At 43.5% G+C, this 57,671-nt stretch carries 53 protein-coding genes and 1 tRNA gene (2 of these 54 cut by a window edge); 30 read left to right on the top strand and 24 right to left on the bottom strand.

The window, feature by feature from the left end; translation table 11 throughout:
• The 16 genes from FGL37_RS22980 to FGL37_RS22905 form a co-directional block, all read left to right on the top strand.
• Nucleotides 1-376 carry the end of a M42 family metallopeptidase gene (locus FGL37_RS22980; protein ID WP_028068285.1) on the top strand. Its footprint begins 743 nt before the window's first position, so only the last 376 of its 1,119 coding nucleotides appear in the window; its start codon lies off the left edge, out of view; it ends in the stop codon at nt 374-376.
• Between the two features lie 37 nt (nt 377-413).
• Entirely contained in the window at nt 414-755 is a 342-nt protein-coding gene (locus tag FGL37_RS22975; protein WP_028068284.1) for a DUF3467 domain-containing protein, read from the top strand.
• Between the two features lie 152 nt (nt 756-907).
• Nucleotides 908-2,416: a carbon-nitrogen hydrolase family protein gene (locus FGL37_RS22970; RefSeq protein ID WP_028068283.1), complete on the top strand. Its 1,509-nt coding sequence runs from the start codon at nt 908-910 to the stop codon at nt 2,414-2,416.
• A 67-nt stretch (nt 2,417-2,483) separates the two neighbouring features.
• Nucleotides 2,484-4,526 carry a M13 family metallopeptidase gene (locus FGL37_RS22965; RefSeq protein WP_028068282.1) on the top strand — a complete coding sequence of 681 codons (2,043 nt, stop codon included), beginning with the start codon at nt 2,484-2,486 and terminating at the stop codon, nt 4,524-4,526.
• A gap of 139 nt (nt 4,527-4,665) precedes the next feature.
• Nucleotides 4,666-4,977 (top strand): 50S ribosomal protein L21, encoded by a 312-nt coding sequence (rplU, locus tag FGL37_RS22960; RefSeq protein WP_028068281.1) that lies wholly within the window; start codon nt 4,666-4,668, stop codon nt 4,975-4,977.
• 43 nt (nt 4,978-5,020) lie between these two features.
• A complete protein-coding gene (gene rpmA, locus FGL37_RS22955; protein ID WP_028068280.1) occupies nt 5,021-5,284 on the top strand; it encodes a 50S ribosomal protein L27 in 264 nt (87 codons plus the stop codon).
• A gap of 155 nt (nt 5,285-5,439) precedes the next feature.
• Entirely contained in the window at nt 5,440-6,183 is a 744-nt protein-coding gene (locus FGL37_RS22950; RefSeq protein ID WP_028068279.1) for a hypothetical protein, read from the top strand.
• 5 nt (nt 6,184-6,188) lie between these two features.
• Complete coding sequence (locus FGL37_RS22945) at nt 6,189-6,779, top strand: hypothetical protein (protein ID WP_028068278.1); 591 nt, start codon at nt 6,189-6,191, stop codon at nt 6,777-6,779.
• A gap of 282 nt (nt 6,780-7,061) precedes the next feature.
• On the top strand, nt 7,062-8,030 hold the full coding sequence (locus tag FGL37_RS22940) for a formylglycine-generating enzyme family protein (RefSeq protein WP_028068277.1): 969 nt from the start codon (nt 7,062-7,064) through the stop codon (nt 8,028-8,030).
• A gap of 27 nt (nt 8,031-8,057) precedes the next feature.
• Nucleotides 8,058-9,371, top strand: coding sequence for a Gfo/Idh/MocA family oxidoreductase (locus tag FGL37_RS22935; protein WP_028068276.1), 1,314 nt, complete (start codon nt 8,058-8,060; stop codon nt 9,369-9,371).
• 60 nt (nt 9,372-9,431) lie between these two features.
• Entirely contained in the window at nt 9,432-10,412 is a 981-nt protein-coding gene (locus FGL37_RS22930) for an FAD:protein FMN transferase (RefSeq protein WP_051606440.1), read from the top strand.
• A 17-nt stretch (nt 10,413-10,429) separates the two neighbouring features.
• Nucleotides 10,430-11,353: a hydroxypyruvate isomerase family protein gene (locus tag FGL37_RS22925; RefSeq protein WP_028068275.1), complete on the top strand. Its 924-nt coding sequence runs from the start codon at nt 10,430-10,432 to the stop codon at nt 11,351-11,353.
• A gap of 94 nt (nt 11,354-11,447) precedes the next feature.
• Nucleotides 11,448-12,692 (top strand): MFS transporter, encoded by a 1,245-nt coding sequence (locus FGL37_RS22920; protein ID WP_028068274.1) that lies wholly within the window; start codon nt 11,448-11,450, stop codon nt 12,690-12,692.
• A 43-nt stretch (nt 12,693-12,735) separates the two neighbouring features.
• Nucleotides 12,736-14,421 carry a GMC oxidoreductase gene (locus FGL37_RS22915; protein ID WP_028068273.1) on the top strand — a complete coding sequence of 562 codons (1,686 nt, stop codon included), beginning with the start codon at nt 12,736-12,738 and terminating at the stop codon, nt 14,419-14,421.
• Between the two features lie 20 nt (nt 14,422-14,441).
• Nucleotides 14,442-15,875 carry a Gfo/Idh/MocA family protein gene (locus tag FGL37_RS22910; RefSeq protein WP_028068272.1) on the top strand — a complete coding sequence of 478 codons (1,434 nt, stop codon included), beginning with the start codon at nt 14,442-14,444 and terminating at the stop codon, nt 15,873-15,875.
• 22 nt (nt 15,876-15,897) lie between these two features.
• Nucleotides 15,898-16,527 (top strand): gluconate 2-dehydrogenase subunit 3 family protein, encoded by a 630-nt coding sequence (locus FGL37_RS22905; protein ID WP_028068271.1) that lies wholly within the window; start codon nt 15,898-15,900, stop codon nt 16,525-16,527.
• Nucleotides 16,528-16,591: 64 nt separating this feature from the next.
• Here the strand turns inward: FGL37_RS22905 and FGL37_RS22900 are convergent, their stop codons facing one another.
• The gene (locus FGL37_RS22900; RefSeq protein ID WP_037532067.1) at nt 16,592-17,317 is read right to left on the bottom strand and encodes an acyl-[acyl-carrier-protein] thioesterase; all 726 of its coding nucleotides are present in this window, start codon (nt 17,315-17,317) and stop codon (nt 16,592-16,594) included.
• A gap of 322 nt (nt 17,318-17,639) precedes the next feature.
• On the opposite strand from FGL37_RS22900, the gene FGL37_RS22895 reads away from it, so the two are divergent.
• On the top strand, nt 17,640-17,906 hold the full coding sequence (locus FGL37_RS22895; RefSeq protein WP_028068269.1) for a hypothetical protein: 267 nt from the start codon (nt 17,640-17,642) through the stop codon (nt 17,904-17,906).
• A gap of 64 nt (nt 17,907-17,970) precedes the next feature.
• On the opposite strand, the gene FGL37_RS22890 is transcribed toward FGL37_RS22895, so the two are convergent.
• The 6 genes from FGL37_RS22890 to panB all read right to left on the bottom strand — a co-directional run bounded on the left by FGL37_RS22890 (nt 17,971) and on the right by panB (nt 25,295).
• On the bottom strand, nt 17,971-19,272 hold the full coding sequence (locus FGL37_RS22890) for a TolC family protein (protein WP_028068268.1): 1,302 nt from the start codon (nt 19,270-19,272) through the stop codon (nt 17,971-17,973).
• A 9-nt stretch (nt 19,273-19,281) separates the two neighbouring features.
• Nucleotides 19,282-22,365 carry an efflux RND transporter permease subunit gene (locus tag FGL37_RS22885; RefSeq protein ID WP_028068267.1) on the bottom strand — a complete coding sequence of 1,028 codons (3,084 nt, stop codon included), beginning with the start codon at nt 22,363-22,365 and terminating at the stop codon, nt 19,282-19,284.
• Nucleotides 22,366-22,371: 6 nt separating this feature from the next.
• Complete coding sequence (locus FGL37_RS22880) at nt 22,372-23,433, bottom strand: efflux RND transporter periplasmic adaptor subunit (protein ID WP_028068266.1); 1,062 nt, start codon at nt 23,431-23,433, stop codon at nt 22,372-22,374.
• 196 nt (nt 23,434-23,629) lie between these two features.
• The gene (locus tag FGL37_RS22875; protein WP_081817763.1) at nt 23,630-23,782 is read right to left on the bottom strand and encodes a 30S ribosomal protein THX; all 153 of its coding nucleotides are present in this window, start codon (nt 23,780-23,782) and stop codon (nt 23,630-23,632) included.
• 82 nt (nt 23,783-23,864) lie between these two features.
• Nucleotides 23,865-24,467, bottom strand: coding sequence for a hypothetical protein (locus FGL37_RS22870; RefSeq protein WP_028068265.1), 603 nt, complete (start codon nt 24,465-24,467; stop codon nt 23,865-23,867).
• A 12-nt stretch (nt 24,468-24,479) separates the two neighbouring features.
• Nucleotides 24,480-25,295, bottom strand: coding sequence for a 3-methyl-2-oxobutanoate hydroxymethyltransferase (panB, locus tag FGL37_RS22865; RefSeq protein WP_028068264.1), 816 nt, complete (start codon nt 25,293-25,295; stop codon nt 24,480-24,482).
• A gap of 83 nt (nt 25,296-25,378) precedes the next feature.
• Here panB and FGL37_RS22860 point away from each other — a divergent pair, with 83 nt between their 5' ends.
• The 6 genes from FGL37_RS22860 to FGL37_RS22835 are packed head-to-tail and all read left to right on the top strand — an operon-like array spanning nt 25,379 to nt 31,625.
• The gene (locus FGL37_RS22860) at nt 25,379-26,122 is read left to right on the top strand and encodes an RluA family pseudouridine synthase (protein ID WP_028068263.1); all 744 of its coding nucleotides are present in this window, start codon (nt 25,379-25,381) and stop codon (nt 26,120-26,122) included.
• A 21-nt stretch (nt 26,123-26,143) separates the two neighbouring features.
• On the top strand, nt 26,144-26,734 hold the full coding sequence (locus tag FGL37_RS22855; protein WP_028068262.1) for a TlpA family protein disulfide reductase: 591 nt from the start codon (nt 26,144-26,146) through the stop codon (nt 26,732-26,734).
• A 41-nt stretch (nt 26,735-26,775) separates the two neighbouring features.
• Nucleotides 26,776-27,612 (top strand): orotidine-5'-phosphate decarboxylase, encoded by an 837-nt coding sequence (pyrF, locus tag FGL37_RS22850; RefSeq protein WP_028068261.1) that lies wholly within the window; start codon nt 26,776-26,778, stop codon nt 27,610-27,612.
• A 42-nt stretch (nt 27,613-27,654) separates the two neighbouring features.
• Nucleotides 27,655-29,205 (top strand): glutamine-hydrolyzing GMP synthase, encoded by a 1,551-nt coding sequence (gene guaA / locus FGL37_RS22845; RefSeq protein WP_028068260.1) that lies wholly within the window; start codon nt 27,655-27,657, stop codon nt 29,203-29,205.
• Nucleotides 29,162-30,442, top strand: a complete 1,281-nt coding sequence (locus FGL37_RS22840; protein ID WP_138097048.1) for an ABC transporter substrate-binding protein — start codon at nt 29,162-29,164, stop codon at nt 30,440-30,442. The genes guaA and FGL37_RS22840 overlap by 44 nt, the downstream gene beginning before the upstream one ends.
• A gap of 7 nt (nt 30,443-30,449) precedes the next feature.
• A complete protein-coding gene (locus tag FGL37_RS22835) occupies nt 30,450-31,625 on the top strand; it encodes an RsmB/NOP family class I SAM-dependent RNA methyltransferase (protein WP_037532065.1) in 1,176 nt (391 codons plus the stop codon).
• Between the two features lie 83 nt (nt 31,626-31,708).
• On the opposite strand, the gene FGL37_RS22830 is transcribed toward FGL37_RS22835, so the two are convergent.
• A complete protein-coding gene (locus FGL37_RS22830; RefSeq protein WP_028068257.1) occupies nt 31,709-32,185 on the bottom strand; it encodes a universal stress protein in 477 nt (158 codons plus the stop codon).
• 75 nt (nt 32,186-32,260) lie between these two features.
• On the opposite strand from FGL37_RS22830, the gene FGL37_RS22825 reads away from it, so the two are divergent.
• Nucleotides 32,261-33,034, top strand: a complete 774-nt coding sequence (locus FGL37_RS22825; RefSeq protein WP_028068256.1) for a C40 family peptidase — start codon at nt 32,261-32,263, stop codon at nt 33,032-33,034.
• 57 nt (nt 33,035-33,091) lie between these two features.
• On the opposite strand, the gene FGL37_RS22820 is transcribed toward FGL37_RS22825, so the two are convergent.
• The 6 genes from FGL37_RS22820 to FGL37_RS22795 all read right to left on the bottom strand — a co-directional run bounded on the left by FGL37_RS22820 (nt 33,092) and on the right by FGL37_RS22795 (nt 37,817).
• Entirely contained in the window at nt 33,092-33,679 is a 588-nt protein-coding gene (locus FGL37_RS22820; protein WP_028068255.1) for an outer membrane beta-barrel protein, read from the bottom strand.
• A 310-nt stretch (nt 33,680-33,989) separates the two neighbouring features.
• Nucleotides 33,990-35,141, bottom strand: coding sequence for a molecular chaperone DnaJ (gene dnaJ / locus FGL37_RS22815; RefSeq protein WP_028068254.1), 1,152 nt, complete (start codon nt 35,139-35,141; stop codon nt 33,990-33,992).
• 10 nt (nt 35,142-35,151) lie between these two features.
• Nucleotides 35,152-35,700 carry a nucleotide exchange factor GrpE gene (locus FGL37_RS22810; RefSeq protein WP_028068253.1) on the bottom strand — a complete coding sequence of 183 codons (549 nt, stop codon included), beginning with the start codon at nt 35,698-35,700 and terminating at the stop codon, nt 35,152-35,154.
• A gap of 157 nt (nt 35,701-35,857) precedes the next feature.
• Nucleotides 35,858-36,538, bottom strand: coding sequence for a cell division ATP-binding protein FtsE (locus tag FGL37_RS22805; protein WP_028068252.1), 681 nt, complete (start codon nt 36,536-36,538; stop codon nt 35,858-35,860).
• Nucleotides 36,535-36,747 carry a hypothetical protein gene (locus FGL37_RS22800; RefSeq protein WP_028068251.1) on the bottom strand — a complete coding sequence of 71 codons (213 nt, stop codon included), beginning with the start codon at nt 36,745-36,747 and terminating at the stop codon, nt 36,535-36,537. Before FGL37_RS22800 ends, FGL37_RS22805 begins: the two co-directional genes overlap by 4 nt.
• Nucleotides 36,748-36,803: 56 nt before the next feature.
• Nucleotides 36,804-37,817 carry an acyl-CoA reductase gene (locus FGL37_RS22795; RefSeq protein ID WP_028068250.1) on the bottom strand — a complete coding sequence of 338 codons (1,014 nt, stop codon included), beginning with the start codon at nt 37,815-37,817 and terminating at the stop codon, nt 36,804-36,806.
• A gap of 157 nt (nt 37,818-37,974) precedes the next feature.
• On the opposite strand from FGL37_RS22795, the gene FGL37_RS22790 reads away from it, so the two are divergent.
• Nucleotides 37,975-38,325 carry a 4Fe-4S dicluster domain-containing protein gene (locus tag FGL37_RS22790; protein WP_028068249.1) on the top strand — a complete coding sequence of 117 codons (351 nt, stop codon included), beginning with the start codon at nt 37,975-37,977 and terminating at the stop codon, nt 38,323-38,325.
• 280 nt (nt 38,326-38,605) lie between these two features.
• Nucleotides 38,606-40,042, top strand: a complete 1,437-nt coding sequence (locus FGL37_RS22785; RefSeq protein WP_028068248.1) for a dicarboxylate/amino acid:cation symporter — start codon at nt 38,606-38,608, stop codon at nt 40,040-40,042.
• A gap of 91 nt (nt 40,043-40,133) precedes the next feature.
• Here FGL37_RS22785 and FGL37_RS22780 read toward each other — a convergent pair whose 3' ends face one another.
• The 8 genes from FGL37_RS22780 to FGL37_RS22745 all read right to left on the bottom strand — a co-directional run bounded on the left by FGL37_RS22780 (nt 40,134) and on the right by FGL37_RS22745 (nt 48,530).
• Entirely contained in the window at nt 40,134-40,514 is a 381-nt protein-coding gene (locus FGL37_RS22780; RefSeq protein ID WP_051606543.1) for a YchJ family protein, read from the bottom strand.
• Between the two features lie 13 nt (nt 40,515-40,527).
• Nucleotides 40,528-41,340, bottom strand: coding sequence for a methionine ABC transporter substrate-binding lipoprotein MetQ (gene metQ / locus FGL37_RS22775; RefSeq protein WP_028068246.1), 813 nt, complete (start codon nt 41,338-41,340; stop codon nt 40,528-40,530).
• 15 nt (nt 41,341-41,355) lie between these two features.
• A complete protein-coding gene (gene metI / locus FGL37_RS22770; protein ID WP_028068245.1) occupies nt 41,356-42,009 on the bottom strand; it encodes a methionine ABC transporter permease MetI in 654 nt (217 codons plus the stop codon).
• Nucleotides 42,002-43,021, bottom strand: coding sequence for a methionine ABC transporter ATP-binding protein (locus tag FGL37_RS22765; RefSeq protein WP_028068244.1), 1,020 nt, complete (start codon nt 43,019-43,021; stop codon nt 42,002-42,004). The genes metI and FGL37_RS22765 overlap by 8 nt, the downstream gene beginning before the upstream one ends.
• 166 nt (nt 43,022-43,187) lie before the next feature.
• Nucleotides 43,188-44,048 carry a fumarylacetoacetate hydrolase family protein gene (locus FGL37_RS22760; protein WP_028068243.1) on the bottom strand — a complete coding sequence of 287 codons (861 nt, stop codon included), beginning with the start codon at nt 44,046-44,048 and terminating at the stop codon, nt 43,188-43,190.
• 56 nt (nt 44,049-44,104) lie between these two features.
• On the bottom strand, nt 44,105-45,037 hold the full coding sequence (locus FGL37_RS22755) for a TIGR01777 family oxidoreductase (protein ID WP_028068242.1): 933 nt from the start codon (nt 45,035-45,037) through the stop codon (nt 44,105-44,107).
• A gap of 222 nt (nt 45,038-45,259) precedes the next feature.
• Nucleotides 45,260-47,623, bottom strand: coding sequence for a hypothetical protein (locus tag FGL37_RS22750; protein WP_028068241.1), 2,364 nt, complete (start codon nt 47,621-47,623; stop codon nt 45,260-45,262).
• Nucleotides 47,624-47,669: 46 nt separating this feature from the next.
• Nucleotides 47,670-48,530 carry an SH3 domain-containing protein gene (locus tag FGL37_RS22745; RefSeq protein WP_028068240.1) on the bottom strand — a complete coding sequence of 287 codons (861 nt, stop codon included), beginning with the start codon at nt 48,528-48,530 and terminating at the stop codon, nt 47,670-47,672.
• Between the two features lie 237 nt (nt 48,531-48,767).
• On the opposite strand from FGL37_RS22745, the gene FGL37_RS22740 reads away from it, so the two are divergent.
• Nucleotides 48,768-49,322: a dihydrofolate reductase family protein gene (locus tag FGL37_RS22740; RefSeq protein ID WP_028068239.1), complete on the top strand. Its 555-nt coding sequence runs from the start codon at nt 48,768-48,770 to the stop codon at nt 49,320-49,322.
• A 180-nt stretch (nt 49,323-49,502) separates the two neighbouring features.
• Here the strand turns inward: FGL37_RS22740 and FGL37_RS22735 are convergent.
• Together FGL37_RS22735 and FGL37_RS22730 are read right to left on the bottom strand one after the other, a co-directional pair.
• A tRNA-Ser gene (locus FGL37_RS22735) sits at nt 49,503-49,592 on the bottom strand.
• Between the two features lie 127 nt (nt 49,593-49,719).
• Nucleotides 49,720-51,837, bottom strand: a complete 2,118-nt coding sequence (locus FGL37_RS22730) for an HD family phosphohydrolase (protein ID WP_028068238.1) — start codon at nt 51,835-51,837, stop codon at nt 49,720-49,722.
• Nucleotides 51,838-51,990: 153 nt separating this feature from the next.
• Here FGL37_RS22730 and rpe point away from each other — a divergent pair, with 153 nt between their 5' ends.
• From rpe to FGL37_RS22715, 3 genes are all read left to right on the top strand, one after another.
• Nucleotides 51,991-52,671, top strand: a complete 681-nt coding sequence (gene rpe / locus FGL37_RS22725; protein ID WP_028068237.1) for a ribulose-phosphate 3-epimerase — start codon at nt 51,991-51,993, stop codon at nt 52,669-52,671.
• A gap of 360 nt (nt 52,672-53,031) precedes the next feature.
• Nucleotides 53,032-55,794 (top strand): bifunctional aconitate hydratase 2/2-methylisocitrate dehydratase, encoded by a 2,763-nt coding sequence (locus FGL37_RS22720; protein WP_028068236.1) that lies wholly within the window; start codon nt 53,032-53,034, stop codon nt 55,792-55,794.
• Nucleotides 55,795-55,847: 53 nt separating this feature from the next.
• Nucleotides 55,848-57,671: the 5' portion of an aconitate hydratase gene (locus FGL37_RS22715; protein ID WP_028068235.1), read on the top strand. It continues 447 nt past the right edge of the window; 1,824 of the gene's 2,271 nt are visible here — the first part of the coding sequence; the start codon lies at nt 55,848-55,850; the stop codon falls past the right edge of the window.

Below are 57,671 nucleotides of genomic sequence, written 5' to 3'. Positions count from 1 at the left end.
GGATGTAACGCACGATACGCAGACACCGATGATTAATAAAATCACACAGGGAGATTTATCTTCCGGAAAGGGGCCTGTATTGTCGTATGCGCCAGCGGTACAGGTTAATTTAAACAAATTGCTGGTCCAGGTGGCTGAGCAAAATAATATTCCTTTCCAGCGTCAGGCCTGTTCGCGGTATACGGGTACAGACACGGATGCCTTTGCATACAGCAACGGGGGGGTGCCTTCGGCGTTGATTTCGCTACCTCTACGATATATGCATACAACGGTAGAAATGGTGCATAAAGAGGATGTTGACAATGTGATCCGTCTGATTTATCAAACTTTACTGCATATCGAAGATGGACAGGACTTTAGAACTTTTACAAAATAAAAAATAGGATTATATTAACTTATCATTTAGAATTATTATGGAAAATAACCAAAATCAAAACGAATTGAGCATTGAGCTGACAGAAGAAGTAGCGGAAGGAATCTACTCAAATCTTGCGATTATCACTCACTCTAATACAGAATTTGTGGTTGACTTTATCCGTGTGATGCCAGGAGTGCCAAAAGCAAAAGTGAAATCAAGAATCGTTTTGACTCCAGAGCACGCAAAACGTCTTTTGGGTGCATTGGTTGACAACGTGAACCGTTTTGAAGCATTGAACGGTCCAATCAAACTAGATGCAGGTGTTGCCGAGCAGCCACAGCAAGGTGGTGATCCTACGGTAGCATTTCCTTTCGGAACTCCTCAAGGTCAAGCATAATCAATAGAAAAAAATACGGATATTTTAGGCGGCGATGAAACATTCGGCGCCTTTTTTTCTCTCTGTATGTGGTTGTGAAACTACAGCTACGCTTGGTCTTGGGCCCAGCTTTTGCTAACTTTATGAAAAACTAAATACAAAAGGAGATTTATATGGATATTCAAGTGCGCAACTTGACGAAGAAAGATTATGTCGATCTGAAAAAATCAATGGAGAAAGCTTACGATGGTGTCGGGGATACTTGGTCAAAAGAGAATATTCAGGATCTTATCGACTTGTTCCCTGAGGGACAGTTTTGTGTGGAGATCGATGGGCATGTGGTCGCGTGTGCGCTGTCCATTATTCTTAACTCCAAGAAAAATAATATTTATGACAGTTACTATGAAATCATTGACGACGGTAAGTTCAGTAAACATAGCGATGATGGCGATACACTCTACGGTATTGAGGTATTCGTACATCCGGATCATCGGGCACTGAGGCTAGGGCGGCGGTTGTATGACGCCCGCAAGGAACTTTGTGAGCAGATGAATCTGAAATGTATTATTGCTGGTGGCAGGATTCCCAATTATCATAATTATGCGGACAAAATGAGCCCGAGGTTATATATTGAAAAAGTGAAGCGGAAGGAAATTTATGATCCTACGCTGACGTTTCAGCTTTCCAATGATTTCCATGTCAAAAAAATCTTGAAGCATTATCTGCCAGAGGATGCTGAGTCCATGGAATTTGCCACTCTTCTGGAATGGAATAATATCTATTATGAAGCAGATACCCGATCCATTTCGACCACAAAGCAGACGATTAGACTGGGACTTGTGCAGTGGCAGATGCGCCTTTTCGATAATATTGACGCTTTCTATGATCAGATTGAATTTTTCGTGGACACGGTCAGCGATTACGGGACGGATTTTATTATGTTCCCTGAGTTTTTTAATACACCGTTGATGAGCCCTTATAATGATCTTCCCGAGCGACTGGCAATGGAGCGGCTCGCGCAGCATACCGCCGAAATTATCGACCGGATCCAGCAGTTTGCTGTATCTTACAACGTGAATATTATAGCGGGGTCCATGCCGTTGGTGGAAAATAAAAAGCTTTATAATGTATCTTACCTTTGCCACCGTAATGGTAAACTTGATCAGTTCAAAAAAATCCATATTACGCCAAACGAATTTAAGTATTATGGTATGGTGGGTGGAAGCGAGGTAAAAGTGTTTGACACGGATTGCGGAAAGGTAGGATTGCTAATTTGTTATGACGTGGAGTTTCCGGAGTTGAGCCGCATTTTAGCTGATCAGGGGATGCAGATTCTTTTTGTGCCTTTTATGACTGATACACAGAATGGTTATATTCGGGTGCGAACTTGTGCACAGGCGCGCGCAATAGAAAATGAGTGTTATGTCGCCATTGCGGGTTCAGTGGGCAATCTGCCGCGTGTCAATAATATGGACATTCAGTATTCTCAGTCGGCAGTATTTACGCCCTCTGATTTTGCATTTCCAAACAACGCTATAAAGGCAGAAGCTACGCCAAATGCAGAAATGGTGCTGATTGCAGACGTTGATCTGTATGCACTGCGTGATCTTCACGAATATGGTACGGTCAAAGTGAAGAAAGACAGAAGAAAAGACCTGTATGAAGTAAAACTTTTGAAATAAAAGAACCGTGTTTTTGGGAGGTTCTAAATATGCTTAGCTTTAACTATATTCTTTAATCTAATAAAGTATGATACAAAAAATCAAATGGGGGACGCTTTCTCTGCTCTCAGTGATGATGTCGTGTCAGTCCCGCACGAGCAAAGAAAGCTCACAGGAGACCAGGACCAGCTTTTTTGATGTATCTGGCATGGATACAACGGTAAGCCCCGGCGATAATTTTTTCCAGTACGCAAATGGTAACTGGATGAAAAATACACAGATTCCAGCTTCTGAAACGGGCTGGGGCTCGTTTTATATTCTTGCAGATGAGAATTTGCAGAAGTTGAGGACTGTCCTGGAGAATGCGGCACAATCAAACAGCCAAGAGGGATCTGATCAGCAGAAAGCAGGAGATTTCTATACGAGTGGCATGGACACTATAACGATTGACAAACTTGGCGCTAAGCCGATCGAAGCTGCTATACAAAAGATTAACAATCTGAAGAGCACGGATGAACTGATCGCTTATGCAGCAGATGGTTTTAAAAACGGTGAAGGTGACCTTTTCACTTTCTATGTTGGCGCTGATGACCGAATCAGCAATAAGAATGCACTGCAGTTCTTCCAAGGCGGACTGAATCTGCCTGAGGCGAGTTATTATCTGGATCAAGATGATAAAGCAAAGAGAATCCGGCAGGCCTATGTTGTTTATCTGACTAAGTTGTTTGGCTTAATCGGAGAAGGAGCCAACGCCCAGAAGGCTGCTGAAGAAGTGCTGCGTCTTGAGACGGAAATTGCTAAATCACACCTCACTCCGGTTGAGTTGCGTGATCCGATCAAAAATTATAATAAGTTTGCCGTTGCCGAGTTCCAGAAACAGACACCAGATCTGAACTGGAAAGATATATTGGAACGTCTTCAGGTCAAGACTGACACCATTTTGGTACAGCAACCAAAGTTTTATGTAGCTCTTAACCACTTGTTGAAATCAGCGTCTCTGGATGCATGGAAGACAAAGCTAAAAGCGGATCTGGCGAATGCATCAGCGAGTGCGCTCAGCAAAGAGTTCCGGGATGCCAAGTTCGATTTGTTTGGTAAGACCCTCAATGGACAAAAACAGCAAAAGGAGCGTTGGAAACTAATCGTGAGCGCTGCCGACGAGCATCTGGGAGAAATAGTCGGTAAATTGTACGTTGACGATTATTTTAAACCCGAAGCGAAACGTCGCATGCTTGAGCTGGTCGATAATCTACAAAAAGTGTATAAAAGCCGGATCGAAAAACTGGATTGGATGACTCCAGAAACAAAGAAAAAGGCTATCGAAAAATTAGAAGCTTTTGCCAAGAAAATCGGCTATCCCGAAAAGTGGAAAGATTACAGTGATGTGCAGATCGCTAAGGATACTTATTATGCCAATTTGCAGTCGGCCGCAAAGCACGCTTACAAAGAAATGGTTGGTAAGATCAGCAAGCCGGTGGACAAATCAGAATGGTTGATGACAACACCTACTGTGAATGCGTATTACAATCCTCCATACAATGAGATTGTATTCCCGGCAGGGATATTACAATTTCCGTTCTTTGACGCCAATGCGGACGACGCCATCAATTACGGTGCAATTGGTGCTGTGATCGGTCATGAAATGACGCATGGTTTTGATGATCAGGGAAGGCAATATGATAAGGCTGGTAATCTGAACGACTGGTGGACTGCGGTGGATGCCAAACAGTTTACTGAACGGGCAAATCAGGTCGCGAAATTGTACGGAAGTTTCACGCTATTGGATAATCAGCATGTGAATGGAGAACTTACTTTAGGAGAGAATCTAGCTGATATCGGGGGGCTAAATATTGCGTACGATGCGTTCAAGCTGACGAAGCAGGGGCAAAGCAGTGACAAAATTGACGGCTTCACGCCAGACCAACGGTTCTTTCTGAGCTTTGCACAAGTATGGCGGGTCAAAAACAGTGATGAACGTATGCGTTTGCGTCTCAAAGTAGATCCACATAGCCCAGAGCAATTCCGTGTCAACGGACCAGTGTACAATATGGAAGCATTCTATAAGGCTTTTGATGTACAGCCAACGGCAAAAATGTATGTTGCCCCGGAGAAGAGGATTCTGGTCTGGTAAGCGTTTATTGTTCGGTTTCCTGTTATTGGGACAAGGCAATACTTTTGTTAAAATGAAGGAAAAAGGTATATTTGTTTTGAATTGTGATAAAAACTCGTTACTTTTGCCCTTCATTTAATAACAATTTAATTAATTAACAATGTACGCAATAGTAAATATAGCAGGACAGCAATTTAAGGTTGCAAAAGACCAGTTCCTTTTTGTACACCGTTTACAAGGAGATGAAGGCGCTAGTATTGAATTTGACAATGTATTGTTAGCAGAAGACGGTGGTAAATTTACCATTGGTACACCTAGCGTTGCTGGTGCAAAAGTTTCAGCTAAAATTTTGTCTCATTTAAAAGGCGATAAAGTTATCGTTTTCAAGAAAAAACGTCGTAAAGGCTACAAAAAGAAAAACGGTCACCGTCAACAATTTTCTAAAATCCAGATCACTGGTATTACGTTATAATTGAATTTTTAATCAGACAATAGTCTTAAATTAAGATAAAGAAATGGCACACAAAAAAGGTGCGGGTAGTTCTAAGAACGGCCGTGAGTCACATAGCAAGCGTTTAGGTATCAAAATCTTCGGTGGTCAGCAAGCAATCGCAGGTAACATCATTGTTCGCCAACGCGGTACGCAGCACAATCCTGATGTTAACGTCGGTATTGGTAAAGATCACACATTGTTCGCTTTAGTAGACGGTAAAGTAGTTTTCCGTAAGAAAGCGAACAATAAATCTTATGTTTCTGTAATTCCTACAGAGCAAGCATAAGGTTTGTAACAATATTGGGAAAGGCATCAAGCAATTGATGCCTTTTTTTGTGCACAATCCGTAAAGCTGACATCTTATGTGTTATTTTCTGTTAAATGTAACTGCTTTGGTACAATTTTTATAAAGGATATGTGTTTTAAGATAAATACCGATTTATGAATTACAAGAAGTTTGGATATGTGCTGTGGGGCGGACTGTTTGCCGTTTCATGCTATTCATGCAGTTCGATGTACATGCCCAATGTTCCCTCGGCGCCGATGTTTACAGGCGCAGGTGAGGTCTACGTTTCCGGCAACATCAATACAAAGGCGAACGCGTCCGCAAATCTGGGGGTTGCTATTACGGACCACGTTGCCGTTATCGCCAACGGATCCTATATGGATAACCGGTCTAACACCAAGGATCATGCGCAGAAAATGGCTGAGGCGGGTCTTGGATATTTTACGCGTTTTGGACGGAAAAATAATCGGGTATTTGAAGTGTATGGTGGGTACGGCCTTGGTAATACGCACATCGTTGACAAACGGTCTTCCACCATTGGTCAGGCGGTCGTTGAGACGCGCGACATGGATTTTGACAAGGTGTTTGTGCAGGTCAACTTCTCTTCTGAAAAGAAGGATGCACTAAAATTGTTCGGCAACAGACATGATATCGACTACGGCACGATTATCAGGCTCAGCAATATGCGGATGAAAAATCTCGCTATTGATGGTATACCTGCGTCAAAAGAAGATAATATGCTTGTAGAACCGGTTTTTTATACCCGAATGGGCTTGGGTAAGGGGTGGAAATTGCAGTATACAAACGGTATGGTTTTTGGCTTCAAAAGCAACGAGTATTTAAAAGCAGGCTACCCGTTGTTTACACTGGGAGTTTTGTATAAATTTGGAGGAAAATAGAGCTTATGAGCAAGAAAATTTTATTTGGGTACCTGCTGTTATTGGGTTTGTTTGTTTCCGCATGTGGCGTGAACCGACAAAAGGCACAGATTGAAAACCTGGCGAAATGCAAATTTGATGTAGAGTCTGTGGATAGCATCCGCCTGGCGGGAACTTCCTTGGACCGGCTGATCAAAAACAATGAAATAGACCTTGGGGCGGCACCCGGTCTAGCATTGGCCTATTTACGGAAGGATATTCCGTTGGATGCTGTCATCCGGTTGAAAATTGATAACCCGACATTAAAAAAAGCATCTATCAACAAGTTTCAGTATATAATCCTCTACGGTAAGCAACAGCTTGTCGAGGGTATTGTCAATCAATCACTGCAGATTGACCCCGGGGCATCAACTGTCGCAAATGTCCGAATTGCGGCTAACATATATGATCTGCTGATGAACTCAGACTTAAAGGATTTTTTAATGTCCAGTGATCAGAATAAAAAAGGAATTTTTACGTTAAAAATTAAACCTTCAATCAATATTGCCGGTCAATCGATATTTTATCCGGGGTATATCACGATAGATAAGACCGTGAGCCGAAAAATCCTTCTGTAAGGAAGTGGCATTGCGATAAAAAGGTTTTCCATCGGCTGGGAAACCTTTTTTGTTGGTGGTATACTTCGGGAATAGAACCATGCTTATAGTTCATACTCATGTTGCATAATACGATAGCACAGGTTTGTGTTAGTGAAGGATTGGCTGTTTTTAAACTGGTTGCTAAACCGTTATAAAAATAATTTATTTTATTAAAATAAAACTGTAATAAAAAAGTTATACTGCCTGAGTGTAAAGTGTACACCATATTTTATATTTTAGTCTTTAAATAGAAACCTAAATATGTTTAAAAAATTCATTATACCTGTTTTTCTGTTTGCTGGTGTGCAAGCCTTTGCCCAGACAAAATTTGATCATTATGAGCAGGCTATCGAGGGGACAAGTCTTTCCTTCAAAATGATGGCCATCCCCGGTGGAAGCTTCATGATGGGAACGGAGTCTGGAGGTAAGGACGATGAAAAACCTGCGCATCAGGTAAAACTGGATCCGTTCTGGATGGGGCAGTACGAGGTAACCTGGGATTTGTTCGAACCTTTCTTATACAAGGATTATGAAATTGCAAAAAGCAAAGATGGCAAAGTTTCGCCAGAAGTTGATGCTGTAACCAGACCGACCAAGCCCTATTTAGATATGACTTTTGGTTTTGGCAAAGAGGGGCATCCTGCTTTGGCGATGACCAATTACAATGCGATCCAGTTCTGCAAATGGTTATACGTTCGTACAGGCGTTTTTTATCGCCTTCCAACGGAGGCGGAGTGGGAGTATGCTGCTCGTGCGGGATCAAAAACCGCTTATTTTTTCGGTGATGATGCCTCGAAGTTGAACGATTATGCCTGGTATCAGGAAAATGGGGAGCAGAAGACACATGCTGTGGGCCAAAAGAAGCCTAATCCTTGGGGTCTGTATGATATTTATGGAAATGTAGCGGAATGGACTTATGACCAATATAAAGCGGATGCTTATGGGGAAGGCAAAGGTAAGGTGCTGAACAATCCAGTTGTTGTGCCAACGAACCTATATCCACATGTAGTCCGTGGTGGAGCATTTGACAGTCAGGCGGCGGACCTTCGTTCGGCAGCCCGTGGCGCTTCGGATCCTGTCTGGAAACAGCTGGACCCTCAGGTTCCTAAAAGCAACTGGTGGTTTCCGGAAGCTCCTTTCGTTGGAATGCGCCTGGTGAGACCATTAAATCCACCTAGCCATGAGGAGATTATGGCGTACTATGATAAAAAACCAATCAAAGATTTTTAAAAATAAAATAATCAATATAAAACTGTTATGAAAAATCTAGAAAGAAGAGATTTTATTAAAACTTCCGCTGTGGTTGCAGGTGGCGCGATGCTAAGTTCACTCCCCTTGTCGGGAGCATATGCTGCCGGATCCGATGTGATAAAAGTTGCGTTAATAGGCTGTGGAGGCCGAGGTACCGGAGCGACGTTTGATGCGCTAAGTACAGGAGCAAATATAAAGGTGGTGGCGCTCGCTGATGCATTTAAAGACAATTTAGATGCCACATATAATACCCTTAAAGAGAAATGGCAGGATAAGATTGACGTGAGCGACAACCATAAATTTGTCGGATTTGATGCGTACAAAGACGCAATCAAATTGGCCGATGTCGTTATCTTGGCGACGCCTCCGGGCTTCAGGCCTGCTCATTTCGAAGAGGCCGTGCGTCAGGGGAAACATGTCTTTATGGAAAAACCCGTCGCAGTGGATATCCCTGGAGTACAGCAGGTGATCCGTGCGGCAGCAGAAGCCAAACGAAAAAAATTGAATGTGGTTGTCGGGCTCCAACGTCGTTACCAGACCAACTATAGGGAGGCCATCAAGCGCATTCATGATGGCGCTATAGGTGATGTCACTTCAGGACAAGTGTATTGGAATTCGGGGGGTGTCTGGGTGCGTCCGCGTAAACCCGGGCAGACAGAAATGGAATATCAAATGCGCAATTGGTACTATTTCAACTGGCTTTGTGGTGACCATATTGTTGAACAGCACGTGCACAACATTGATATTGCCAACTGGGTGAAAGGTTCGTATCCGGTTTCCATACAGGGTACTGGAAGTAGGGCGCACCGAACTGGCAAGGAGTATGGTGAGATCTACGATAACTTTGCTCTGGAGCTCACCTATGCTGATAACAGCGTAGTATACAGCCAGTGCCGTCATTTTGAAGGAATACAGAACCGTGTCGACGAACAATTTCAGGCCACCAAAGGACGCGTATACCTATCGGCGGGAGGCCAGGCCATACTATATGACTGGAAGGGAAAAGAAATCTACCGTCATGATGCGAAAGGTAATCCAAACCCTTATCAACAGGAGCATAAGGAACTCTTTGATGCTATTGCAAAGGGCGAATATAAATTTGAAAATGCTGAGTATGGCGCTTACAGTACACTGACAGGCATCATTGGCCGTATTGCCTGCTATACGGGTAAGGTTATCAAATGGGATGAAGCGCTGAAATCAACCATCAAATTGGGGCCTGAGGTGCTTGCCTGGGATGCAAATCCGAAATTATTGCCAGATGCAAATGGTTTCTATGCTGTTGCAAATCCGGGTCAAAATACAAACCTGTATATATAAGCATAGCAAGGCAAGGTGATGGGGCTTAATAGCAAGTTTTGTTTAATTTTCTGTTTTTTGATGTGTGGACCTGGACTGAAGGCCCAGACAGTTTTGAGAGAATCGAACAGGATCCGCTTGGAAGGCCCCGCGCAGGGCACGCAGTTTCATATCACTTACTTCGCTGCTGATAGTGTTGTCAAACGAGCAGAAATAGACAGTATCCTGCAGGTGATTGACTTCTCCATGTCTATTTACAGGAAAGATTCAAACATTTCCATATTTAACAGGGACACTGTCAGGCATATTGAGATGGACCCACATATGGCGAAGGTCATTGCAGCCTCGTTCAGATACAATAAGCTATCCAAAGGCCAGTTTGATATTACCATAGCCCCATTGGTCGATCTCTGGGGCTTTGGTGTGAAAAAGCGCGTAGCGATACCGGATACAGCCGAAGTGCTTCAGACTAAACAATTGGTCGGCATGCGGCATGTAAAGGTTGTGGGTAAGCAGCTGATCAAAAAGAAACCGGGGATTAAAATCGACGTTAATGGAATTGCGCAGGGGTATACTGTCGATCTGCTTGCGGATTATCTGGAGCAGCGCGGAGTTACCAATTATATGGTCGAAGTTGGCGGTGAGATTAGAACACTGGGATCCCCGCCGGGACAGCAGGGATTTTCCATCGGCATTGTCCAACCGGACGAAAGTAAGGAAGCTGATATCATGACGGCAGTAGTGCAACTTAATAAAGGAGCGTTGACAACGGCAGGCAGTTTCGAAAAATACATTAGATATAAGGATAGAAAACTTGGGCACCACATTAATCCGCTGACCGGTTTTCCTTATACAACATGTGTGTTAAGCGTGACCGTGCATGCCAATACCGCCATGGATGCGGATGCGCTCGACAACTACCTGATGGGCATGGAACCGAAGGCAATCATCGCTGCCGTTCAGAAGATGAAAGATGTGGCTGTATTTGTCATCTATAAAGATAAAAATGAATCTATCTGTACCGTTTATTCGGATGGATTTACTAAATTGTTGAAGAAATAATCAATTATAAATAAAACATGAAGCGATCTGATTTTATTAAGAGTAGCCTTTTAGCCGCTGGCGCGGGGCTATCGGGGCATACCTTTGCGTCAGCCAGCCAAAATACAAGTAAAACCATGGACAAGGGAAAGACATTCAACCTCAATTATGCACCCCATCAGGGGATGTTTAAGCATCATGCCGGTGACAATTTTCTAGATGAAATACGCTATATGTATGATCTGGGGTTTCGGGGTATTGAAGACAACGGCTATCTGGGACGTACACTCGATGAGCAAAAGAAAATAGGTGAGTTATTGACCAAGTTGGGCATGACTATGGGTGTTTTTGTCGTGGATGGCGGACAAAACTGGATGCCGTCATTGGCTACGGGTAAGCAGGAATTCGTGGATAAATTTATCGAGACCTGTCACCGGTCTGTAGAGGCCGCAAAACGCTGTAATGCGAAATGGCTGACTGTGGTTCCTGGATTTTATGAACGTCGACTCCCTTGGGGAAATCAATTCAGCAATATTCTTGCCGCATTGCGCAAAGGCGCGGAGATCTTTGAACCGCACGGTCTTGTCATGGTATTGGAGACCTTGAGTGATACACCGGACTTGTTTTTGCAACAGACCCATGAGACCTACGCCATGTGCAAGGCTGTCAACAGCCCTTCTTGTAAAATTCTGTACGACATTTATCACATGCAACGTACAGAAGGTGACCTGATCGCTAATATGAACCGTTGCTGGGACGAGATTGCTTATATCCAGATCGGCGATAATCCAGGCCGCAAGGAGCCCACAACAGGGGAGATCAACTATAAAAATGTGTTCAAACATATCTACGACAAAGGGTATAAAGGTGTGATGGGAATGGAACATGGAAATTCCAGACCGGGGAAAGAAGGAGAGGACAGATTGGTGGCTGCTTACCGCGAGGTCGATAGCTTTTTGTAATATTTTAATAGTGTACTATTGACAATTAGATTTAATTTCTTAAATTGAGCTGGTAAAACCAATTAGTAGTATTGTAAAACACCATTTTTTTATGATTTCATCAACAATAAAATTTAAACTATCCTTCATGATGTTCCTCGAGTTTTTTATTTGGGGAGGATGGTTTGTCACATTAGGCACTTTTTTAAGCAAGAATCTTCAAGCGACGGATTTTGAGATGGCTAATGTCTTTTCGACCCAATCCCTGGGGGCAATTATCGCTCCTTTCATTGTGGGTATGATTGCGGATCGTTATTTTAATGCCGAGCGCATATTGGGTGTTTTGCACTTGGTCGGGGCGGTGTTGATGTATCAAATGTATTCCGCGGCTGATATGTCTACCTTTTATCCCTATGTACTGGCTTATATGATTTTATATATGCCAACATTGGCTTTGGCGAGTTCAGTATCTTTCCGGCAGCTGACGAACCCTGAAAAGCAGTTTTCCGCAATACGTATCTGGGGCACAATTGGTTGGATTGTTGCTGGTCTAGCAATTAGTTACATCTTCAGATGGGACGCTGCCGCGTCTGAGGGGGCGTTGAAAAACACCTTTTTGATGTCGGGTGTTGCTTCATTGGTCCTGGGTGTATTTTCATTTGTTTTGCCCAAAACGCCACCGGTCAAATTGGATGCCGGTGAAAAACCTTCCTTTGCCTCGATTATCGGACTGGATGCAATCAAATTGTTAAAGGACAAGAATTTCCTGATTTTTTTCATTTCGTCAGTATTGATCTGTATTCCTTTGGCCTTCTATTATTCCAACGCTAATTTATTTCTAACGGAGATCGGACTAGAAAATCCGACGGGTAAAATGACGATTGGTCAAGCATCTGAGGTGTTGTTTTTATTGGCACTTCCGATTTTCTTCACAAAATTTGGTTTTAAAAAGACCATCTTGGTAGGTATGTTGGCCTGGGTAATCCGTTATCTGCTGTTTGCATACGGTAATGCGGGTGAACTTTCCTTTATGCTACTGATCGGCATTGCGTTACACGGTATCTGTTACGACTTCTTTTTCGTTTCCGGACAGATTTATACCGATAGCAAAGCAGGTATAAAGTATAAATCCGCGGCGCAAGGACTGATTACTTTAGCGACCTATGGTGTCGGGCAGTTGATCGGATTTTGGGTAGCAAGTTACGTAGGCGACAAGTATAAAGAATTAAAAGCAACAGATTTAGCAGGTTTTTGGAATCATACATGGGTCGTTCCTGCAATCATCGCGGCAGTTGTATTTTTCATCTTTTTGGCCCTTTTCAAAGATGAAAAGGTGGAAAGTAGTCAAACTGCACATTAACGAGAAAAAATAACTATTTAAAAAACAAATAATTAGAAGAGAGATGGCAACAAATACTTATGACGCGATTGTAATCGGTTCTGGGATAAGTGGTGGATGGGCAGCGAAAGAGCTGACTGAAAAGGGTCTAAAGACAATTATGTTAGAGCGTGGTCGTAATATCGAACATATTAAGGATTATACTGCTCCAAACAAAAATCCCTGGGAATGGCCACATGCTGGCGGACGTACGCAGAAGATGATCGAAGATTATCCTGTACTGCGCAGAGATTATCCATTGAATGAAAAGAACCTGGATTTTTGGGTAAACGAGAAGGAGAGCCCATACACAGAGGTGAAACGTTTTGACTGGTACCGAGGATACCATGTTGGAGGCCGTTCCCTGATGTGGGGCCGACAGTCTTACCGCCTGGGGGATCTCGACTTTGAAGCAAACTTAAAAGATGGACATGGGGTCGACTGGCCTATCCGTTATAAAGATATTGCTCCTTGGTACAGCTATGCAGAAAAATTTGCCGGCATCTCCGGTAATAGAGACGGTGTGCCATCGCTTCCTGATGGTGATTACATGCCGCCAATGCCAATGAACATTGTTGAAAAAGATCTGGCGGAGCGGTTGAAGAAACAATACGGAGGTAAACGTCATTTCATCATGGGGCGTACAGCTAATATCACTGTGCCGCATGAGGGCCGCGTGAATTGTCAATATCAGAATCAATGTTGGTTAGGTTGTAATTTTGGTGCTTATTTTAGTACGCAATCTGCAACGCTGCCAGCGGCAACCAAAACTGGAAATCTGACATTACGTCCGTTTTCTATTGTAACAAAGATTATTTACGATAAAAACACCAAAAAAGCGAAGGGAGTTGAAATCATTGATGCCGAAACCAATAAGACATATGAATTTTTCGCTAAAGTGATCTTTGTCTGTGCATCGGCGTTGAATTCTACTTGGGTGTTGATGAACTCAGCCACGGATGTATGGGAAGGCGGTTTAGGCAGCAGCAGCGGCGAGCTTGGTCACAATCTAATGGATCATCATTTCCGTTGTGGCGCTGGAGGCCGTGTAGAGGGCTATTTGGACAGCTATGTATTTGGACGCCGGCCTACAGGTTTATATGTGCCTCGTTTTGTGAACGTTGAGGGTGATACCAAGAAACGCGATTACGTTCGTGGGTTTGGATATCAAGGGGCGGCAAGCCGTGGCCGCTGGTCGGGTGCCGTTGCCGAAATGGAAGTCGGCGGAGCATGGAAAGATGCCATCTGTGAGCCCGGTGACTGGAGTGTAGGCTTTACTGCTTTCGGAGAAACATTGCCTTATCATGAAAATAAAATTACCCTTGACAAAAACAAAAAAGATAAATGGGGGTTACCTGTACTCTCTTTTGATGCTGAAATTAAGGACAATGAATTGAAGATGCGTTCGGACATGCAGAACGAAATGAAGGAAATGCTGGAGAGCATCGGAGTGAAAGATACGTATACGTATGATAATGTCTATGGCTTTGGCCAAGGTATTCACGAGATGGGAACAGCTCGGATGGGGCGTGATCCAAAAACATCGGTGCTGAACGGTAATAATCAAGTTTGGGATGCATTGAATGTATTTGTAACAGATGGCGCATGTATGACTTCCGCCGGCTGTGTGAACCCATCGCTTACCTATATGGCACTTACTGCGCGTGCAGTCGATTTTGCGGTTAGTGAATTGAAAAAAGGTAATATCTAATTAGCTAAAGATTGATAACAATGGAAAATAACTCAAATAAGCCGAGCAGACGAGATTTTATAAAGACGGCAGCCACAGCGGCGGCAGCTTTTATGATCGTTCCGCGCCACGTATTAGGCGGGAACGGTTTTACAGCTCCTAGTGACAAATTACAAATTGCAGGTATAGGTGTTGGTGGTAAGGGATTCAGTGATATTAACGCCTTCCATGATTCGGGCAAAGCAGATTTGGCCTTTTTGTGTGATGTGGATGACAGACGTGCTGCCGGTGCTCTAAAACGGTATCCTAAGGCGAAATACTATAAAGATTATCGTGAAATGCTGGATAAGGAACATAAACGCATCGAAGCCGTTTCTGTTTCTACTCCAGACCATCAGCATGCCATTCAGGCCCTAGCAGCCATGCAATTGGGCAAGCACGTGTATGTTCAAAAACCATTGACACATGATGTTTGGGAAGCGAGAGCCCTGACACATGCTGCCAAAAAGTATAAGGTGGTTACACAAATGGGTAACCAGGGCGCTTCAAATGATGGCCCTCGTTTTGTCCGCGAATGGTACGAAGCTGGTCTAATCGGTGATGTACATACTGTATACTGCTGGACGGATCGTCCTGTATGGCCTTCAGGTATTCCATGGCCTACAGGCAAAGCAGAAATTCCTAAAGAGTTGGACTGGGACCTTTGGTTGGGTACAGCTCCTTATAAAGAGTACGTAGACAAATTGGTGCCTTTCAACTGGCGGGGCTGGTGGGACTATGGTACCGGCGCTTTGGGTGATATGGGCTGTCACTTGCTGGAAGTTCCTTTTAGCACCTTGGGGTTAACCTATGTACAGGACGTGCAGGCAACCGTTGGCTCAGTCTATGTGGATGAATTCAAACGTGGATATTTCCCTGAGAGCTGTCCGCCATCGAGCCATGCGACATTGACATTCCCTAAGACGCCACGTACAAATGGACCTGTGACTCTACACTGGATGGACGGCGGTATTCAGCCTGCACGTCCGGATGAGCTAGGACCGAATGAAATCTTTGGTGATGGCGGTAACGGTATTCTATTGGTTGGTACAAAAGGAAAGATTCTGGCAGATACTTATGGTCAGAATGCACGCCTATTGCCTACCTCCCGAAAAGACCAGGTTGCCCAGAAATATGCGCGTGTACCGGGACAGGAAAGCGGGCATTATGCACAATGGGTTGAGGCATGTCAAGCTGGTTACGGCAAAAAAGAGGTGAGTTCCCCGTTCGAGATTGCTGGACCGTTGACAGAAGCTTTGCTGATGGCAAATCTGGCTATCCGTGGTGCTGATTTGCGTATAGACGGAAAATATCCGGGGCGCAATCTAAAGCTGTTGTGGGATAACGACAATATGCGTGTGACCAATTTTGATCATGTTAATCAATTTGTAAAACGCAATTACAGACAGGGCTGGGAAGTGAAGTATAATTTCTAAAATTAAGATATTTTATAGTAGCATGAATAGAAGAGAAGCATTACAACGCGTTGCCTTGATTTTAGGAGGTACCGTTATTGGCGCCAATTTATTTCTGGAGGGCTGTACACGCTCTGCAACAAAAGACGTACAAGCTTTATTCGAAGCAAAAACGACTGACTTACTGGGTGATCTAGCGGAGGCTATTTTACCGAAGACAGCCACTCCGGGCGCCAAAGAAGCTGGGGTTGGAAGTTTTATTCCGGTCATGGTACGCGACTGTTATACAGAGAAGCAGCAGAAAGCATTTTTGGATGGCTTGGCTACTTTGGATGATAAAGCGAAAGAAGTTAAAGGAAAAGCGTTCCTCGAGCTTTCGCCTGAAGATAGGACAGCAGTTGCCGCTGCGCTCGATAAAGAAGCGAATGAGTTCAATAAAAAACAGGCTGAAGAGCAAAAGGATATTATCGAGAAGAATCGGGAGAAGCAAAATCAGTTGTACAATTATGTGGAAAACGATCCACCTCATTGGTTTACCATGTTCAAGCAGCTGACGTTGACAGGTTTCTTCAATTCTGAGCTCGGCTGTACGAAAGCGCTGCGCTTTGTGAAAATCCCCGGAAAATACGATGGCAATTTACCTTACAAGAAAGGTGACAAAGCGTTTGCATAGGGTATGCGAAATGCAGAAAAAAGGAGGCTATAGCCTCCTTTTTTTGTTGCCGGGGTCTATCTGTTCATCGGGTTTCTACTTCGAGGGCGAAATGGATGCGCTGCCGCTTTGTGACAGTCATAAAATAACCTGTATTTGTAGACTCACCATTAATTTCTACGGCATCGTTGTGCCGCAATTCCCGAAGATAATTCATTTCCAATGATTTGATCTGGTTGGTCAAAACGAGTTCAATGGGGAGCCGATCCATGCACCAGTCCAGATATTTGACGTTGTTCGCATGGTTCACTATGTCCAGATCGGATAGCTTAACGATATACTGATCCATATTTTTGACGCTCTGCGAGATATCCAGTTTGGAGAACGGTCTTTGGGTTGCGCGACGGTCGGGATAGGTGGTAAATTCTGCTGCTGAAATTGCTAAAGTCTCCGAGCTTCTTTTGACCGTGTTGATCACAGCCCAATAGCTCGTTGCCGTGGCATACAGCTGTCCGTTGACTGTAAGTTCAAAATTGCGTGTAGAGCGAGCACCCTCCAGCTCCTGTACCCAAGTTTTGACCTGAACGATATCCATCCATTTGGGCAATCTGTTGATTTCTATACGTATCCGGCTTAATACCCAAGTCTGGTTATGTTTAGCCATTTCGGTGAAGCCAAATCCAGCAAGCGTGGCGTGATCTCCAGCAGTCAGCTGAAGGATATTTGATAAGTCGGAGAAACGGATGCGGCCATTAGAGTAACACTGTGTAAAATTAATTTCCCAGGCTTTCTCAAAAACAGATTTTTCCATGTGCAGTTTATTTTACTCCAAAATTAGCAATATAGCTGGCTTATTGTCTACGTTCGAGATGGAAAATGACAGAACAGGGAAAAAAGTGCATATGATTTTTTGTGGTGAGGTTGTGCTGTATAGAATTGGCGACGAGTGGGCCCAGATCGTTTTTTTATTGTAAAATAAATGATAGTTTTCAGTTATTTAATTGATTCTTATCGAAGGATTAGGTAGATTTAAATAAGCCAATGGCACAAAATGATAAAATAAGATTGGCTTTGGCGCGTTATAGCTAGGTAGTGCGCTACATTTTGAATTTACACATTAAATGCTAAGTATTATGGTTGGAGAATTAATAGCTAAAGAGGATATTCCTCAATTTAAATTTATCCCTGCGAGTGAAGATAAGTCGGCGGTATTTATGGATAAATTGAAAGGTGCTGTGCGTCTGGGGAATGAGTTTAAATCCAAGACTGAAATAGCCTTTCAAACCGATTCTGGACCAAAGCGCATTGAGACCACTGTGTGGTCATTGACTGATCGATATATCCAGATCAAAAGCGGTGTTCTGATTCCTCTCAAGTCGATCATTGCAATTGATTATTAATAAAATGGCTCCTGCGCAAACAGGAGCCATTTTTATGAAGTAATGTTTAAGGATGATAGGCAGATCAATAGGTTTCCCCTGTTAATTCCTTCAGCCGTATCTCTGACAGTTTGGCTTCGTATTGGGCCGTGTAACTTCGGGTCATCGCATTGATATAATTGACCTGTGCCGTTCTGACCTCCAGTGTGGTGATTGTCCCGATCCGAAATTTGTCCATCGTAATGTTCAGGTTTTCTTTGGCAAGTTCTTCATTCTTTTTTTCCACATTTGCCAATTGCATGTTGGTGACATAGGTTTGGAAAAGTGTTCTGACTTGAGCCTGTATATCCTGTTTTTGCTGTTGGATCAAGAGTTCGCTGCTCTGTAGCTGAAATTTGGCTATACGTTCATTTCTGTTTTGTAGAAATCCGTTAAAGATATTGACTGAGGCACTGACGCCATAGGTGAGGCCCCGATTTTTGTTTTCCGTCGAGAAGCCGAGAGAAGAATGCGATTCATTCCAATTGTAACCTGTGTTGAGGCCTATTTTAGGATACCGTTCGGCTTTCACGGACTTTAGATTCAGTTCAGCGATTCGCTTATTGATAATTGCCAGTTGAATTTGCGGATTCTGTTGGTCCGCAAGTGTAAGCAAATCGCCAAGCTTGAGGTTCTGATCCAGCTCCATTTCATCTTCTACCCCGAAATCCAAGTCTAGGTCACGGGTCATCAGCTGGTTCAGGTAGGTCTTGGTGTTTTTGAAACTTTCCTGCTGCCGGAGCAAGTTGGTCTGATCAGTGTTCAAGTCTACTTTTGCATTTAATAGATCCAGCTTTGAACCTTTTCCGATTTCGAGCCTATTTTCGGCTAACGCTACCCGGTATTGGGAGAGGGTGATTGTTGTATCCAATGCATCCAACAGCCGTTTTTGTTGGACGAGATTATAGTAGGTTGCGATTACTTCGCTGAGCTGGCTGATGACTTCAAATTTGATTTCGGCTTCGCCCTGGCGCTGTATTTCCTTAAATCTATCCCGTCGTGCAAACATGCCGAAGCCATCAAATATCGTCCAGTTGAGATTGACTCCATAGGACATGTTGTCATTTTTTGCGTTGGAGACCTGTTGTATCTGGCCGTCAGCACGGACCTGTCGGGAATTTTGGACAGAGTTACTCCGGTTGAAGTTCCCTGTGACTGCTGGAAGCATGCCTGCACTCCCCAGGCTTGTGTTTTCCATATCGATCTTGCTGTCGTTTCTCGCCAGAAGAATATTGAAATTGTTGGCAAGGGTAGTGGTCAGCGCTTCTTCCAACGTCAGCGTCTGCTGGGCATGTGCCTGGAATAGTATAGTGCAAAACAGCAGCATGATGATGGTATATCTCTTCATATCTTATCTCTATTCGTAACTAGTAATTTGATCAAATTCGGGCCTATGCTTTTTTTGTCTGGACCACATGTAATAAATAGCAGGTATAATAAACAAAGTCAATATAAGGGAGAATATTGTACCGCCCACGATGACAACACCCATCCCAATGCGGCTGGTAGACGCTGCTCCCAAGGACATGGCAATAGGGAGAGCACCGAGGGCGATCGCTAAACTGGTCATCAAGATGGGTCTAAGGCGGGATTCAGCAGCATGCATGATGGCCTCGAATTTCTCCATGCCTTCTTCCCGCATCTGGTTGGCGAACTCGACGATCAGGATACCATTTTTGGTTACCAGTCCGATCAGCATGATCGTTCCGATCTGGCTAAATATATTCCAGGTCTGATCAAATAACCAGAGACTGATCAATGCGCCGGCCACAGCCATAGGCACGGTAAGAATGATAATAAATGGATCTAGAAAGCTTTCAAACTGAGCCGCTAAGATCAGATATATCAGTAGGAGTGCCAGTCCAAAGGCAAAAAGCGTATTGGAGCTACTTTCCACGAAATCGCGGGATTCGCCGCTAAGATCTGTTGTGAAGCTATGGTCGAGGACTTTCTCTTTTATACGATCCATTGCAGCAATCCCGTCACTCATACTCATGCCGGGAGCCAGGCCTGCAGAGACTGTAGCAGACATATAACGATTATTGTGATATAACTGCGGCGGACTGCTTTCCTCCCGCACGTTGACCAGGTTGTCCAGCTGGATGAGCTGTCCCATATTGTTCCGTACATAAATCGATGTCAGATCGGTGGGAGTGGCTCGCCTGTCGTTTTCCACCTGTCCAATGACCTGATATTGTTTGCCGTCGCGCATAAAATAAGCAAAACGCTGTCCGCTCAATAGCAGCTGAAGTGACTGGGAGACATCTAGTACAGATACACCCAGACTGAGTGCTTTCAGGCGGTCTATCTCTACGTGGAGTTCAGGCTTGTTGAATTTTAGATTGATATCCGTTGTTGAAAAAGTGGGATCGTTGTTGACCTCATTCATAAATTCAGGTATTTTTTCCTGAAGTTTTTCAAAGTTCTGCGCCTGGATAATATACTGAATAGGTAGCCCGCCGCGCCGGTTCATCGATATGGTTGGCGTCTGAGAAACATTGACACGGACACCGTCATATTTTTTCGTCCAGTTGGTCAGTTCTTTTGCGACATCGTCCTGAGATTTTGTACGTTCATCGGGATCTACGAGTGTCATGCGTATGCGCCCTGAATTGACCGAACTTGCACCAAACCCCGGGGATGTAATGTTGAGGCTGATTTTATTTTCAGGAATGGAATCGTAGACAAGCTTATCCAGCTCCTGCATATAGCGGTCCATATATTCGTAGGTGGCACCCTCGGGGCCAGTGACACTGACTAGAATGCTGCTCCGGTCGTCGTAGGGGGCTGTTTCTTTCTTTATGGTTGAGAAGATTATACCAATGATTGCAAAACAGACCAGCAAGATCGGAAAGCTGATCCATTTGAATTTCATAAATGTACTCAATGCGCCGGCGTAACCTGTGTTCATTTTCTCAAACATCGGTTCAGTCCATTCATAGAATTTCGTTTTTTTATGGCCGCCACCTTTGATCAGATAGGCGTTGAGCATCGGTGTGAGCGTGAGCGATACAAAGGCCGATACCAGCACCGCAGAAGCGATGACCACGCCGAATTCTCGAAACAGGCGTCCCACAAAGCCCTCTAAAAATATGACAGGCAAGAACACCGCGGCCAACGTAATGGAGATCGAGATGACAGCAAAGAAAATCTCCTTGGAGCCTTTGAGTGCCGCCTCAATCGGGGACATGCCTTCTTCCACTTTCTTGAAAATATTTTCCGTCACCACAATTCCATCATCGACCACCAGTCCTGTGGCCAATACGATCGCGAGTAAAGTCAGAACATTAATCGAAAAGCCGAATACGTACATGATGAAAAAGGTCGCGATGAGTGAAACGGGAATATCCAGTAATGGACGTAATGCGATTCCCCAGTCGCGGAAGAAGAAGTAGATGATCAGCGTTACCAGCACAATGGAAATGACAAGTGTTTCGGCCACTTCGACTACAGATTTTTTGATGAATTTGGTATTGTCAGATGCGATATTGATCATGATATCCTGCGGGATATCCTCTTTCATCTGATCCAGCATCTCATAAAAATTGTTGGCGATGTCGAGATAGTTAGTCCCCGGTTGCGGGATTATGGCCACTCCGACCAGCTGTTTGCCATTGCTGACCATCTTTGTTTCCAGGTTCTCAGCGTCGATTTCCGCTCTTCCAATATCGATAAGTCTGACCAAACGCGTACTATCGGCCTTCAGAACAATATTGTTGAATTGCTCGGGCGTGGACAGATTACCCACTGTTTTTACCGTTAGTTCGGTTGTCTTTCCAACGATCTTGCCAGATGGTAATTCAATGTTCTGGTTGTTCAAGGCAGTCCGTATATCCGAAGCTGTAATGCCATAGGCCGCCATCCGGTCAGGGTCTAGCCAAAGCCGCATGGCATAGCGTTTCTGTCCATAAATTTGTGTGCTACTGACGCCGGGTATCGTTTGTAACCGTTCGGAAATTACATTTTCTGCGTAGTCGCTCAAAGAAAGCTTATCCCTGCTTTCACTCTGTAACGTTAAGATAATGATGGGATCGGAGTCGGCATCCGCTTTTGAGACGACGGGAGGGGCGTCAATGTCCTGCGGTAAACTTCTTACCGCCTGAGAAACTTTATCCCGTACGTCATTGGCGGCCTCTTCCAGGTTTTTCTTTAAATCAAATTCGATGGTAATATTACTGGATCCCTGATTGCTGGAAGAAGATATATTCCTTATGCCGTCAATGGAATTGATGGCTTTTTCCAGGGGTTCGGTAATTTGCGATTCAATAATATCCGGATTGGCGCCGGCATAGTTGGTGCGTACCGACACGATCGCCGGGTCTATGGAAGGATATTCGCGGACCCCGAGAAAACTGAAACCAATATAGCCAAATAAAATGATCGTTATATTGACGACAATGGTTAAAACAGGGCGTTTAATGAAAATAGCAGACAAATTCATGTACAATTAGTTAACTAGTGATACCTTAACCTTTGCACCATCTTTCAGCGCCAGGACTCCCGTGGTCAGTACCGTATCTCCAGCACTTATGCCCGACAGAATGACAATTTCTTTATCTGTACGGGCGCCGGTTTCTACTTTCGCCTCTTTTGCCAGACCATTTTGGACTATAAACACCTTTTTGCCGTCCTGTATAGGCACGATCGCTTCTGTTGGTATGGCAATCGCGTCATTTTCTGTTTCTATGGGGACGATTACATTGACAAATGAGCCGGCTCTCAGTCTTCCCTGATCGTTAGATGCCCTTGCGCGAACGCTGAGTGTTCTTGTGTCAAGTGACACTTCAGGTTCTATGGCATAAACATTTGCTTTCATTACTGTTGGGTCATTGGCAACGGTAAATTCAATTGCCGAATTCAACTTGATTACATTGCTATATTTCTCTGGGATGGCAAAGGTGATCTTGACTGAATTGTCTTTTACCAGATTAGCGATAAGGGTGCTTGGGGAGACGATAGCACCGACAGAGATATTTCGCAGACCAATCACACCACTGAAGGGAGCGCGAACAGCAGTTTTTGATATTTGTGCCTGGATCAGTTGTATCTGTGCCAGTGATGTCTTTAGAGCAGCACTGGCCATATCAAATTCTTCCTGACTTATGGCGCCTTTTTGAAGCAGAAGCTTTGCACGACGCTCGTTTTCGGCATTCAGCTGATTAGTCGTCTGCGCTTGTTTGAGCTGCGCCTGCAGCTCGATATCGTCGATTTTGATCAACGGTTGCCCCTGCTGGACCCGTTGGCCTTCTGAAAAGTAGATTTTTGTAATTCGGCCACTTACCTCACTTCTGACTTCCACTTTTTCTTCAGCATCCAGACTGCCAGACAAATTGATGGAACGGTCCGCTACTGAAGACTTGGCTATGATAGCCTGTGCAGGTATGGGCATATCCTTTTTCGCCGATGGTTTGACACTATCTTTTTTATCTTTTTTGGAGTGTAGAATAAAATATCCTCCCCCAATGGCGGCGCAAGCTAAAAGTATATAAATGCTTGTTTTTTTGTTCATGCGGTGTAGTCCTTATTGTGGTTTTTGATTTGACGGATAAAGATAGGTTTATTCTGTAGATGAAACCGGTTGTCAAAAGGATTTTACAAATCGGTGTAGTGATAGGGGGGCGGTGAAAAACCGTTAGATCCTCGCCTTAGAAGAGGACAGTTCAGCATATATAAAAAAAGCTAGAACATGGTCTAGCTTATGTCTACTATTTTTTTGCTTTCGTTTTTTGCTCAGTCACCTCAGAGGCTTCATTGCTAACCTTTGGTTTAAGCGATGACTTAGATAAATGTGGCCTTCGTTTTCCAAAAGAACCGTTTGATATTTTTCCTCTTCTGGTTTTGATATCACCTTTTCCCATAGTGTAAAATATTTTGGTTTAAACAATCTTTTTGATAAACCTAAATATAGCACATTCTTTTGGTATTTACAATTTCTGCACGTTAAATGATGGGGAAGATCCTCTTTTGGGTTTCAATTCTGAAGTTTTGTTCGAGGGTTTCAAAAAATAGCGTATTGGCCGGTTTATTTTCCGCTACAAGGTAAGGGATTTCCAGGATATGGCTTTTCACCTTAATCCGATAATACCCATAAAGTAAACCTTTGGTTGTCTGTATGGATTCGATCTTTTGTATGGCCTGTATATCCTGAAAGATATTAAAGGTATAGTTTTCTCCTTTAATCTGTTCGACGAAAACATCATTCGTCGTCGGATTATGCCAGATCTGCTGGCTTTTTAACTTGCTAAAATGGTTGTTGAACAGAAATACGTAACCGACTAAAAAGAAAGCCGGCAACAACAAAAATAGCAGTATTTTAATTTTGACAAACAGTAATACGGTAACTAGTATCAAAAGAATCCCTGTCAGGCTAGCGGAGATTGTCTTTTTCAACGTCGATTGTATAATCGTCGATGGGGCATCGATAAGCTGAAATCCGAGTTGCAGCTGTCTGGAGTGATTATCTGATGATCCGCTGATATTAAATTTCTTCCGGATCATCAGGTAGGCTATCAGCAGTAGCAGTCCTATAATTAACAATTTCATCAGTTGCTGAGCTTAATACTGTTCGTCTGCATTGGGGTACTGTATGGATTTTACTTCGGCGATGTAGTTGCTCACAGCGGCAGTAATCTGTTCATGCAGGTTGGCAAAATGACGCATAAATTTGGGTTTAAAGTCCGCATTCATACCTAGCATATCATTGATAACGAGTACCTGACCATCACAGTCCGCACCTGCGCCTATGCCGATGGTTGGGATGAACAATTTTTCGGTTACGATTTTTGCCAATGCTGCGGGTATTTTTTCCAGTACGATGGCGAAGCATCCAGCCTCCTGCAGTGCCAATGCGTCCGCGACAAGTTTAGCTGCTTCCTGTTCCTCTTTTGCACGTACGCCAAAGTTTCCGAATTTATTAATCGATTGTGGAGTCAAGCCCAGGTGGCCGCAGACCGGGATTCCGCCGGCGATAATCTTTTTGATATTTTCGATAATTTCTACTCCGCCTTCCAATTTCAGGGCATGTGCTCCAGATTCTTTCATCATGCGGACAGCAGCATTAAAGGCGTCGTTTGGCGATCCTTGGTAGGTGCCGAAAGGTAGGTCGGCCAATACCATGGCCCGTTCGGTACCCCGGGCAACAGCGGCGGCGTGATAGATCATGTTGTCAAGCGTGATCGGTAGCGTGGTCTCGTAGCCCGCGAATACATTGGCGGCAGAATCCCCGATCAAAATGACATCGATACCAGCACTGTCGACGATTTTGGCCATGGAGTAATCATAGCTTGTCAGCATGGATATCTTCTCTTTGCGCGCTTTCATCGCTTGCAGCATCGCTGTGCTTACTCTTTTTATTTCTTTGTTTATAGACATCTTAACTTATATTGTAAGGTCAAAAGTAAGCTTTTTATCATACATAGACCAATATTCTGCTAAGCGTTTTGTATTTTTGTAGAATGATACAAAATGAGACCCGTCTATTTAAATTTCCCAAATTTTCAGAATTAATAATCCACGAGGATGAAAATTTGATCGTTATAAATAAACCACCTTTTGTCGCTTCCCTGGACGAAAGGGAGGGTGGGGAAGTCAATATCCTCCGTCTGGCGAAGAAATACCATGCAGATGCGCAGATCTGTCACCGTCTGGATAAGGAGACGTCCGGCATCTTGCTGATTGCAAAAAATCCGGAGACATATCGTTCTGTGTCGATTGCCTTTGAAAAAAGAAAAGTGCATAAGATTTATCATGCTATCATTGGTGGCACGCATACTTTTCAGGATCTGCTAGTCGACCTTCCTATTTTAAATCAGGGCAATAAGAATGTATCTATTGACCGTGCCAATGGAAAACCCGCAGAGACGGTTTTTAACTCGCTTAAATATTATAAAAACTATACACTTGTGGAGTGTAAGCCGATTACGGGCCGCATGCACCAGATTCGTATTCACCTGGCGACACAACACGCCGCAATTGTAGGAGATAGCATGTATCGTGGCAAACCGGTTTACCTTTCTCAGATCAAGAAACGAGGGTTTACCCTGTCAAAAGATGAGGAAGAACAACCTATCATGAAACGTTTTGCCTTGCATGCGAAACACATTGAGTTTGAACTCAATGGTGTTCAAATGGTTTTCGACGCACCTTATCCGAAAGATTTCGCTACGTTGTTGAAATTGTTGGATAAATTTGATGCTTAAGCGTTGTAATCTTTTCATTTTATGAATCCAAAGATAAAGAAGCTGGTAGGAAACTTCATATTTGTAGCGCTTATTGCTCTATTGCTCTGGCCGACAAGCCGAACGTATTTTCAGCAGCAGCTGATGAACATAGGTCTGTTCAGACCCAAACCAGAAGTTCCACCAAAAACAGACAGGGGCGGTACAGGAACCGCGGATCCGGCGGACCATGTTACATTTATCCGCCATTCGGGCGAGACCGTTCGTGTGACAGAGCTTAGAGGTAAGGTCGTTTTTATTAATTTTTGGGCGACCTGGTGCGGGCCGTGCAGAGCGGAAATGCCTTCCATCAACGTGCTTTATGACAAATTTAAGGATAATCCCCAAGTGGAGTTTCTGGTAGTGGAAATTGAAGGTGAGAAAGAAAAAGCCTCTGCTTTTATGAAAAAACAGAAATTAACACTTCCGGTCAGCTATCCCAACAGTGAAATTCCACAAGAGTGGCTTTCTGGATCAATTCCAAGCACCGTCATTCTAGATAAATCCGGCAATTTAGTGACGAGGCATGAAGGAATGGCAGACTATTCCGCGCCTGAGGTGACGGCATTTATCCAGGAGTTAATCGATAAATAAAATAATTCTTACGATTCATATATACGATTCATAATATTCGCATGACCAGAGCAGAACTTATTCGCCAGATCAAAGAGAAGCGTTCATTCTTATGTGTCGGCCTAGACACCGATCTTACAAAAATCCCCCAACATTTGTTGGATGACGAGGATCCCATTTACAGTTTTAATAAAGCTATTATTGAGGCTACTGCAGATTTGTGTGTCGCCTATAAGCCCAATATTGCTTTTTATGAGTGTTATGGGGTAAAAGGATGGGAGTCTTTGCAGAAGACCTGGGCGGCATTGCCAAAAGATTGTTTTAGTATTGCCGATGCCAAGCGTGGCGACATCGGAAATACCTCGGGTCGTTATGCTAAGGCATTCTTTGATGAGCAGGCATCGGGGCTGGGCTTTGACAGTATTACGATCGCACCTTATATGGGGAAGGACTCGGTCACACCATTTTTGGAATTTGGAGACAAATGGGCTATTGTGCTGGCATTGACATCCAATGCTGGAAGCTTGGATTTCCAGAATTTTGAAAATAATGCGGGTTTACAGCTTTTTGAACAGGTAATCGATAAAGTAAATACTTGGGGAACGCCTGATAATTTGATGTATGTTGTCGGGGCGACCAGGGGTGAGGCGTTCCTTAAAATCAGAGAACATGCTCCAGATCATTTTCTACTGGTACCGGGTGTAGGAGCCCAGGGGGGATCGCTCGAAGATGTCTGCCGTTACGGTATGAACAAAGACTGTGGTTTATTGGTCAATAGTACTCGGGCGATTATATATGCTTCCCAAGGACGCGATTTTGCGGAGCGTGCGCGTGCGGAGGCGCTGTCATTACAAAAGGAAATGGAAAAGGAACTATTGAAAGCGGGCATTATTTCCTGAAATGACATTTAATAATTCGTTCGTAATACTTACCTTTGCAGCATGCCAGAAAAAATTATCATTCTAGACTTCGGGTCTCAGTACACGCAATTAATAGCGAGACGTGTCAGAGAGCTAAATGTGTATTGTGAAATACACCCGTTTAATAAATTGCCAGATTTTGACGAATCTGTAAAAGGCGTTATATTCTCCGGAAGCCCTTATTCGGTACGGCAGGAGGACGCTCCGCAGATTGATTTTGTCAGCATTCAAGAACGTTTTCCGCTTTTGGGTGTTTGTTATGGAGCGCAGTACATTGCTCAAAAGTCGGGCGGTGAGGTGTTGCCATCCGAAATCCGTGAATATGGTCGCGCGAATCTGCAATTTGTCAATAGTGAAAATGAATTATTGGCAGGGGTACCGGTACAGTCGCAGGTGTGGATGTCTCACGGAGATACCATCAAAGAAGTGCCTGCGGATTTTGAGATCATAGCCAGTACCGATAAGGTGCGTGTCGCAGCTTATCAGGTAAGAGGTACACGTACTTACGGTATTCAGTTTCATCCCGAAGTTACCCATAGCACCGATGGTGCAATCTTACTGAAAAACTTTGTGGTAGGAATCTGCGGCTGCTCGCAGGATTGGACTCCGGACGCCTTTGTCGAGACCACTGTGGCTTCTTTAAAGGAGCAACTGGGGGATGATCATGTTATTATGGCCCTGTCAGGAGGCGTTGATTCTACGGTGGCGGCGGTACTGTTGCATCAGGCTATTGGACAAAATCTACACTGTATTTTCGTGGACCACGGTCTGCTCCGGAAGGATGAATATGAGCAGGTACTTGATTCGTACAAAAATATGGGGTTGAATATAAAAGGGATCAATGCGAAGGATCTATTCTATGGTAGATTGTCAGGAGTTTCTGAACCCGAGGAGAAGCGTAAGATCATTGGCAATTCCTTTATCGACGTTTTTGACGAGGCTGCAAAAGAAATTCAGAAAGAGCTTCCAGAAGGTGTTGAAGCAAAATGGCTTGGACAAGGCACGATCTATCCTGATATTATTGAGTCTGTTTCCGTAAAAGGACCGTCAGCGACAATCAAATCGCATCATAACGTGGGTGGTTTGCCCGACTTTATGAAACTTCAGGTAGTGGAACCTCTTAAAACTTTGTTTAAGGATGAAGTGAGGAGAGTCGGTAAGGCACTGGAAGTGGATCAAGCGATCTTGGGACGACATCCCTTTCCTGGACCTGGGCTAGCAATCCGTATTCTGGGCGATATTACTCCGGACAAAGTGAGAATCGTCCAGGAAGCGGATGCCATTTTTATCAGTAACTTAAAGGAATCGGGCTGGTATGATAAAGTCTGGCAAGCGGGTACCATCTTTTTACCGGTACGCTCAGTAGGTGTGATGGGCGATGAACGTACTTACGAGCACGTTGTCAGCTTGCGCGCCGTCGGTTCCTTGGATGGAATGACCGCCGATTGGATACATCTGCCGTATGACCTGTTAGCCAAAATTTCAAATGAAATTATCAACCATGTGAAAGGAATAAACAGAGTTGTATATGATATCAGTTCAAAACCGCCCGCTACGATTGAGTGGGAATAAAATATGGGTTACGGCACTTGCAGCATTATGCCTTGCAAGCTGCACAACCAAAAAAAGTACGGTATTGCGTTCGCCTTCCAGTCAGGGCGAACAGCATACCGCTGTAACCAAACCAGCTATAGAAAAAGAAAAGCCTGCAATCAAAGCCGGTGATGTGCAAAATGTAAATGGCCATATGGTCAAGAACAATAAAATTGCCCTATTGCTGCCCTTCGAATTAAATAGTATTGCCAACAGAGTGACGACGGAAGATGTCGAGCGTTCAGCTTTGGCGCTGGATTTTTACCAAGGTTTTCAGCTGGGACTGGACAAAATCGCCAAAGAGGGTGGTCTTTTCGATTTACAGGTCATAGACTCACGTGATAATGTTGCATATAACGCGAGCTTGGGAACAGCCGCCGATGTGAAAGATGCAGTAATTGTTGTCGGGCCCGTTTATCCAAGGGAAATCAAGAGCTTTGCGCAGACTTTTGCAAACAAAAATGTACTTCAGGTATCACCTTTGGCGGCGACCATGGCCTCAGAGTTTAGTGTTCCAAATCTGGTATCCATGACTCCGTCGATTCGTACGCACGCTGAAACGCTTGCCAAATACATCGCAGAGCAATTCTATACCGGAGACCAAATCTTGATTTACGATGCCGGCGATGACGATAGTAAGCAGTTTTTGGTGAATTTTGCTAATGAAATTACAAAAGTAAATCCTCAGGCAAAGGTAAAAACTGTACTTAGTATCAACGAGCTCAACAACAATATGGTTTTAACTGGGACAAATCATATCGTATCTGGTACTTCCAATAAGAATCTGGTGAAAGGTTTACTGGATGCGATGGACAGTAAATTTCTAAATCCGGGCAATCAATTTAAGCTGTATGGACATCCGAATTTTTCAAAACTTTCCTTCGAGAATTTTGAGAACATGGATTTTTACAATCTGACCATTACTTCTTCCAGCTTGGCTGATGAGTCAGATAGCGACACAAAGAAATTTATATCAAATTATAAATCGGCCTTTAAAGTAGATCCTTCAGAATTTTCGTATAAGGGCTACGATGCGGCGGTTTATTTTGGCCGCTTGATCCATAAATACGGCGTTGATTATGTAAGCCATGTGACACAGGAAAAATTTTCGGGACTCAATAGTGATTATAGGTTTGAATTTTTTCCGAAGTGGGGATATGCCAATAGGGCATTAGGCATCATGGTCTATCACAATAAGAAATTTGAGAAAAAATAAACCCTGAATGGCTGAATTGAATGCAAAGCGTATCCATCAACAGATACGTAATTTTGAGCGTGCAATGGACGATTTTGAATCGGATCAGCCATTTTCACGTTATTTAACCTCGTTTTTTAAACTGAATAAACAGATGGGGTCTTCGGACCGTAGATGGGCCTCCCGCCTCTGTTATAACTATTTCCGTCTGGGAGCCGCTGCTTTACAGCTGTCCCAGCAACGCCGCTTGGTGTTAGCTGAGTTTTTATGTGAATCCGAAAGTGCACTCGTGAGCTTGCTGGATCCCAGCCTGGCAGAAAAAATGACTCTGCCTTTAGGTGATAAACTTAGCTTTCTAGAAGCTGACGGGCTACTTAGTAGACAGGATCTGTTTCCTTTTACAGCCGCGCTGTCGCCTGAAATAGAGGCGAATGCTTTTTTGGAGAGCCAATTGATACAGCCACACCTATACATCCGTGTCAGACGTGGAAAGGACAAGCTTGTACGTGCGATCTTAGAAGAAAATAATATATCCTATGATCAGGTGGGGGAACAGTGCATCGCTATGCCCAATGGAACCTCATTGCAACGGCTTCCGGCTTTGGATGGTCTCGTCGAAGTTCAGGACCTTTCTTCGCAGCGTACACTTGATTGGATGAAACCAGAGCAGGGAGAGTCCTGGTGGGATGCGTGTGCTGCCTCTGGAGGCAAATCCCTTTTGCTATTGGACGCATGTCCAAGCATTGAATTGCTGGTATCTGATGTGCGTATGAGCATTTTGAGGAATCTTGATGAGCGATTTGACCGTGCGGGCATAAAGCATTACCGGAAGAAAGTCCTGGATCTAACCAAAGACCCCGAGATGATTTTAGGTAACGAGCAGTTCGACGGCATTGTTCTGGACGCGCCATGTTCGGGTTCGGGTACCTGGGGGCGTACCCCCGAAATGATAAGGCAGTTTAAGTTAGCTAAGATAAACGAGTACAGCAGGTTGCAGCAGACGATTGCAAGCCGTGTCGTTGAACATGTGAAAGTGGGCAAGCCACTGGTTTATATCACCTGTTCTGTATTTAAAGCAGAAAACGAAGATGTGGCTCAGTACATTATCGACCATCATGGATTTGAACTGGAAAGTATGGACTATCTGAAGGGATATCATGCAAGAGCAGACAGCATGTTTGTCGCCAGGTTGATCAAGAAGTGATTTTTGTAATAAATTGTTTGTACAGGAGCGCCTTTCATTTATCGAGTAGAAGGCGCTCTTTTGCGTTATTCTCAAGAATCCGATTATTGATCACATTTGCCGGGTACAACCAGGACGGGGCATGTGGCTTTACGGATGACAGATTCCGAAACCGAACCGGATATAAAGTGGTCGAATCCTGTCCTTCCATTGGACCCCATAATAATAAGATCTGCTGACCATTCCTGTGCAGCAGCGAGAATTTCCTCTTTAATCGAACCAATCCGGTTGAAAAGATATACTTCATTCGAATCTTTAAATTCCCGGCTTATTTTTTCCAGGTACTTCTGTGCATTTTCCTGTTCCATTTCAGATACCTCGGGTACGATGACCGGCTGCTGGCCGAGAAGGGGATCTGCACCAAAGTTAGTGGGTGAAGTTGGGGGGATTACCGTGACGAGAGCAACCGAAGCATGGAACGCATCAGCCATTTCTTTCGCATATAGAATGGCTTTCTCAGAACATGGAGCATCATCGACTGCAACGAGTATTCTTTTAAATTTTAAATTAGTATTCTCCATATCTATTATATTTAATTTATCTTCGTTTGTTTAATATATAATCAGCGTTTAGACAATTTTGTTTTTGTTTGCCCAATGAAATATGGTATTTGTACACTAGCCTTGGTTCCCTTGCGATCTGAACAGGCCCATCGGAGTGAAATGGTTTCCCAAGTATTGTTTGGTGAGCTATTCGAAATTTTGGATGAGCAATCCGACTGGAGCTCCATTCGGCTGCTGGATACGGGCTATACAGGCTGGATTCAGAATGGACAGTTTACTGAAATCAGTAATGTGGAATTAGCACGTTATACTGGTGGAGATGCACGTATGGTGGGAAGAGAGGGAGGTATCCTGACAGAAGGGAGCAGAAAACTTTACCTCTGTCATGGTACAAAATTATATTTCGACGAGCAGGGGGGCTTTGATCTAGAAGGTAACCGATGGCACTATCAAGGCACAATGAATACGCTGTCAAGAACAGATTTTAGTGCTAGTATCGCCGCCTTGGCACGCAGTTATCAGGACGCTCCTTATCTCTGGGGCGGACGTTCGCAGTGGGGAATCGATTGCTCGGGATTTTCGCAGCTGATCTACAGCTGTTTTGGTATTCAGCTGCCCAGAGATGCCTATCAGCAGGCAGAAATAGGGCAAACTGTAGACTTTGTTGCTGAGATCAAAGTGGGGGATCTTGCATTTTTTGACAATGAAGCCGGAAGGATTACACATGTGGGCATCATGCTGGATACAGATACTATTATCCATGCTTCGGCCAGAGTCCGTGTGGACCGCATGGATAATGAAGGCATATATAATCGGGAGCTGAACAAGTATTCGCATAAGCTGCGGATTGTGAAGCGGTACCTGTAAACGTATAAAAAAACGGCTATAAGTAACTTATAGCCGTTTTTTTCGTTTTGTGCCCCATTAAAAATGGAACTGTACACCTAGTGTTGGCGCTAATGAGTTCGCATCTAAGCCAAATGTATTTGTGGATATATCAGCCGTTTTATTTTTGTTATAGTTGTAATATAAACCTCTTACTTTCAATTCGATACCAATTTTGTTAGTTGGAAAGTATGCTAAACCAGGAGCTAGCTCCACACCGTAGTTTTCAAATTTTGATTCACTTTCCACATTAGCTTTTTCAACCGTGTTTTTACCCCATGACATAGGTACTGATAATTGAGCAAAGAATCTCAATGGGCCATTGGCAGAATATTTTCTAACAAAAGGCGCGACTTGGAAAGCATCTACCTTAACGCTATTCTCTTTATCAGATTCGTTTTTGCTCCAGTTGTAGCCAATTCCTGTACCTACTGCCCAGTTGTCACTTACAAAGTAACCCACAGTTGGGTTAATGGAGAATGAGTTGTTTTTATAATCAGTATCTTTGACTTTTGAAGTTTCGAAGCCAACTTGACCACCAACCATAATTTTTCCTTTTTCAGTCTGAGCGTTAGCTGCAATTGTTAAACCTGCAACGGCAGTTAATGTAAGTAAAACTTTTTTCATGTCTTTTTAATTTAATAGTTGTTTCTATTCGTCAGCAATTACTTTCTGACTTTTTAAATTTGATAGTCAAATATCCATAAATTTCTTTATTTTATTGTCACTATTTTGTCTGGATATTTTATGAAAATCGTAAAATAAAGTGTTTCAGTTGATTATTTTTTACGTATTTTGTCAAGCAGTATACATTATTTTTTCAATGTCATTTTAATGTTGACTTTTCGTAATAAATTGTCAGTTTATTGTGAATAAATAAAAAAAAAGCCATTTATCAAATAATGATAAATGGCTTTTGCGAATCCTACTATGTAAGTTATTCGAAATATTCCTTTATTCTTTCAAAGAATGATTTCTCACTTTTGCCGGGCTGGGGTTTAAAGTTCGGCGATTCTTTCAGCTTATTCAACAATTCCTTTTCTTCGGATGAAACTGCTTTTGGTGTCCAGATGTTAACATATACCAGTTCATCACCTTTATGATAGGAATTGACTTCGGGAATACCTTTCCCCTTTAAACGGAGTATTTTACCTCCTTGTGTACCGGGTTCAATTTTTATTTTAGCTTTTCCGTCAATAGTAGGTACTTCGACACTGGTACCGAGTGTTGCATCGACGAAATTGATGTATAAATCATAGATGACATTTAATCCATCGCGTTTTAAGGTTTCGTGCGGAACTTCTTCTATAAGGATGATCAGGTCTCCCGGTATGCCGCCACGCGGAGCTGCATTCCCCTTACCGCTCATGGACAGTTGCATACCTTCACTCACGCCAGCAGGAATATTTATGGAAATGGTTTCTTCACCCCGCTCTAATCCCTCACCTCTACAGGTTGTACATCTAGCGGTAATCTCGACGCCTTCGCCATTACAGGTAGGACAGGTGCTTGTCGTCTGCATTTGACCTAATATGGTGTTGGTCACTCTGCGTACCGATCCTGATCCGCCACATGTTTTACAGGTATGGACAGAAGATTTGTCTTTTGCACCGGTACCGTCACAGGTATGGCAGACTACCTGTTTGTTCACCTTTACTTTCTTTTCAACTCCCTTGGCAATTTCTTCGAGTGTCAGCTTTACTTTAATACGTAAGTTGCTTCCACGCGCTACTCTGCGGCCGCCGCGCTGGCTGCCTCCACCACCAAAGAAGCTTTCGAAGGGATGCCCTCCGCCAAAGATATCGCCAAACTGGCTGAATATATCCTCCATATTCATGCCTCCGCCACCAAATCCGCCACTGGCTGAGTTTCCAGCGTGGCCAAATTGATCATAGCGTTGGCGCTTCTGTGGATTGCTCAAGATATCGTAGGCCTCTGCAGCTTCCTTAAACTTTTCCTCAGCCTGATGATCACCGGGATTTTTGTCAGGGTGATATTTGATCGCCAGTTTGCGATAAGCTGATTTGATCTCCTTCTCGTCTGCGGACCGCGAGACCCCAAGTATATCGTAATAATCTCTTTTTGACATTGCCTTATTATTATTGACCTATAACTACTTTGGCATGACGTATGACTTTGTCACCCAGATAGTATCCTTTTTCGATTACGTCTACTACTTTATTCTTTAAATCTTCGGTAGGTGCTGGAATCGTTGTAATTGCTTCCTGTAATTCTGGATCAAAAGCCTGGCCGACGGCGTCCATTTCTTTTAATCCCAGTTGTGATAAAGTCTGTCTTAATTTATTGTTGACAATTTCCATTCCCGTTTTTACAGCTTCCACATCACTAGCTGTCAGCATTGCCTGCAGCGCACGGTCAAAATCATCCAACGTAGGTAATAATTTGGCAATTACATCCTTTCCGGCTGATTGAATCAATTCAACACGTTCTTTGCTTGTACGTTTTCTATAGTTGTCAAATTCAGCAGAAAGACGAATGTACTTATCCTTCGCCTCTGCCAATTCTGCAGTCAATTTCTCTTCGATCGTTAATTCTTCTGGGGAATCAGCTGTTTGTTCCTGCTGGTCAGAAGGGTTATTCTCTACTTGATTTTGACTCTCCTCATTATAATTATCTTGCTCATTCATATCTTCAATGCTAAATAGATTCAAAAATTACTATATTCTGGTTGGTCAAACTTTTTGCCAAACAGTAAAATTCCGACAGCTTGTCAGATATTCTTTAAAAAGCCTAACAATTTGTCGGAATCCAGGGGCTTACTGCTAAGTCCTGTCAGTTTTTCGTTTAGATGCTGACATTATCCTGTAGTACTCCATCGCCAGTCTTGATAATACGGGATGGCATATTGCGAATTATTGTGTAATCGTGTGTGGCCATCAGAATGGCTGTTCCTGAATTGGCGATGTCCCGCAGCAGCAGTACAATCTCCTCGGAAGTGGCTGGATCGAGATTACCTGTAGGTTCATCGGCCAGAATAATTTCCGGATTGTTCAATAAGGCACGCGCAATAACGATCCGCTGCTGCTCCCCACCAGAAAGTTCGTGTGGCATCTTCTTTAACTTGGAACGAAGTCCGACTTTTTCCAGCACATCCAATATCCGTCCGTCGATCATCTTCTTATCTTTCCATCCGGTCGCCTTGAGCGCAAATTCAAGATTTTTTTCTATCGTTCTATCCGATAGTAAATGGAAGTCCTGAAATACAATTCCTAATTTCCGACGTAGGAAGGGGACGTCATTTTCGTGGAGTTTTTTTAAGTCGAAGCCAGCGACCATTCCTTCGCCGCTACCGATATATAGATCGCCGTAAATGATTTTCAATAAACTACTTTTTCCGCTGCCGGACTGTCCGATTAAGTAGATAAATTCACCTTTGCCAATGCTTAAATTTACATTGGATAATACGAGGTGCTTCTGTTGGAAGATGTCGACGTTCTTTAATGTAATTACTTTATTTTCAATCATGAGAGCTCCAATTCTAATTTTTTAATCTGCCCAAAAGGCATTTCTCTGACCAGCTGCATGATATATTCAGCCTTTTCCCCCAATCCGATTTTATCGAGAGATTTGTCTGGCCGGTCCACTCTGAAATATGCTAGCAAGGTGAATGCATCGTCCCGCAGCTGCACATAGTCAGGGATTTTGGCTACGCCTTTTACTTTTATGATATACATGATTTCAAAGTTAGTATTTTTAATGCAATTTCTTGAATCCGATTTTAAGAGACTGTTTACTGATTTTCAAAAAGAAAATCCAGCGTATTTACGCCATCCGCGTAGTCGCTTAGGGCGGGGCACTGGCTTTCGCCGAAGCCGAAGACAGGCGACTCAAGGGACAGTGGGATTGCCGAGACCACACATTGGATCGCCTGTTGCTGCGTATTTAATTCGTTTTCGAGTTCAGATAGGCTGTTGTATTCCTCGTAATATAGCACGGCGAGGGGCGATGCTGTACGCGTGTCTTCCTTTAGCAATAAAAATCCATTGTCATAGTGTTTGTCGCCGTTGATCAGATAAATAGATTTGTTATAATCGTAATTATTGTTGTACTTAAAATGTTCGCTGATCGTTTTAAAATCAGCTATCCCTTCAAATAGCTGGGATACAGCATAATCTTTTGGGATGAAAATTTTAGATACGGAGCGACAACCTAGGCCAAAGTAATCAAAAATATCGTGCCCCAGATCACGTAATTGTTCAGGTGTTTCCTGACCAGTAATCACTCCGATGCTGTTCCTATTGCGGCGAATAATATGTGGTTTGGAACCGAAATAATAGTCAAAATACCTTGAGGTATTATCAGAGCCGGTGGCAATGACCAGATCAAAATCTTTAAGTTTGTCCACGATCTCGAATCGCGCGCGTACCTCTGGCTCAATGTCTGCCAGCAAAGCGAGCACACAAGTCGTTAAGCCTGCGTCGTCTGAGGAAACTTTTATTTTCGCTTTGAAGCCGCTGATCAATACGCAGAGAATATCATGAAATCCGACTAGCGGAATATTTCCGGCCAGAATGAGACCTACTGTTTTTTCGGACTGCATATCGGGATAATCGGATAGCCAGTGCTGTAATTTTTCATTAGTTAAGTTGGCGGCAATGGCTTGTATAGCCTTTTTGACGTAGCCAACCGTATACCATGGATTTTTATACTGTGCCTGTTCAATCACCTGTACAAGATCCTGGGGGTAGTTTTGCAGTAGCTGGCCGAGTTTTACAAATGCATTTATTCGTTGTTGCTTTGTCAAAATATTAAATTTTTAAAAGATGAATACACAAATTTGTATTATATTTGTGCTGTTAACATTAATCAACGTGAATCAACTAGCCTTATTGTAAAATCAGACTTTGTTTTCATATTGATAATGCAAAAATAGTTTATTTATCATAATTGTGAGGTTATAAATGGCGATTAAAATTACAGACGAATGCATTAACTGCGGTGCTTGCGAACCGGAGTGCCCAAATAATGCAATATACGATGCTGGTGTAACTTGGAAATTTTCGGATGGGACGGCTCTGAACGGAATTATCGATTTTGGCGACGGTGTTACGCTTGATGCCAACGAACCACAGGAGGCGATCTCAAATGAAGTCTATTATATTGTTTCAGATAAATGTACAGAGTGTGTGGGCTTCCATGACGAGCCGCAGTGCGCCGCAGTTTGTCCGGTTGACTGTTGTGTGGATGACGAGGATGTACGCGAGTCGAACGATGAGTTATTGGCGAAAAAGGCTTGGTTGCACGCGGAATAAAAACGCGTATTCCGTTAAGATATAGAGCAGGATAAGTTTATCCTGCTTTTTTTTTGCTTTATTTTCATTTCGCCGGAGCGACTGGCACTTCTCTCGCCTGTATTCCTGTTGCCCGCCGCGTTGCGGAGGCAATGTCCGTCCTGTTGAAGAGCTTGCTTGCGTTGTATTTCATTTTACGAAATCGGTATTTTGTTGCGGAACTAGGGCCTTTAGAATAATAATATTTGCGAAAGCACAGGATTTTTTTATTTTTGTTCTTTTGACCATTAAAATCTTTTAGATGTTAAAAACCAAAATAGGGTTGATTACCCTCATCACAGTCACATTAGCTTGTATCATTGCAGTATTATATGAATTTGATATTGTAGGCTTTTCACACACGTTTCTAATGGCTGTTCGTTGGATAGTGGCCGCCGTTTTGGTGGTGAATGCGCTGTATAAGAAAAATCTAACTACCTGGATCCTGACCTGCATGATTATGGGGATATTTGTGGGGCTGGATTTTCCAAATCTTGCGATTTCACTGCAACCATTAAGTAAAGGTTTTATAAAGTTGGTAAAGACCATAGTCGGTCCCATTCTTTTTGCGACGCTCGTGTACGGAATTGCAGGACATTCAGATCTTAAACAGGTAGGCCGCATGGCCTGGAAGTCTATGTTGTACTTTTTCTGCGCGACGACCTGTGCCATTTTTATTGGTCTGGCAGCGATCAACCTGACCCGCGCCGGAGTGGGGGTGGATGTGGCCCATATGCCACATGAAGAATTGCCTGCGCCTAAAGAGAGCCTCGATGAACATGTGCTAAAATCCCTGCCCGACCACGTTCATCCGGTGTATAAATTTACCTCATTTATCAGAGACCTCTTTCCCGAGAATATCGTAAAATCTGTGGCCGACAATCAGGTACTGCAGATCGTTGTCTTTTCCGTACTTTTTGGAATAGGATTGGCGATGGTGGACGAAAAAAAACGCAAACCGCTTGTTGACTTTACGGAAAGTATGTCCGAAACCATGTTCAAGTTTACCAACATCATCATGTATTTTGCTCCAATCGGGGTCGGGGCAGCAATGGCCTATACCGTCGGTCACCTAGGGGTAGATATTTTAAAAAACTTGTTCATGTTGCTGGCAACCCTGTATTTTGCGCTAATCTGTTTTCTGACGTTGGTGCTATTACCGGTCGCACTTTATCTCAAAGTACCGGTCAGGCGCTTTATCAATGCGATTAAGGAACCGGTATCCATAGCTTTTGCTACGACGAGCTCAGATGCAGCATTGCCTAAAGCCATGAGCGCGATGGAGAAATTTGGTGTACCTCGTAAAATCGTTTCTTTTGTTATCCCGACCGGATACAGTTTCAACCTTGACGGCACATCCCTTTATTTGTCTTTAGCGGCAATTTTTGTTGCTCAGGCAGCGGGAATCCACTTATCTTTTGGTCATCAGCTGATGATCGCATTCACGCTGATGATCACGTCCAAAGGCGTGGCTGCTGTACCACGCGCTTCGCTGATTATTCTGATTGCTACTGCAGATCAATTTGGTCTGCCGACCTTTGTCATTGCTGCTATCCTGGGAATAGACGAGTTAATGGATATGGCGCGGACTTCTGTGAACGTCATTGGGAATTGCCTCGCCACAGTGGTGGTCGCCAAATGGGAAGGGGAGTTTGATGAGGAGGCACCTTACCGTGAATCTACGGAAGAGCTGTTGTAATCTTACACTGTCTGCCATAAGACCGAGCTCCATAAAAAAAGTCGGGCCTAACATCACAAAGTTAAGCCCGACTTTTTATTTGTCACAAGCACTAGTGCCCGTCAACATAATACCATAATTCTCCCTGTTTCTTGAATGTTGATTTTTCATGGTGCACCTGTACCTCCATATTTGCGTCTAGGTAGTGTGCTTCAAATTCAACGGTGTGAATAGTTGATTTAAGAATAACCAGCTGCATCCACTTGTTTTCCATGGCCCACTGTCGAATGGAATTTTTATTTTGAAATCTCTTCGTGGTAGGGTGATATGTGTTGTATAGGAAGTCTATGTCCGCAGTCGCAAAAGCACTGTAGCGTGCGCGCATGAGAGCTTCGGCCGTCTGCGCTTTGGCTGGGGAAAGATGTATCAGCTGACAGCATTCACTAAATGCACTGCCAGAGCAGCAGGGGCATGCATCGTTTGCTTTTATCATGAATCGAGCCTTTTTACCAGCCTTTGATGGCACCGTTCTTAAACACTTTTTTCGCTGTGGCCTCAACTTCGGGAGACTGGTACGCCTGAATAAATTGCTGAACTTTCTCATCGTTTTTGTTGTCAGAACGTGCGACAATTAAATTGACATAAGGGGATTCTTTGTCTTCCGTAAATAAGCCCACTTTGTCGGGATCCAGTCCTGCCTGAGCGGCAAAACTATTGTTAATGATGGCAATTGTGACTTGCGGATCGTCGAGTACTCTTGGAAGCTGCGGTGCTTCCATTTCAATAATTTTGATCTGTTTGGGATTAGTGACAATATCTGTTACTTTAGGCTGTATACCCACATTTTCCTTTAGTCCAATAATTCCTTCCCGCTGCAGCAGCAATAGCGCCCGCCCCCCATTGGTCGGGTCATTGGGAATCGCTACTGTTGCTCCCGGCTGAAGCTCCGTGATTGTCCTGATTTTTTTTGAATAAGCTACGATAGGAAAAACAAATGTATTGCCCACGATTGTCAGCTTGGTAAATCCGCGCTGCCGTGATTGCTCCTGTAAATAAGGCTGATGCTGAAAGACATTGACGTCGATATCTCCTTGATTTAGTGCTTCGTTTGGGACAACGTAATCATTGAATGATACAAGTTCCACATTAAGATTGAACTTTTCTTTTGCGACTTTCTTAGCTGTTTCCGCAAGTTCCTTTTCGGGTCCTGTTACAACACCAACTCGCAGGGTATTTTCCTTCTTCTCCCGGTTATTGCAAGCTACTATAGTGATCAGACTAAAGGCTAAGACTGCAAATGCTAAGTTCAATTTTTTCATATGACACATTTAATGTTAACGATGGTTTACTTTTTTTGCTATATAATCACCTGTATACTGTAACAGGAATACAATTAAAATTAATAAAATAAGGACAGCGTTCATAATAAAGGTGTCGTATCCCACATACCCATATTGATAGCCGATCTGTCCCAATCCTCCGGCGCCTACCGCGCCCCCCATTGCTGAATAGCCTACCAGCGTGATCAGGGTTATGGTGGCATTGTTTATCAATGAGGGTAGTGCTTCCGGAAGCAATACCTTAACTATGACTTGTCTGCTGCTTGCTCCCATAGCTCTGGCGGCTTCGATGAGGCCACCTGGAATTTCCAGTAGACTGTTTTCTACTAATCTCGCAATGAAAGGGGCTGCGCCAATACTCAAAGGGACCAATGCTGCTGACATACCTATTGATGTTCCTACAATCTGACGCGTAAACGGAATCATCCATACAATAAGGATAATGAATGGAATAGACCGAAACACGTTGACTATGAGCGAAACAATCTGATGCATGCTTTTGTTTTCCAGCAACTGATGTTCACGGGTTAAAAATAGGTATATCCCGAGCGGAAGCCCGATCAGAAAGCCAAAAAATCCGGATAGGAACGTCATTAATAATGTTTCGCAGGTTCCTGCAAGGAGTAAATCAAATACCTGGTCAGACATAACCCAATACTTTAGTTTGTGGATGTTTATCGATTAAATAAGAAAGACTTTTGCCGATACCGTCGCCATGGCCCGAGAGTTCGACCAGCATAACGCCGAACTTCATGTTGCCGACATAATCTATCTGTGCCGTGATAATATTTGTCCTGACCTGAAAGTGTTGTTCGAGGTGCCGGATAAAAGCAATGGATTCGTCGTTAGACGTTACATAGATTTCGACGAGAGGATTTCCCTCGGATTTTAACCGTTCCTGGAAATTTAAAGGTATATCCACCTGTAAAGAAGAATGGATGAAATCCTGTGTGATTTTTTTCTGCGGATTTGCGAAAATAGTTTCAACGGTACCACTTTCAATCAATTGGCCCCTGTCGAGTACCGCTACCCTGTCACAGATGTTTTTAATGACCTCCATTTCATGGGTGATCAACAAAATGGTAAGACCAAATTGTTTGTTGATTTTTTTTAACAGCGCAAGGATGGATTTTGTTGTTGCGGGGTCAAGCGCGCTGGTTGCCTCATCACAGAGAAGGATAGCGGGATCATTGGCTAAGGCCCTGGCGATAGCAACACGTTGCTTTTGCCCGCCTGATAAATTTGCGGGATAGCTCTCTGCCTTATCTTCGAGTCCTACCAAACGTAATAATTCAGAAACCTTTTGGCGGATAATGGCCTTAGGTTTTCCCTCAAGTTGCAGGGGAAACGCGATGTTGTCAAAAACGGTTCGCGATGAGAGCAGGTTAAAGTGCTGGAAAATCATTCCGATTTTTCGGCGTTTCATCATCAAGTCACTGGATGACATGGACATCAGGTCTTCATTCTCAATTATTACCTGGCCTGTGTCGGGTCGCTCCAGAAGATTTACACATCGGATCAGCGTACTTTTTCCGGCGCCTGAAGCCCCTATGACGCCAAATATCTCACCTTTGCCGATTGACAAGGACAGCTCCTTTAACGCTTCGATCCGTTTGGATTTTACTTTGAATGATTTGGATATGTTGTTTAGTTGAATCATTGACCCTTCAGGGATTTACTTAGTTTATCTGATGATAGCGGATGCTGCTATAAATGTACATAAATGTACTTGATAAAATAAAATGAAATGACGAAAAACAGTACTTCGGGCGATCTTTCAGAACTGACGCTAAGTTCTGAAAGATTGCAAGACCGTCCTATAGCTGTCAGGATTGGGGGTAAGCCACAACTTTCTGGCGACCAGACCCTAAACCTTCGATACCATACTCGATAACATCGCCGTCGCGGAGAAACCGCTGCGGTGATTTGCCCATACCGGAGCCAGCCGGAGAGCCTGTAGAGATGATATCACCGGGAAGCAAAGACATAAACTGACTTAAATAGGATACCAGTTTGGGAACGCGGTAGATAAAATCTTTGGTGTTGCCATCCTGCATGATTTCGCCATTCAGCTTAAGCCATATCCTCAGATTGTTCACGTCTGTAATCTCATCTTTTGTAGCGATGAAAGGCCCCACGGGAGCAAATGTGTCACAGCCTTTTCCTTTATCCCAGGTGCCACCTCTTTCGATCTGGAATTCACGTTCCGTCACATCGTTGTGCAGTACGTAACCAAATACGTGGTCAAGGGCCTTGTCTTCGCTGACATACGAGGCTTTCTTGCCAATCACGATAGCAAGTTCGGTTTCCCAATCTGATTTTACCGAATTTTTTGGTAAAGTGATGCCGTCAAAGGGGCCATTGAAGGCAGACACCGATTTCATAAACACAATGGGTTCGGCAGCCTGCTGCAAGTTGGTTTCTTTTACATGATCATCAAAATTGAGGCCTACACACAGAATTTTGGAAGGTGTTTCCAACGGTGTGCCGATACGTTCATCTGGAGAAATCTCTTTCAGTGTTGTACTATTGTCGTTTACATACCGCTGGAGCCGTTCCAGACTTGCCGGATTAGCAAAGAAATCACGGTTATATTGAAAGTTTCCTGCTGAAACATCATATTTCTTTTCGTTTAAAATGACTCCCGCTTTTTCGGAGCCCTTTGCGCCATATCTAAAAATCTTCATAAGCCGCAAATATACGGATTTTGTCCAGAATGGAGGGGATGGTACCTTCTTTACAGTTAACCAATGTGTAAATTGTCTAAACAATTATTGTCCAATACGGGGTATTTAAAAGGAAATTTTTCGTTCAGTATTTTTCTGTTGCTTACCCAGGTGCTGTTGAGTACCATTTCCTGTCCTTTTTTTCCCAATAGTAATTTGATCAGCAGGGATGGGACGGGTAGGGGCAGGTAAAACAAACCGTATTTATGACGTGCTATACGTCTAGTAAATTCCCGCAACGGCAGTGGCTCTGAAGCACAGGCATTATATACACCAGCCATTGCGCTCTGCTGCAGCGAAAATAGCATCATGCGGGCGAGGTCTTCCATATGGATCCAGCTCAGCATTTGCTTTCCCGAACCGAGGATCGGATTGATACGGAATTGTAGCAGCCTGTTCATTTCTTTGAGTAGCCCTTGTTCTTTACTGATAACGACTCCAAAACGTAAAATAACAAGCCTTTTGTCTAGAGCTTCAATGGGTTTAATACTCCCTTCCCAAAGATTGCACACCCAGGATAGAAAGTCGCCTCCCTGCGGATCACCCTCTTCAAAGGGTTTTCTCTGATAACTGTCATCAGCACCATACCAACCAATGGCGGAGGCAGATATCACAGCCTTTACCTGATTAGGAATCTGTTTTAATGCCTGCGCGATGAGCTGCCCGCTTTCTACCCGGCTCGAAATAATCTCCTGCTGATAAGTTTTGGTCCATCGTGATGCATTCAGATTGGCTCCGGCAAGGTTAATTATATAATCCGCCTCCTGAACCGAATTGGTATCGATAATCTGTTGTCGGGGATCCCAATGTACATAACGGATATTAGACTGAGGCGAATAGGCTTTTGGATTTCGTGTAAAAATAATGACCTCATAGAAGTTTGTGACCAACAATTGGGTCAAATGAAGGCCAATAGCACCTGTTCCACCGGTGATGATTACTTTTTCCATGAATTTGATCTTCTGTTGTATTCACGTCCTGAAGGCAGTTCTAATATACTACTTTGGTTTCATAAACGAGCTTTTATTTTTTAGGTTTGTCAATCGAGTCATCTTTTATTGTAACTGGCTCCCGGTTTCTTTGCTGTATCCCGGAAGCCAGTCATTTTTTAGTGTGTCTTAATACGTGTCGTATAGCGTTTTTGGTCAAACGCCAGTTTCCTTTGAAGATTCTCAGAATAAGTTGGACAGAAAACCGGGTTTCTTCCATGTGTTTTTATATTCATCGGCTAGAGGGGAGTGGTCTGCGTAGGCAAGCACCTCATTGAGTAAATGATGCGCTTTTTTCAGGTCCCCATTTTTATAATGGGCCAGTGCTTCAGCAAGTTTGACCGATTCCGAATCGTCGTCGTAACTCCAGTTATACTCCGTATATAAATTGTTAAATAGTGCGACGTACTTATGAAATTCCTGTAGGTTTCCCACTTCTGCGTTCAGCAGGATACCGAACTTTATCCAAAGCACATAATCATTAGGCTCCATGACCGTGGCTATCCAGCTATCGTATTGGCTGAATAGTTGCGCCCCCAGCTTAAATTCGCCCAGGCAGTAGTGGCTTTTAAGTATAAGGTATAGCGTTTTCGCCTTATCGAAATCATTAATGATGAACTGTCTTTTGTTTTTGAGGTAGTCTGTTCCGGCTGCAATAACGGATTTGTAATCCGATTTTTCATTGTGCAGTTGCATCAGTACAAAATAGGGTTGCGCTTCATGCGGATATCTTTTTGCCATACCCTCATAGTAATGGATGCGGGATTCCCTGTCGTCCGATTCGAGGATTTGATAGATAATATTTTCCACCTGATTTTTGGAAGCTTCGTAATCGCGGTAATGATAATCATTTATTTTCGGGTTGTTGCAGTAGAACTGGTAGAGATTTTCCAGAAGATATTGCGCTTGTTGTGCGATATCCTGTGATTGTCCGAGGTGATAATCTGCGATAAGACCGTGTACAAACATCAGGTAGGGCAGAGGAAATGTGGGCTCTCCATCTTCCATGGACTCTTCCTCATCCTCTTGTGTTACTGAAAGTTCTTCCAGATGTACTGAGTAAATATCAAAGTACTGTAGAGTAGCTTCCTTTAACCGGTCATAATCTCCAAGTTGTGACAAGACGCCGGCACGTGTCATGTGGAGTTCCTGGAAGTCCGAATAGGACAAACCTTCAGTCGCTATACGGTAACTTTCTTCAAGGCTGCCAACATTTTTTAGTGCGAGCGCTAGGTTGTTGCAATTCATTGCACGATTGTGCAGGCCGCCGAAATAGTCACTTTGATATTTTCCCTCTTCGAAATACAGGGCGAAGGCGTCATATGTTTGGCGGTACATTGCTACACAAAGTTGTCGCAAATCCAGCTCATCCTCCGGTTGTAAGGCATCCAGATTATCCACAAAATCGGTCAGGCAGACAGCCTCGTTATAGAGTTCGCGTGGCAGATCATCGAAATGTGGGATACTGTCGTGAATTTCGCCAGTAGACAAAAAAGTACATTCAACAAGACGTCGCCATGCTGTTGCGTTCCAACGCCTGTCGCCACATTGCTGAAGGTAAGGAATGGCTGCAGCATACTGGCCGTCATCATACAAATATGCCGCCGCGAAATGATAGCCTGAGGATACATTTGGGTGCTGGTCAATTACCTTTAACGCGTGTAAATAATAATAGTCGAACGGAATGCCGATTTCTTCAGAATAGTTACGTTCAATAATCAGCTGATAGTAGAATACATCCGGATTGTCATAGCCATCAGCAATTAGCTGCTCAAAACGGCTGTGCCATTTGACAAGCTCTTGATGGATGTGAGCAGCGGAATTCTCTCCTTTAATCAGTTTTAGCAATATCTTCAGAGCAAGATCTATGTTGTTATTTTCGTAGGCAATTTCAGCAAGATCGACAAAGTTCATTTCACTTCGGCTCACAAATCGGTCAACCTGCTCTGCGATCAATTTGGTCAACGCGTCTCCAGAAAGCTTTTTGTTGTGATCCAAAAGATAGATTTTCTTCATCCAGGAAATGGAAATGTTATGATCTGCGGTCTCACGCTCACCTTTAAAAGCTTCTTGAAAATAATTAATGCTTTCATCCAAGACGGCCAAGAGCGACTCCTCGTCCCTGAGCCCCTCGTATATGCTGGTCAGAAAACCGTAACCGTAGGGAGTCATGGCAGGCATGCTGATTAATTGCCGTGCATAAGCAATAAACTCCTGCTTGTTGGCCTCGTCGATATGCTTTTTGGGGCGGTTGATCTGCTCCAATACCGTCTGGTTGCTCAAGACATAATCCAGCATATGGTACAAAGCAGTCTCGTTGTCCGGTTCTATCGCCAGCGCTTTTCGGAAATAGGGGATCATCTTTTCCTCGATGATATCGAATACCGCTTCGTGGCCGTCATAGAATACCTGATCATGATAGGCTATGGCTAAGTGTGTCCATAGGGCAGCATCCCGACTGTCCTGTTTTAGCTGATTTTCACCTTCTATAATAAAAAGATCGAGTTGTCCGTTGTAGAACAGGTCGTATATATTTCTCTCTTCCATTCCTTGATTTTAATTTTTTTCACTTTATTATTTTAGGCTGCGGCTTTTATTCTGATAAGGGTGTCTTTGTGAACTTGTAGCCGTCCCATTTAAATGCCTCCAGTCTTCTGGATACCTTATAGTTTCCGGTTTCTTCGTCTAGCACCTCGCCGTCCTCAATGTACTTATAAATGATGTTTTTGTTCTTTCTATGTTCGGAGGGGAACTGAATTTTTTCATCGTGGTAAAATACACCGGCATCGCCCACTGAGTACCTGTGCGGAAGGCAGATAAAATGCTGACCCGTCCAGGCAACATAATAATAGTCGCTGGGTACGCCACAGGCTTCCGACAAGAATTCCATGCGGAAGATGTGTTGGACATTTTCGAGTCCCATGCCAGATAACAATTTGCCTTGTGCGATAAGCTGGCCGGCAAATGGAAAGCGATACGAGTAGCTCGATACCAAACTTCTATCTGGGGCCAGCCGTTTAATAGATGTTAAAAAATGGTCCTGTTCCTCTATTGCTTTGGTCTGTACAAAGTGGTCAAAGCCAAATAGATATTGAAACCCCTGGCTATCCGTCTGTTTGTCGAGCGCCAGTAGCCCCAGCCAGATGAAGCCATGTTTTTTTTGGTGGTCATTTATGTATGTTATTTCGTACCAGGGTGCATAAAAATGACGGATATTTGCGCCTTTGTGTGGAGCACTTACAATAGTCACCTCCGTACCTGCCCGCAGGGAATCCGTAACTGCTGATGTGAGACTGGGACCGGATCGTATGTAAGCATTCTCGGCAAAGACAGTAGCCTGTTGACCGAGCTGTATATTCCAAAGGTTAACCTCATCGTCAAAAGTTACGTTCTGCGCTTTTAATACTACGGGAAGCGCGCTCACAAGGATTGCGGTATACCTAACTGCTTTCATATGCTGTTGAGCTTTTCTGCAAAAATAGACGAATTTCTGTTAACGCGAATCACTGGTTTCAGGTATTTTCTATAGACAATGCTGCATGATACAATTTTGCCGTGAAGTCTATTTTTGAATACGCGCTGGATGCCGCTACTGTGCTGTCGGGTAAATTATATTAATTCTTGTCCTATGTAAAGTTCCAGGCAAATTTAAGGTGTTAAATTTAATGAGCAATAAAACCGTCGTACTGATATGAGAAAAATAATTGCAGCATTCAATATGACACTTGATGGGATTTGTGATCATACAGCAGGTATTCCCGACCAGGAAATACATAGCCACTATACGGATCTGCTTAATCAGGCGGATGCTATTTTGTACGGTAGGATAACCTTTCATCTTATGGAATATTGGTTACCCTATGTCAGAAATCCTTCGGGTGAAAAATCGATGGATGACTTTGCGCGCGCAATTGATAAAATACCCAAGATTGTCTTTTCACACAGTCTGAAAGATATCGCCTGGAAGAGTGCGACGTTAGCAGTTGGAGAGTTGGGCAAGGAGATTCAAAAATTAAAACAGCAACCCGGTAGAGATATTATTGTCGGCAGCCGGAGTCTCATTGTACAATTAATGAATCTTCAACTGATTGACGAATATCAGTTATGTGTCTACCCTGTCGTCGCCGGAAGAGGTCTGTCGTTATTTGAAAATATAAGCAATAGGATTATTCTTAAATTAACGGGAGTGAAGACCTTTAGTGGGGGAGCGGTTATTCTATACTATAAGACGGCAGCGACTGACTAAATACAGACCAACGCCGTTGTTGAAAAGGGTATAATTCTTTACCTATGTCGCTGTCAAAATATTCAATTGACCAGGTGAAATTTGCTTCCCCGTACCATGAGGTCTTTAACTATGGGAACAAATAACTATTGGGACAAAAAAAAACGCTATCCCTTGTAAGATGGGATAGCGTTGTTGTCGTGGCGGAGAGAGCGGGATTCGAACCCGCGGTACCGTTTCCAGTACGACAGTTTAGCAAACTGTTCCTTTCGGCCTCTCAGGCACCTCTCCGTGTTTTGACATTGCAAACATAAGGCAATTATTTGATTCTGCAAAGCCTGTATTGCAAAAAAGTATCAAAAAAAATGTAATGTCACAATAAGGGTTTGAAATTCAATTTGTTGTTTGGCGATTAAAATTATAATGTTTTTTTACTTAAATCATAATCGACACGCACGTGATAGATACTTTTCAGCATTGACTTGAAAATAACGGCGGATTCTGTAATATCTTTCAGTGTAATGTTACTATTGTTGAACTGTCCGCGCATTAATTTATGTTCGATGATTTTATCAACGAGGTTATTGATGGAGTCTTCTGAGGGTTCTTTCAATGCCCTGGAGGCGGCTTCTACCGAATCGGCCATCATCAGAACGGCAGTCTCTTTGGAGAAGGGGATAGGTCCTGGATAAGTAAAGAGTGACTCGTCAACCAGTTTGTCAGGGTTGTTTTTGACAAAAAGGTTATAAAAATAATCGACGCGTGTTGTACCATGGTGAGTGCGGATAAAATCAAGGATGACGTCAGGAAGTTGATGTTTCTTAGCAATATCCACGCCTTTGATCACATGAGAAATAATAATCTGAGCACTCTGTTCTGGGGACAGTTCGTCGTGTGGATTTTTTTCTGTTTTTTGATTTTCAATAAAGAACTGCGGATTAGTTAGTTTACCGATATCGTGGTAAAGTGCTCCTGCGCGTACCAGTAATGGATTGCCACCAATTTTATAGATCGCAGCTTCTGCAAGATTGGCCACCTGCAACGAATGCTGAAAGGTGCCCGGTGCTTTAAAAGAAAGTTCCCTTAACAATTTGGAATTGCTGTTGGTCAGCTCCATTAACGTTAAATCAGATACAATGCCAAACAGTTTCTCGAACGCATAAATCATCGGATAAGCCAGGAGAGTTATCATTACGCTAACCAGAAACGGAAGCAGATCAGACCAGTAAATGGTATCTATCGAACCATTGCGGGTGACCACCAGACCTATATACGCAATCCAGTAGGTGCCTAAAATAATTGCAGAAGAAATAAATAGCTGCTCTCGTTTGACCAGGGTCTTGATACTGTAGATAGCTACGATCCCCGCCATGAACTGCAAGAAAACGAACTCGAAGCTATTGGGGACGAATAGACCTGCCAGAAGGACCATAAGCAGGTGGATGTTGAGCGCTACCCTGGTATCAAATAAAATGCGGATAATAATCGGTACAGCACAAAACGGAATATAATATAAATTAGGGATTTTGATTTTTATTGCCCACGAGAGCACGGATAGCATCCCTATAATGACGATCATAATGATCATCAATAGCCGGTTGTTGAAATAAATGTCTTTACGGAAAAGGAAAAGAAATACCATCAATATGGAGAGGGCAAGCGAGATAATGAGAAACTGACCGAGGGCAACATAGCTTTGATTGCCACTTATTTTGCCTTCATCTTCGTATACTTTACGCAAAGATTCCAGTTTTTGATACGTTTCATTGGAGATGATTTTGTCTTTCTCCGCGATTAATTCGCCCTTTTGGACAACACCACGTGTAGCCGAAATACTGGCAATGGCATTTTGTTCGAGGGCTTCCGTTTGCTGATCATTATATATATAGTTAATGGTAATGTAGTTTTTAAGTGTCTCTTCTAGCCAGGCTTTTTGTTTAATCTTGGTTAGCTTTGGCATTAAATCTTTCATGTAGGCATAAGAGCTTTCGATCGTGTAGCAATCGGCTGTGTTTTTTTGCGTAGCCACCTTATCCTGAATAAGGGTGAAATTGTAATGTCTCGACGCTGGCGATCTGTCGTTGTTGCGGTTCTGAAAACGGTTATTCAGTGAGAGGATGCCTTTTCCATAAAGGTGATTCAATATAGCGTTACCCGCACTTCTGTAATCATTGATATTCTCATGTGTGGTATCAAGCTTACTACTTTGCCATTTCTCTGAAAGGTCCGTATTGAACTGGTCGATCTGCTCTTTGCTAGTTGTGGTATTGGCGTTATAGATCGGCTGGATTGTATTTAAAATACTTTTTTTGTCGGCATTCAGTTCCTCCTGTGTTTTTAAGATTGCAAAATTATAAGGAGATATCAGGTTCTCGTGGTTCCAAACTTTTCCCTTTTGGAATTCATAACGAAAACGCGGTTGTTTGGGAAGAAAAATACAAATCAATATGATCGTAATGACTATCAGTCCAATTTTTCGGATGAGGTTCTCGGTTGTATTTAGTTCTCTTTTGTACTTTATTTTTAATCTACCCACTGCAAACAATGTTTTTATGTAAAGTTAATATACAAATGTAGTTATAAATTTATTTTTTGTGACCTCTGTTACTTCGTCTTTGCACGAAAGTTTAACCGGCGGAATGCTGTGTCGAACAAAAAATACTTGCTATCTTTGCAGAAAAAATACAACATGTCAACAAAATCACATCTAATTGCACCTTCCGTTCTTGCCGCAGACTTTGCAAATTTACTGCATGATATTACCATGGTAAACAATAGTGAAGCGGATTGGTTTCATATCGATATTATGGACGGCGTTTTTGTGCCCAATATTTCCTTTGGTTTTCCGGTGATGCAAGCCATAGCCAAACATGCAAAAAAACCGTTAGATGTACATTTAATGATTGTTGACCCAGATAGATATCTTCAGGTATGTAAGGATTCGGGAGCAGAGATCATTACTGTTCATTATGAGGCCTGTACACATTTACATCGCACATTGGCTGCGATCAAAGAATTGGGCTGCAAAGCAGGCGTGGCATTAAATCCGCATACGTCCGTTGCACTTTTGAAAGATGTGATAGCGGACCTGGACTTAGTGTGTCTAATGTCAGTTAATCCTGGATTTGGTGGACAGAAGTTTATACCTAATACGTACGCGAAGGTTCAGGAGCTGAAAGCGATGGCTAAAGGGGTAAACGATGCACTGTTGATTGAAATTGACGGTGGGGTTACGACCGGCAATGCTGCACAGTTACTGAAGGCCGGCGCGAATGTACTGGTTGCGGGATCTTTTGTTTTTAATGAAGCAGACCCGTTGGAGACAATAAAATCGTTGAAAGATATCGATATAAGTGTTCATAGCATATAAAAATGAAGAGGTGGTTTTAATTGAATGAACCGCCTCTTTTTTTTATGGATGGATTAGGACAAAACGGCGTTGAAAAAAATATGGCAGGAATGCGCAAGTGTTTGTTTAGAACCATTCCAAATTGCTTGAAAAGAATGGAATGCGTGCGTTTAAAATTTGATTTTCACTATTTTTGTGTTTAGTCCTAATAGTTGATTTACGGTAAATAAATTGACGGAGTAAACGAGCTATAAAGAGCTAATGAAAGATTCAGGTGATTGCGCTATTATCCTATATTAGCTTAAATTTTCACAGACAACGCAGTGGGAGGATAGCGATGCTATTTTCCAGGCTGCCCTTAAAATAGAAAGACAGATATCTATGAGTATTTACAACGATTACGTACAAGAGGTTGTAGAACGAGCTGGCCAGGGATTACATCCCAAGCCAATTGACGGAGCAGAATTACTAAGTGAAGTAATTGCTCAGATTAAAGATTTAAACAATGAAAATAGAGAGGAATCTTTAAGATTGTTTATTTACAACACATTGCCGGGAACAACTCCTGCGGCGGGTGTTAAAGCAGAATTTTTGAAGGAAATTATTTTGGGGCAATCGGTTGTTGCCGAAATTACACCTGAGTTTGCTTTTGAATTACTGTCTCACATGAAGGGTGGCCCTTCTATTCGTGTGTTGCTGGATCTTGCTTTAGGTACAGATGTAGGGATAGCAACACAGGCTGCAGAAGTTCTTAAAACACAAGTTTTCTTATATGATGCTGATACAGCTCGTTTAAAAGCGGCTTTTGAACAAGGTAACGCAGTGGCTAAAGATATTTTAGAAAGTTATGCCAGAGCTGAATTCTTTACAAAGCTTCCCGAAGTGGCAGAGGAGATTCAGGTGGTTACGTTCATTGCGGGCGAGGGGGATATTTCAACAGATTTATTATCTCCGGGAAATCAGGCGCACTCGCGTTCTGACCGTGAATTGCACGGGAAATGTATGATCACACCGGAGGCTCAGCAGGAGATTCGCGCGTTGCAGACTCAGTATCCGGACAGAAGTGTGATGCTGATCGCCGAAAAAGGAACTATGGGAGTGGGATCATCGCGGATGTCGGGGGTGAACAATGTCGCTCTATGGACAGGTAAGCAAGCGAGTCCATACGTGCCATTTGTGAATATTGCTCCCATTGTAGGTGGTACAAACGGTATTTCTCCGATTTTCCTGACGACAGTAGACGTCACCGGTGGTATCGGTATTGATCTTAAAAACTGGGTCAAAAAAGTTGATGAAGATGGAAATGTTGTCCGCAATGAAAAAGGTGAGCCGGTTTTGGAAGAGGTGTACTCCGTGGCGACAGGTACCTTGTTGACTATCAATACGAAGACAAAAAAATTATACCATGGAGATAGGGAGCTCATTGACATTTCAAAAGCACTGACACCTCAAAAGATGGAATTCATTCGAGCCGGTGGTTCTTATGCTATTGTATTCGGTAAGAAAATTCAGACCTTTGCGGCAGCGACTTTAGGTATTCAAGCGCCTGTTGTATTTGCTCCATCTAAGGAGATTACGATAGCGGGCCAGGGGTTGACTGCAGTCGAGAAGATATTCAACAAAAATGCTGTTGGCGTGGCACCGGGAAAAGTATTGCATGCAGGTTCTGATGTGCGTGTGAAAGTAAATATCGTTGGTTCACAGGATACTACTGGGTTAATGACTGCTCAGGAGCTTGAAGCCATGGCAGCTACGGTGATCGCGCCTACTGTTGACGGTGCTTACCAGTCTGGCTGTCACACCGCGTCGGTATGGGATAAGAAAGCGCAGGCGAATATTCCCAAACTCATGAAGTTTATGAATGATTTTGGATTGATCACCGCACGCGATCCGAAAGGCGTATATCATTCGATGACTGACGTAATCCACAAGGTATTGAACGATATCACTGTGGATGAATGGGCCATCATTATTGGCGGGGATTCCCATACACGTATGTCGAAAGGTGTGGCGTTCGGAGCTGACTCCGGCACTGTTGCTCTGGCTTTGGCGACAGGTGAGGCTTCTATGCCTATTCCCGAATCGGTAAAGGTGACTTTCAAAGGCAGCATGAAGCAGCATATGGATTTCCGTGATGTCGTACATGCGACCCAGGCGCAGATGTTGCAACAGTTTGGCGGTGAAAATGTATTTCAGGGGCGTATCATTGAAGTTCATATCGGTACATTACTTGCCGATCAGGCGTTTACCTTTACAGACTGGACTGCGGAGATGAAGGCAAAAGCCTCCATTTGTATCTCGCAGGACGATACGTTGATCGAATCATTGGAAATTGCCAAGAAACGTATCCAGATCATGATTGACAAAGGAATGGAAAACAGTAACAATGTCCTTCATGGTTTGATCGAAAAAGCAAATAGGCGTATCGAAGAGATTAAATCGGGTGTAAAACCAGCATTAAAACCAGATGATAATGCGAAATACTATGCAGAGGTTGTCATCGATCTGGATATCATTGAGGAGCCGATGATTGCGGACCCTGATGTCAACAACGAGGATGTATCCAAACGTTATACACACGATACGATAAGAGATCTTTCGTACTATGGTGGCAACAAAAAGGTAGATCTAGGTTTTGTGGGATCTTGTATGGTGCACAAAGATGATTTGAAGATCGTTTCAAAAATGCTCAAAAACATCGAACAACAGAAAGGTTATGTTAAGTTCGAAGCGCCATTGGTTGTTGCTGCTCCGACTTACAATATTATTGACGAGCTGAAGGAAGAGGGAGATTGGGAATTTTTGCAAAAATATTCCGGATTTGAGTTTAGTGATGCATTGCCGAAGAGTACTGCCCGCACGGAGTATGAAAATATTATGTACTTAGAGCGTCCCGGTTGTAACCTTTGTATGGGCAACCAGGAGAAAGCTGCCAAAGGCGATACCGTAATGGCTACTTCGACCCGTCTGTTTCAGGGCCGTGTTGTAGAAGATCGTGAGGGCAAGAAGGGTGAGTCTTTACTGGCTTCGACTCCGGTTGTTGTTCTCTCCGCTATCTTAGGTAGAATTCCTAATATTGACGAATATAAAGCGGCTGTGGAAGGCATTAACCTAACGAAGTTTGCCCCTATTCCGACAAAGTAGAAATAAGGATAGAGAATTTAGTAACTTGATTAAACAACATAAATTAGAGAGATATGGCATTTGATATAGACATGATAAAAAAGGTCTATAGCCGTTATGATGAACGCATAGCTGCGGCTCGTCAGGTGGTGAATAAACCTTTGACTTTATCCGAGAAAATTTTATATGCGCACCTTTGGGATGGTCTTGCGACCGAAGAATACAAACGTGGGGTTTCTTACGTTGATTTTGCTCCTGACCGTGTAGCGATGCAAGATGCTACGGCGCAGATGGCTTTGCTACAATTCATGCAGGCGGGGCGTCCAAAAGTCGCTGTTCCTTCCACTGTTCACTGCGATCACCTGATTCAGGCCAGGGAGGGAGCAGATAAAGATCTAGCTCGTGCCAAAAACGAGAGTTCAGAAGTGTTTAACTTTTTGAGTTCGGTATCCAATAAGTATGGTATTGGTTTCTGGAAGCCGGGCGCAGGTATTATCCATCAGGTAGTTCTGGAAAACTATGCGTTTCCGGGGGGAATGATGATCGGTACGGATTCGCATACTGTCAATGCTGGTGGTTTGGGGATGGTTGCTATTGGTGTTGGGGGAGCTGATGCCTGTGATGTGATGGCTGGTCTGCCATGGGAACTGAAATTTCCAAAATTGATTGGTGTTAAGTTGACCGGTAAACTGAGTGGATGGGCAGCTCCAAAAGATGTCATTCTGAAAGTCGCGGGTATCCTGACTGTAAAAGGTGGGACAGGTGCGATCGTTGAATATTTTGGCGAGGGAGCGGAATCCTTATCCTGTACCGGAAAAGGAACGATCTGTAATATGGGGGCTGAAATCGGAGCGACTACATCCACATTCGGATACGATGAGTCTATGGAACGGTATTTACGCGCCACTGGCCGTGCCGAGGTCGCAGACGCCGCGAATGCGATCAAACAGCACTTAACGGCTGATGCGGAGGTTTATGCCAACCCAGAGCATTATTTCGATCAGTTGATTGAGATCAATCTATCTGAACTCGAGCCTTCATTAAACGGCCCGTTTACACCAGATTTATATACACCTGTTTCACGCATGCGTGAAGAAGCTACAAAAAATGGCTGGCCTTTAAAAGTGGAGTGGGGACTGATCGGTTCATGTACCAACTCTTCGTACGAGGATCTTTCACGTGCGGCGTCCATTGCACGGCAGGCAGTTGACAAAGGTCTGATTACCAAAGCTGAATTTGGTATCAATCCGGGCTCCGAGCAGGTTCGTTTTACAGCTGATCGTGACGGATTATTAAAGACATTTGAGGATCTTAATGCAACCATATTTACAAATGCCTGCGGGCCATGTATCGGTATGTGGGATCGTGTCGGTGCCGAGAAACAGGAGAAAAACACGATTGTTCATTCCTTTAACCGAAACTTTGCCAAACGTGCTGATGGTAACCCAAATACGTATGCATTTGTGGCGTCGCCTGAACTAGTTGCGGCGATTGCTATCTCTGGCGACTTGGGTTTCAACCCCGTAACGGATACGTTGACCAATAGCAGGGGAGAGCAGGTAAAGTTGGATCCTCCTACAGGTGATGAGCTGCCAACGAGAGGCTTTGCTGTGGACGATCCGGGCTATCAGGCTCCGGCGGCAGACGGTAGCAACGTCGTGGTCGATGTATCACCTACTTCGGACCGCCTACAATTGCTTGAACCATTTGCAGCTTGGGAAGGTACAGACTTAAAAGGGCTCAAACTATTGATCAAGGCCAAAGGCAAATGCACCACCGACCATATTTCGATGGCCGGCCCATGGCTGAAATACCGTGGCCATCTCGACAATATTTCAAATAATATGTTGATCGGTGCTGTGAATTTCTTCAATGAGAAAACAGACAGCGTGAAAAAT

Origin of the sequence: Sphingobacterium thalpophilum (assembly GCF_901482695.1) — a bacterium.
GTDB lineage: Bacteria > Bacteroidota > Bacteroidia > Sphingobacteriales > Sphingobacteriaceae > Sphingobacterium > Sphingobacterium thalpophilum.
This window is presented reverse-complemented; position numbering and strand designations above follow the sequence as displayed.

What these genes read in the sequence shown, in the direction of transcription:
- FGL37_RS22755 (WP_028068242.1), bottom strand. Translation starts at nt 45,037, where the DNA reads ATGGAAAAAGTAATCATCACCGGTGGAACAGGTGCTATTGGCCTTCAT.
- FGL37_RS22930 (WP_051606440.1), top strand. Translation starts at nt 9,432, where the DNA reads ATGTGTGGACCTGGACTGAAGGCCCAGACAGTTTTGAGAGAATCGAAC.
- FGL37_RS22970 (WP_028068283.1), top strand. Translation starts at nt 908, where the DNA reads ATGGATATTCAAGTGCGCAACTTGACGAAGAAAGATTATGTCGATCTG.
- dnaJ (WP_028068254.1), bottom strand. Translation starts at nt 35,141, where the DNA reads ATGTCAAAAAGAGATTATTACGATATACTTGGGGTCTCGCGGTCCGCA.
- FGL37_RS22820 (WP_028068255.1), bottom strand. Translation starts at nt 33,679, where the DNA reads ATGAAAAAAGTTTTACTTACATTAACTGCCGTTGCAGGTTTAACAATT.
- FGL37_RS22965 (WP_028068282.1), top strand. Translation starts at nt 2,484, where the DNA reads ATGATACAAAAAATCAAATGGGGGACGCTTTCTCTGCTCTCAGTGATG.
- guaA (WP_028068260.1), top strand. Translation starts at nt 27,655, where the DNA reads ATGCCAGAAAAAATTATCATTCTAGACTTCGGGTCTCAGTACACGCAA.
- FGL37_RS22890 (WP_028068268.1), bottom strand. Translation starts at nt 19,272, where the DNA reads ATGAAGAGATATACCATCATCATGCTGCTGTTTTGCACTATACTATTC.
- FGL37_RS22765 (WP_028068244.1), bottom strand. Translation starts at nt 43,021, where the DNA reads ATGATTCAACTAAACAACATATCCAAATCATTCAAAGTAAAATCCAAA.
- rpe (WP_028068237.1), top strand. Translation starts at nt 51,991, where the DNA reads ATGTCAACAAAATCACATCTAATTGCACCTTCCGTTCTTGCCGCAGAC.
- FGL37_RS22745 (WP_028068240.1), bottom strand. Translation starts at nt 48,530, where the DNA reads ATGAAAGCAGTTAGGTATACCGCAATCCTTGTGAGCGCGCTTCCCGTA.
- pyrF (WP_028068261.1), top strand. Translation starts at nt 26,776, where the DNA reads ATGACCAGAGCAGAACTTATTCGCCAGATCAAAGAGAAGCGTTCATTC.
- FGL37_RS22900 (WP_037532067.1), bottom strand. Translation starts at nt 17,317, where the DNA reads ATGGAAAAATCTGTTTTTGAGAAAGCCTGGGAAATTAATTTTACACAG.
- rplU (WP_028068281.1), top strand. Translation starts at nt 4,666, where the DNA reads ATGTACGCAATAGTAAATATAGCAGGACAGCAATTTAAGGTTGCAAAA.
- FGL37_RS22825 (WP_028068256.1), top strand. Translation starts at nt 32,261, where the DNA reads ATGAAATATGGTATTTGTACACTAGCCTTGGTTCCCTTGCGATCTGAA.
- FGL37_RS22895 (WP_028068269.1), top strand. Translation starts at nt 17,640, where the DNA reads ATGGTTGGAGAATTAATAGCTAAAGAGGATATTCCTCAATTTAAATTT.
- FGL37_RS22790 (WP_028068249.1), top strand. Translation starts at nt 37,975, where the DNA reads ATGGCGATTAAAATTACAGACGAATGCATTAACTGCGGTGCTTGCGAA.
- FGL37_RS22925 (WP_028068275.1), top strand. Translation starts at nt 10,430, where the DNA reads ATGAAGCGATCTGATTTTATTAAGAGTAGCCTTTTAGCCGCTGGCGCG.
- FGL37_RS22940 (WP_028068277.1), top strand. Translation starts at nt 7,062, where the DNA reads ATGTTTAAAAAATTCATTATACCTGTTTTTCTGTTTGCTGGTGTGCAA.
- rpmA (WP_028068280.1), top strand. Translation starts at nt 5,021, where the DNA reads ATGGCACACAAAAAAGGTGCGGGTAGTTCTAAGAACGGCCGTGAGTCA.
- FGL37_RS22800 (WP_028068251.1), bottom strand. Translation starts at nt 36,747, where the DNA reads ATGTATATCATAAAAGTAAAAGGCGTAGCCAAAATCCCTGACTATGTG.
- FGL37_RS22855 (WP_028068262.1), top strand. Translation starts at nt 26,144, where the DNA reads ATGAATCCAAAGATAAAGAAGCTGGTAGGAAACTTCATATTTGTAGCG.
- FGL37_RS22910 (WP_028068272.1), top strand. Translation starts at nt 14,442, where the DNA reads ATGGAAAATAACTCAAATAAGCCGAGCAGACGAGATTTTATAAAGACG.
- FGL37_RS22945 (WP_028068278.1), top strand. Translation starts at nt 6,189, where the DNA reads ATGAGCAAGAAAATTTTATTTGGGTACCTGCTGTTATTGGGTTTGTTT.
- FGL37_RS22915 (WP_028068273.1), top strand. Translation starts at nt 12,736, where the DNA reads ATGGCAACAAATACTTATGACGCGATTGTAATCGGTTCTGGGATAAGT.
- FGL37_RS22760 (WP_028068243.1), bottom strand. Translation starts at nt 44,048, where the DNA reads ATGAAGATTTTTAGATATGGCGCAAAGGGCTCCGAAAAAGCGGGAGTC.
- FGL37_RS22935 (WP_028068276.1), top strand. Translation starts at nt 8,058, where the DNA reads ATGAAAAATCTAGAAAGAAGAGATTTTATTAAAACTTCCGCTGTGGTT.
- FGL37_RS22720 (WP_028068236.1), top strand. Translation starts at nt 53,032, where the DNA reads ATGAGTATTTACAACGATTACGTACAAGAGGTTGTAGAACGAGCTGGC.
- FGL37_RS22860 (WP_028068263.1), top strand. Translation starts at nt 25,379, where the DNA reads ATGATACAAAATGAGACCCGTCTATTTAAATTTCCCAAATTTTCAGAA.
- FGL37_RS22885 (WP_028068267.1), bottom strand. Translation starts at nt 22,365, where the DNA reads ATGAATTTGTCTGCTATTTTCATTAAACGCCCTGTTTTAACCATTGTC.
- FGL37_RS22785 (WP_028068248.1), top strand. Translation starts at nt 38,606, where the DNA reads ATGTTAAAAACCAAAATAGGGTTGATTACCCTCATCACAGTCACATTA.
- FGL37_RS22975 (WP_028068284.1), top strand. Translation starts at nt 414, where the DNA reads ATGGAAAATAACCAAAATCAAAACGAATTGAGCATTGAGCTGACAGAA.
- FGL37_RS22830 (WP_028068257.1), bottom strand. Translation starts at nt 32,185, where the DNA reads ATGGAGAATACTAATTTAAAATTTAAAAGAATACTCGTTGCAGTCGAT.
- FGL37_RS22950 (WP_028068279.1), top strand. Translation starts at nt 5,440, where the DNA reads ATGAATTACAAGAAGTTTGGATATGTGCTGTGGGGCGGACTGTTTGCC.
- FGL37_RS22870 (WP_028068265.1), bottom strand. Translation starts at nt 24,467, where the DNA reads ATGAAATTGTTAATTATAGGACTGCTACTGCTGATAGCCTACCTGATG.
- metI (WP_028068245.1), bottom strand. Translation starts at nt 42,009, where the DNA reads ATGTCTGACCAGGTATTTGATTTACTCCTTGCAGGAACCTGCGAAACA.
- FGL37_RS22880 (WP_028068266.1), bottom strand. Translation starts at nt 23,433, where the DNA reads ATGAACAAAAAAACAAGCATTTATATACTTTTAGCTTGCGCCGCCATT.
- FGL37_RS22840 (WP_138097048.1), top strand. Translation starts at nt 29,162, where the DNA reads ATGATATCAGTTCAAAACCGCCCGCTACGATTGAGTGGGAATAAAATA.
- panB (WP_028068264.1), bottom strand. Translation starts at nt 25,295, where the DNA reads ATGTCTATAAACAAAGAAATAAAAAGAGTAAGCACAGCGATGCTGCAA.
- FGL37_RS22835 (WP_037532065.1), top strand. Translation starts at nt 30,450, where the DNA reads ATGGCTGAATTGAATGCAAAGCGTATCCATCAACAGATACGTAATTTT.
- FGL37_RS22810 (WP_028068253.1), bottom strand. Translation starts at nt 35,700, where the DNA reads ATGAATGAGCAAGATAATTATAATGAGGAGAGTCAAAATCAAGTAGAG.
- metQ (WP_028068246.1), bottom strand. Translation starts at nt 41,340, where the DNA reads ATGAAAAAATTGAACTTAGCATTTGCAGTCTTAGCCTTTAGTCTGATC.
- FGL37_RS22875 (WP_081817763.1), bottom strand. Translation starts at nt 23,782, where the DNA reads ATGGGAAAAGGTGATATCAAAACCAGAAGAGGAAAAATATCAAACGGT.
- FGL37_RS22740 (WP_028068239.1), top strand. Translation starts at nt 48,768, where the DNA reads ATGAGAAAAATAATTGCAGCATTCAATATGACACTTGATGGGATTTGT.
- FGL37_RS22780 (WP_051606543.1), bottom strand. Translation starts at nt 40,514, where the DNA reads ATGATAAAAGCAAACGATGCATGCCCCTGCTGCTCTGGCAGTGCATTT.
- FGL37_RS22805 (WP_028068252.1), bottom strand. Translation starts at nt 36,538, where the DNA reads ATGATTGAAAATAAAGTAATTACATTAAAGAACGTCGACATCTTCCAA.
- FGL37_RS22905 (WP_028068271.1), top strand. Translation starts at nt 15,898, where the DNA reads ATGAATAGAAGAGAAGCATTACAACGCGTTGCCTTGATTTTAGGAGGT.
- FGL37_RS22750 (WP_028068241.1), bottom strand. Translation starts at nt 47,623, where the DNA reads ATGGAAGAGAGAAATATATACGACCTGTTCTACAACGGACAACTCGAT.